Raw genomic sequence first — 57,671 nt, 5'->3', positions numbered from 1 at the left:
AATCGTAGAGTATCGGCAAGAGTAGCGGGGTGAATGTAATACGGACGCTGCTGCATATTGCCAGGAGGAGATAGACTGACTAATTGTTTGAGGTTATCGGGAAAGCCAGCCTTTTCTAACTCTGGCATCGCTAAATTAATTAAAGCACTTCCAGATTTTCCTTGTAACGAGTCCAAAGGCAAAGCCAGATGCATGACGTACCCAAGTTGACCGCTGGGGCCACAAAATAAAATCATGCTAGGGTCTTCCATACAGCCAGAATTTGCAGATATTTCCTGATTCCTAACTGTCAAAATTCGTGAGTCCTGAAAGAATTTTTCTGCTATTTCTGTCGCTAATTCCTTGGGTATCTCGGTTATTTCCAGACAATTTATGGCGGTAAACCCAGAATATTTGGGTCGTGCAAAAGCGCGGTATGGGCTATCGGCGTAAAGCACTCTACGTACAGTGGAGTTAATCCCGTCGGCGGCAACAATTAGCTTTGCTCGGATTGATTTTATTGCTGATTTTTGGGAGATAGAGTCTGAATTCTGGGGCTGGGTTTCTTCTGTCCAATAGGCATAGGGGTTGGCTTCTATGCTGCTATCAGATACACAATCTATCCGCACACACCCAGATTCTGGCTCATCTACAACATTGACACAACGGTGATTAGCTTTAACGCAGTCTTGAGGAAGTAAATCTCTGAGGGTGGTCTGCAATTCATACCAAGGAATCGGCACTCGACCTTCTCCATAATCTTGGAACCAGCGATCATACTCAAGCGGAATTGAGCGAGTTGTCTGTCCCTGGAAGTTTTTTGTAACCCACGCAGGTGAAGTCTTTGGCGGTTTTTGTTCAATAGTTTTCTCGTCTTTTGACTGCTGGGAATTAAAGAAGTCAAAGCCAGTTTTTTTGACGTTTTCGTAAGCGTGAAGAGCTAAATATTTGAGGGCTTTTAATCCATTGGGGAGAAGATCTAAAACCTGACCAACTTGACGAAAGGCGCGAGTTTGATCAATCACTAAAATATTTTCAATACCACGCTGGCGTAAGCCAAGGGCAGTTGCTAACCCAATCGGCCCAGCACCTACTACTATCACATCATAGATGACCGTAGGAGCAGCAGCAGAGATGGTTGATATGTCTGTATTATGTTCTGGCATATTTATATACAGGAATAGTAGATGTAAGCTGGATAATTAGGGGAGTCATAGTACTCTAGTAAGATATCATCACAAAGGGATATCAAAATCACAGGCAATAAGTTAGATATTTTGTTGCCATTTAGACATATGATTCAAACCTTTAACTCTGTTTGGTTGAAAAAAGTCTTTAGCACAATCCTATGTTTAGAAAAACCAATCGCCGGAATTTACTCAAACTCCCTCTGAGAGTAGTTATCACCTGATGATATCTTCTAAGATTTCTACAGCTATTTTTACATTGTTATAGTATTTTAAAACTCTAACATAAGTGATATCTCCACTCTTACCATGCGCTATGCTATGCCGATTAGTAACTATGCTATCTAAAGCATCCTTTATTTCACCAGTGATTCGACTCTTTACTTGAATCTGATTTTCAAAATCTGTTGCCCAAGCTTGACTGAACTGCTTTAGTATCAGTATAATTTTGTTAGTCTTGCAATTCGTTATATATCTGATTTCAGTTTCAACGAAATTCTGAATATAGGTTGAGGAATGTTTTCTAGCATATTCTTCTAATAAAACTCTCAGAGACTCTTCAATAAATCCTGAAACTAGAACGCATAAATATTTTGACCATTCACTCTGATCTTTAGGATTAGAAGTAGATTTAACTTGATTAAAGAGATTATCTATTTTTTGCCTGTGAGCTAGGATTTTTACATTGTTTGACATAAATTTTTGTAAATTTGACAAACATAATCTAGCCTCGCCATTAAATTTTTTCTACTAGTTGTAAAGTACTTAGATAATGACCAGAAATGCTCATCTCTAATGAGTGCTTCATAAAATTTTTTGAAGGTTTCACATTTTAAACCATGTTTTAACTCTTTAGCAGTTAAAAGCATTATATGCTCGAAAATAATGCTATTGAATGATTTTTTATGATAAAAAACTTTTGATCCAAAACAATTATCAAGAAACTGAATTGTGTTCAAGAAAATATCTTGCATCTCGGTTTTTGGAATTTGCTCTAAATTTTGATTTTCTAGCATAAAATCATTGAGAAAATCTACCATATTCCCTTTGTATTCTTCAAAATTGAAGTGCAGAGCCAAAAATCTTAGTATCAGTTCTTGTTCATTCGCTCGATTATCATCTTTACCATATAGATGCCGCCAAGTTTCATTTTTTACTAATTCTTGAAGTAATTCACTAAAAGCACCATGATAAATGGCATTACGAATTTCCTGGGAACTTAAAGAAGTACCAGTAGTGTTCAGTCTTTCAAACAGATAAAATATTCCGTTTGAATCATAATTTTCAGAGATAATTATGCAGTGGATAATCGCGTTATCGAGATTACGACGTTCAGATGGCGGTAAGCTAGAATAAGTTAAACCACTAAGAGCAGGTATAACACCTTTAAGTTTGAATACTTTTCCTTCAGGAAAAGATTCTTTGTAAAAGTACTGCAATGTTTTTAGTCGCTGCTGTCCATCTATCACAAGATATTTACTAGAAAACTTGTCTCTAGCCAAAAAAAGTGCAGGAGTGGGGAGTCCCAGTAACAGAGATTCAATAAAGCGTGATCCTTCTTCTTCTTTCCAGACATATTTCCTTTGAAAGCCTGGAATAATGAAATCTTGAGCTTCCATTCTTTTAACCAAGACATCAACAGGGAAATCAGCCCCGTAGTACTCTACGTTTAGTTTGGTATTTTCATTTTCAGCAAGATTGTGGTTCATGGGTGCTTTTTTATTTACTTGAAATTGTTCTAAATACTAGATTCCTTCTTCGCCAAAATCCACATTACATTATGGCAGAGTTGAGGGATGGTAAGCACAATACTTTTTTTAAGAACTGCACTAATAGCGACATATACAACAGGCTGTATGTCTAAGGATTTGTGCATAGTTTTGGGTGAGCTTGATATCTAACGACAAGCCCTTGCTAGTCTACGCTCATATTTGAATTATAGTCACAAACCAAAAGGGTGTTGTGCGACATTCGCCCCATACTCACCCCAAAAGCCGCTCAACTGACACCTGAATGTCTGCAAATGCCAATGGTGTAAGCATTCCCTCGCTGATGGTTTGTACTGTAAGGTATTTACCGTTTTGTGGATCTCGGAAAATCATGGCATTTTTGGCAGCTAAATTCAAAACCCAATATTCCTGAATTCCCGCTTCTGCATAGATAGCAGCTTTAATCTCTATATCTTTCTTCAGACTTGTTTTAGCGACTTCTATAATCCAGAATATATCTTCAGGGTGAGGATGATGAGCGCCATATTTAGACTCTGGTAGCCGCACAATGGCAATATCTGGTTCAGGTTCCGAGAAAGATAGGGTAATCGGCCCATTGAAACGGACATCAGCTTTACCTGCTAGCAACTCCTCTAGGTATTTTGCGCCTCGTTTAGCTGTGCTGTAGTGAATTGGGGTTTCTGGACTCATTTCAACAATTTCGCCTGCTAACAACTCCACACGGCGATCGCGCAAAATACCCGCTTCGATCATCCGATGATATTCATCCACAGACCACTTAGCTAGCGTCTTCATTACAGAATCGCTTCTTTTCTAGACTTAACTCAATTTTATATTACCAGTAAGCATAAAAAAGTGATCTGCACCAAAGCACACGCTTTGAGCGTTCGGGCGGAGCGTAGCCTATTGCTTTCATTCACCCAAGTTTAATAGTAAATTTACCTTTGATTTATCCAAACTTTTTATTTAAATTAACCGAATCACGATAAGCAATTTAGATTTTAGATTGTGAAGTTAAATTTATTGAAAACTAACAGAATAAATATAAATAAATATATAAGTGTACAGCCGGATTGGGAAGCATAAAAATATCACCTTATATTGGGCTATTGCCATTGAGATTTATTCCCCTAAATTGTGAATCTAAGAGATGGTTTTGCCAAAATACGAGGCAATTATTTTACTAAGTAACAACCCCAGTTCATAAATTATGAAGCACAATCACACACTTAATCTGTACTCATCTCTGACTAATTTCGGATTGCTGAATAAAAGTTACATTGCCAAAATCATGTTGGTGACATTTTTAGGAACTCACGTGCCACTTTTAGTTTTAGTTTTCAGTTTTGTCACCTCAAATTCCTATTCTTGGGAGATGACGGTGCGAGTTTTGGTGATTGCTCTGTTAGCTACATTAGTAGGTACGGCAGCTACTCTTTATGCCCTACGCCTCCTCCTCGCCCCAGTGATTTTGACATCTGTGGCATTGCAAGACTATCTAAATACGAATACATTACCTGAATTGCCTACACAATTTGTTGATGAAGCGGGTACGCTAATGGCAAATACCTCACAAACTCTTCACAAATTAGATGAGTTAATTCACTACATTACTAACTACGATGACTTGACTGGATTGCCTAATCGGGACTTATTTTGCACTCGCCTACATCAAACCTTATCCCAACCTGACAAAGACCAGCGGCTCGTAGCTGTGCTGTTGCTGGGCATCGATGATTTCACTGGACTGAGTCATGCATTGGAGCATGAAACATCAAATTTACTTTTAAGAGCAATTGCCCAGCGTTTAACAACTTGTATGGCGCAAACAGATATCCTGGCCCATTTAATTGGAGATGAATTTGCGATCGCACGAATGGAAATTCCCACCTTTGAGTCTGTAATCAAGCTATCCCAATTGCTACTAAGTACCCTGGCAAAGCCTTTTTCTATTCAAGGTAGCCTGATTCGGATCACAGCCAGCATCGGGATGACAATTAATCAAGTAGATGATTCTAATAATGTAGATCAACTCTTGCAACAGGCTCGAATGGCGCTGTACCAAGCCAAGCAGCAAGGGCGCGGCCAATACCGGTTTTATTCGCCGGAGATCAATGCACATTTACAAGAGCAACTGGCGTTAGATAATGCATTACATGGAGCGCTTGAGCGCCACGAAATGCTGGTTTATTACCAACCCTTGATTGATTTGCACAGCAGACAAGTGACAGCAACTGAAGCGCTAGTTCGCTGGCAACATCCCACGCAAGGGTTAGTTTCTCCAGCAAAGTTTATTCCGATTGCAGAAGCCAATGGTTTGATCGTACCACTTGGGGAATGGGTATTGCGAACAGCCTGTGCTCAAAACCGTGCTTGGCAGCTTGCTGGACTTTCGCCAATTCGCATATCGGTAAACCTGTCAGCTCGACAGTTTGAACAACCGAATTTAGTGGAGATTGTCAGCCAAGTTCTTCAGGAAACTGGACTAGAAGCGTCTTATTTGGAATTGGAAGTGACTGAAAGCTTTCTGATGGCTGACATTCAGCAATCGATTAAAACCTTAGAAAAATTACGAGAACTAGGCATATCCTTGGCTTTAGATGACTTCGGCACCGGCTATTCCTCTCTCAATTACTTGAAGCGCCTTCCTGTTAATAAACTCAAGATTGATCGGTCATTTGTGCAGGATGTAATGTCCAATCCTGATAGCGCAGCTGTAACCGATGCTATCATTGCCCTAGCAAAGAGTCTCCGGTTAAAGATCACGGCAGAGGGTGTGGAAACTCAAGAACAGCTTGAATATCTGCAAATGCGAGGCTGCCACGAAGCTCAGGGGTTCTACTTTAGTCGCCCTGTCGCTACTGATACAATCCCCCAGATGTTGAAAAAAAGTTCTCAACAGTTGGAAATCTGCGGCAGCAGCGTCTTATCTGTATGATTTTTACTAATTAGACATCTCCAAAATAGAATATAGAGACGTTGCATGCAACGTCTCTACAAACAAAGGTTTTGGTAAAGTCCAAAATCATTTTCGTAGATAAAATCAGCAACGCCATTTTTTATTTGGAAGTCGCTTAGGGATTTCCAAGAAATAAATTACCTAATCTTGTGGGATGGGCCGGAAAGCCAGTCCCATATTCCGGGCTAGAAGCCCACCCCACAAGAAAATTTGGGATATTTTATGATTTGGAAGTCCCTGATGCTCGTCAAAATGGGGTTTCTATTTGCAAATGCAGAGTTTCCCCCGATTGCGGATGCTGAAAAATCAGTTCCCGCGCGTGCAGATATAACCGCTGGGCAACTGCACTGCAACCATAAAGGCGATCGCCTAATATCCTTATTCCCAATCCTCGCTCATCGGCAGCGTGAACCCGCAGCTGGTGGGTGCGTCCTGTCAGCGGTGTAAACTCTACACGGGTATACTCTCCAAACTGCGCCATCACCCGGAAGTGTGTCAAGCTGGGTTTACCCCGTTGTTGATCAACTTGTTGATAGGGGCGGTTTTCAGGATTTCCCCATAACGGTAATTCAATCACGCCTTGATCAGTTGTTACAGTACCGGCAAGTATGGCTTCATAAACTTTGTGAATCTGCCGTTGCTGAAATTGCCAACTTAGTTGACGATAGGTTAAGCGATCGCGTGCCAGCAGCAAAATACCAGAGGTTTCTTGATCTAAGCGATGCACAGATGTAATTGCCTCTTTTTCAGGCAACAGATGACGCAAGCGACTGAGAACACTGTCTTGGTTATGGCGATAACGTCCAGGTACTGAAAGCAATCCTGGGGGTTTGTTTACAGCAATCAGCCATTGATCTTCATAAATAATCGGCACCTCTCCCATCGTAGAAGCGGGGCTGAAGGCTGGGGGGTGAGGTTTTAATCCTGATAGCAGAAACCCCATTAATGGTTGACAGCGTTCTGCACAAGCGCCATAAAATTCTCCCTGAATTTTGTCTTGATTTGCTAAAGATGTTCCCCACCAAAATTCCGCCATTGCCAAGGGTTTGAGGTTATGTGTGGCTGCATAGTGCAGCAGCTTTGGCGCACAACAATCTCCTGTCCCCGTTGGCAAACCTCCTGGCATCAATTGCTGTAATGATAAGGATTGCCCAGAAAAATTAGTCAAACTGTAGGCGGCGTGCATTTGTGCTTGCAGTTGGCGAGATAGTGTTTTGCGCTGTTGTTTTAGTTCGCTAATTCGTTCATCTGCGGCTGTAATTAGCTGCTGGAGGGGCTGCAAAGCATCATTTTGTTCGCGTTTGAGGTGTCGGCGTTCAATTCCTTGCTGACGGCTTTCGGCATCGAGTTGTTCTAGGGCGATGGTGAGTGCTTCGGCTGTCAGGGTTTCGCAGATTTGCAGGCGTTTTTCTTGTCGTTGCTGTTTGCTGGCGCGATGGCTCATGCACATTGATTGTAACTGCTGCTCAAATTCACTCGCTATGGTTGCGGATTGTTGACGAACCGGGAGTTGCTTTAAACTAATCAGTTCTTGCTTAATCGCCTCTAATTCAGCTAAAGTCCGGGCTTCTTCTAAAGCTACTTGATCACGTCCGGGAATTGGTGTCACCCAACCTTCAACCACACTGCAATTATTCAACAAACCGGAAAAGGCTTTGATTACCCTTTGTTCACCTGTAGGTAGTTCCACTAGCAAAACTCCGTACATCTTGCCTTCACGGGAATAAAGGTGATTTTGGGTAAGCTGTTGCATTAAACCAAATGCAACAGCTTCTACCAAAGCAGTGCGGGGTAGTCTCAGTCGTTCGCCACTTTCGGGACAGCGCCCTTCGTAGTCATAGCTGGGGGGTGAGAGGAGAATTGTTGAGTTAGAGTTGAGGAAATGTGAAAGCGGGTGGAGAACTACCATACGGCGCTTGGAATGTGAATGGAATAGATATCTTGTAGAGACATCTACAGTGTGGTTTCATCCGAAAACTACTGTATCTGCCCCCGATATACGCTCTTAATCAGGGCAACATCACGAGCAATAGCCAAATCTTTCTCTAGTTCTAAGTTAAAATTGCGTTGGATTAGTGCTGTAATCTGCGAATGCTGTTTACCATCAAGAATCAGTTGGCGGATTGTTCTGTTGTGCTGCAATCCAGCAATCAGGGAAAGTTTACCCTGTTCTGTGATGCCATTACGCCGCAGATTGATTTTTCGGAGAGTTTGGTTATTTACCAACAAATTAGCGATCGCCTCTGCACCCGCATCACCCAGCGAGTTAGCAATTGCACCAAGCACTCGCGTTGATTGACTATAGCCCAAATCCACATTTACTAATGCGGGATGTTTTTGGATAGCTTCGATTAAGCGAATTCCCCCTTGAGGCGTAATACCATTACTAGCAACTCCAAGTTCAACTAAGGTATGATTCTGCTGTAAAGCTTCAGCTAACGCCACAGCACCAGCATCACCCAAATCATTAACGTTAAGCAAAATTGCCTTAATTGCCGAGTTTTTTCTGAGTAAAGTTGCTAGGAGTTGCGCCCCTTTACAATCAATTTGATTTCCTCCCAAATATAAACGCTCAACTGTACGATTTTGATGAATTAGAGCATCAATTATTATCGCCAACCCTTGATCACCAATGTTAGTATTCACTAAATCAAGGGTGCGGATACTGTGATTATGACATAGCATCTCAGCAATAAAACTTGCCCCCGATAAACCAATAGGGTTACGCTTTAGCCATAGTCCTGTCACGGATGTATTTTTAGTCAAGGCGTTAGCTAGTTCACTAATATCTGCAATCTGATTACAGCCTAGATAAACAACTTCTAAATGCTGGTTGCATTCAATCAACTTGGCCACATCAGCAGCCCCAGCATTACCAATACCATTAGTACCCAAAAGCAAACTAGCGATCGTCTTATTAGCTGCTAATGCTTCAGCAATCGGCTGAAATCCCAAATAACCAAGACCTTGTTTGCACAAATCTAGTCGCCCATCTGGCATCACTATACCACGGGGAAAGGTTGTTTGTCGGGTCACAGGGATATTAGTTTGCAGATGTTCAATTAAAGGGAAAATTGCCTCCAGCACATCGGATGCTGTTTCCATAACATCATGAATTGGGCAATGAATAATTTGTTCGTTCATATAATTTTGGATTTTAAATTTTAAATCGCTTACCAAGGGTGTGGGGCATAATCTTTGAGAAAATGACCATACAAAGGCTCGGCAATATCTTTCAACCCTTGAACAATCGGATCATAAATCCGTGCCATCCCATCAATTACATCCAGTGGGGGATAAAAGCCTCTAGTTTCCTGTAAATAAGTTTTTTTATTGTATGGATTTTCATCAGTAATCCAGCCAGTATCAACGCTGTTCATAAAAATGCCATCATGGGCATAATCTGCTGCTGATGTCCGAGTCATCATGTTCAAAGCAGCTTTAGCCATGTTTGTATGAGGATGGTATACCGTTTTATTTTCCCGGTTAAATTGCCCCTCCATTGCCGATACGTTAATAATAAAACGTCGCTCAAATGGCGATCGCATGATTAACGGCTTCAGTTGACTGTTGAACATAAATGGTGCTACGGCGTTGACTAACTGCACCTCTAACATTTCCATTGTATTCACTTGTGCCAATTTCATTAGCCAACTATTGCTAGGTCGCATATCTAATTGTTGACCATCTGCATCAAAGGTATTAGCTGGAAAATAAGCACTGGTTGTGGAAAGGAGATTGCTGTAGTTTGGTTGCGTTTCTAGTAAACAATTCTGTGGGTTTTCTTCCTTTGCCAACAGATGTTGATAGAATTCCAGAGGACGTTTGATAGTTTGAGCGGCGTTGTTGATGATGATATCAATTGCCGATTCCGTCTGGCAAAGATGCCCTACAAATGCTTCCACAGCGGGAATATAACGTAAATCTAGCCCATGTATTTGCAAATGCGATCGCCATTCGGCAAAATCAGGTTCCTCACTAAAGCGGCGTACACTATCACCAGGAAACCTCGTTGTAACAATCACCCTAGCACCATCGCGGAGCATTCTTAATGCCACCTGATAGCCAATTTTCACCCGTCCCCCAGTCACCAAAGCCACACGTCCAGTTAAATCTGTTCGCTGACTACGCTGGTCATAGTTAAATGCAGCGCAGGTGGGACACAGGCAATGGTAAAAGAAATGAATATCGCTGTAAGGTGCTTTGCAGATATAGCAGTTTTTTGGATTATTCAGCTTTTTGGTGATTAACTTAGAGGCATCGGGTAAAGCCACCGGGGGTTTTGGAAAATGTTGGCTTTGTACCATTAAAGTCATCGCCTGAATCTGTCTGTCTTCAGCCTTTTCATGTTGCTGAATTGCCCGACGCGTGCCTTTCTTGCCATTTTTATAAATTTTAGCAATCAGACTTTTACAACGCTCATGAGAATTAATCAGCGTCGGATCTTCTGATATCTGCTGCAAAACCTTGAGACAAATTTCCAATTCCTCTGGTGGAATCATTCTTCCCCTCACTAGTGTGACAAGTGGAGACTGGGAGGAGTTGAACCTCCAACCTTGGGTTATGATTCCCCTGCTCCTCCGTTGAGCTACAGCCCCCGTAAAATGTTGGAAGGGGTGAGATTTGAACTCACAACCTCTTGAGTGAAAGTCAAGCGTTTTTCCAATTAAACTACCACTTCCATATTACAGTGTAGTACATTATTTTTTTTGGAAGGGGTGAGACTTGAACTCACAACCTCCCGATTGGCTGTCGAGCGCTCTTCCAGTTGAGCTACCACTTCCATACTACAGAGTAACAGGTTATTTCTATACTGATGAATCACCATTTACTAACTTTTGTTACAGGTGTTGGGTTACTCATCGTTTAGCTCATTTTCTCAGCATTAACTGAAATGGGTACTCAACTACCTGGGAAGAAATAAAGAAGGGGTAAATATAGATAAAATGTCTGCTTTTTATTTAGACTAAATTAATACACTTATTTATCGAGACAATGCCAAATGAGGTATCCAAATAAGAACCAGATTAAAATAGATTCCGCAACCCTGATTTTCATTTTCATTGCATCTGTCTAGACCCTCTTACCCCTGCTGATAGCTGGTTTTTCCAGACTTTTGGACTACGCCTAGAAAATGACAGAATCCTCTTAATATATGTAAATCCTGGTAAACTATACTGGATAACAGTTGAATTATTTCTTTACCAACATACAGCATTATGATTTTTGCAGGACAAAGACCAAGTAATTTAGGTGTTCGTGACGGTAGATTAGCACCCTGCCCTAACAGCCCTAACTGCGTTTCCAGTCAAAGTTCCGATCCCACACACCAAATTGCACCGTTGACTTTCACAACTACCCCAGAAAAAGCGATCGCCTTTCTCGAAAGAATCATTCAGTCCTTACCTAGAACTAAGATAATTACTGAAAGTGAGGATTATATATATGCAGAATTCAAAAGTGCTTTGATGGGATTTGTAGACGATGTGGAATTCTATCTAGACCCTAAAACTAAGGTCATCCAAGTTCGTTCGGCCTCCCGCTTGGGCGAAAGCGATTTAGGGGTAAATCGCCAACGCATAGAAACAATTAGAGCTAAATTCATCTCAGTTTAGACTGCCTAAGTGCGGCTCTTAGCTAAACCGGCAAAACTCCGGGAATGGCCATTCTTAGCAAATTTTTCGGCTAAGACTTGTTGATAAACCGCCTCATAGCCATCGGTCATCTGCTGCACACTAAAATGCTTTTCTACATACTGCCGACAAGCATAGCGGTCTAAATCGGCTATTTTATCAAGCGCACTAATAAACTCTTCTGTGTTATTGCAGAGAAAACCTGTTTCTCCGTGGGTAATTACTTCTTCAGTAGACCCTAGTTTCATCGCAATCACTGGCGTACCCGAAGCCATTGATTCTACCATCACCAACCCAAAAGGTTCCCGCCAGGTGATGGGGAACAAAGTTGCCACAGCCCCTCCCATCAAGGCATTTTTTTGAGTATGGTTAGCTTCACCTAAATACTGAATTTGCTCGCCGTCAATATGCGGTTTAATTTCCTGCTCAAAATATTCCACGTCCACCACATCCACCTTACCTGCTATTTTCAACCGCCAACCGGCTTTTTTAGCAACAGCAATTGCTAGATGCGGCCCCTTCTCTGGAGACAACCGACCCAAAAACGCCAGGTAAGGAGGATCTTCTGGTTGGGCGTGAAACTTATAACTACTGACATCAATACCGTTGTAGACCGTGGCTACATAATTCAGCCCTAACCTGGGTTCCTTTTGTGACTGGGAAATATTGATATAGGGTTGTTTCTTCGCAAATTTAAACATCTTTTCGTTGTCAGGTGTAAAAATCCCGTGCAACGTGTGAACCGTGGGTGTGTTGACAAGATTGACGTAGGGCAGTGTCCCATGTCCCAAATGGGAGTGAATAATATCAAACTCTTCTGCCCGCTCGTAGACTGTAGCTAGTTGTAGCGAGTCATAGATAGCGCAATCTTTGACAGTAGGATCAAGTCGAAGCGCACGGGGATGAACTGACACTAACTTTGCCAAACTGAGAGAATCTCCCGATGCAAATAGGGTAACTTCGTGACCCCGTCGGACTAATTCATCAGTTAGCAATGCTACGACCAACTCTATGCCGCCATAAGCTGGAGGTGGTACTCTCTCCCATAATGGGGCAATTTGAGCAATTCGCATGATCAATCTCCTAAGCTATCAGACTGGAATTAACGGTGTTTTTTCTGTTTAAATAGTGCATTTTAGTGATTTTTTCTGCACCACAAACCTACTTAGAACACCAACTAGATAAATATCCGCTTCAAAATCTTATGCCTTTACTTCTAGATTTATCGTCTACCTTAGGTAGGGACATTATCCTCTCCTAAAGAGGTAAAATACCTGCCAAATCATCCAAAAGAAGAAATATGAAGTACCAAATAAAAAGGGGTAAGATTTGCTTGTAACTGTACCACAGTCAAAATTATTTTTGGATTTCTCTCTTCCCCTTTCGTTAAAGAAACTCAAACAAATATAGCTAAAATACCTTTAATTTACCTAGGGCTTCTGCTCTAGAATGCTGCATAACACCAGTTAACACAAGCTAGGAAACCCGATGCCCAACTCTGATTGACTTTTAATATAAAATGTGGTACTTTAGTTGTCGATCATAAAAAATATAAATATTAAAAACCCACGACGTTTAGTCGTGATGCTGTCCAGCGCAAACTTCCCACAAAATTTTATGAATATTTCTCAGCATCAAAAAAAACCGCGTGTCCCATGGCAGGCGGTTTTATCACTACTGGTATTTGTATTTATGTACCTGCCTATTGTGGTACTTAGCTTTTATAGCTTCAATCAGTCACCCTACAGTGCAACTTGGCAAGGATTCACCCTTGATTGGTATCGCAAACTGTTCAGTGACGATCGCATTTTATCGGCTTTGAACAATAGCTTAATAGTTGCCTTTAGCGCCGTGTTGGTTTCCTCAGTCCTGGGAACCTTGATGGCGGTGGGGTTGGCACGTTATGAATTTCCGGGGAAAAAATTATATCGTGGTATGTCTTACCTACCCTTTATGATTCCCGATATTGCGATCGCCGTTGCTACCCTAGTCTGTCTAGCAGCATTTGCCATCCCCCTGAGTGTGTGGACAATTGCTGCGGCTCATGTAGTCTTCTGCCTTTCCTACGTTGGGCTAGTAGTAAGTTCACGACTCACCAACTTAGATCCCCACTTAGAAGAAGCTGCGCTTGATTTAGGCGCTACACCAGTACAAGCTTTTATCCAAGTCTTACTACCGCAATTAATGCCGGGAATTATCTCTGGGTGCTTACTAGCCTTTGTCCTCAGCTTAGATGATTTTCTCATCGCCAGTTTTACTTCTGGTAGCGGTTCTAACACCCTGCCAATGGAAATTTTTAGTCGCATCAGATCAGGAGTCAAACCTGATATTAATGCTCTCAGTGTGATGTTAATTTCTGTATCTGCCACCGTCGCTGGTATAGCTGAATTTATTCGCGCGAATGCTGACAATCAAAGCTCTAGGTAATGTCAGTTATCAAGTTTGACATCGTCCCGCCATCATAGTCGATTTTAATACGGAATATGAGGTGTTCCCTGAACACGCTCCTGCTGAAGAGGAAAATATCCTCAAATAACTTCTATTCCAGCTAACTCAATCATTTCCTGCGTAACGCTTCTCTACGAGAGGCCTCGCCAACGCGAACAATACGTCCAGCAATCTACCCCTCCTTGTTGAGAGGTAGATTCCCATACTTTTAGTGGGATAGGTTCATCAATTGCTGTGAAAAGTCAGACAGTGGGTTCCTGGTATTTGACTCCTCGTTTATTATGACGGGACTCAGCAACAATAGGATAAACAATGCTGCGTAACCGATTAATCGCACCGACAGGACGATGCACTGCTAGACCATTCCCAGGAGAAAAACTGAGATTTTCCCCAAAGTTACTTTCTTGGGGAGAATCAACCTTTTGATGCTTAACTGTCAGACGACCAACTGTAAAGAAAGGTGCTTCCTCTTCATTCCAAGGAATGGTGGTATCATCAATGGACATCTCTGGGCTAGTTTGAAATTGGATTTGAAAGTCCCAGGTGTATTCAGCATCAGGCTTTGCTAAAGCTTGAATGATATCCTCTCGGTAATAGTTGTCCTCTGAACCTGAGGCTTTGGCGTTCTTAAGTTCACTTTCTGGTCTGGACTCTAGAGGAAGATGTTGATGAGGTGGTTGACTGGAAACCGGAATAAATCCATATTTAATCACAGCCGGATATTCCACAGGAACTCGACCTGGTTTGTAGGGATCAAAATCAGATTTGAGTCCCACAGAATACGCCGAAGCACTCCAATAGCGTTCTATGAGCAAACTCTTAGGAAACCGTTTGAAACTGGTTTGTAAAAGAGTGGATTCGTAGGGATGCAACTTTAGCCATAAAAGCACCAACAGCTTAAAAAGCGGAAACAACCCTGCTCGATAAATCGCCAAGAAAAAGCCGTAGAAGTCTTTAATAGTTCTAACAAAAAAGAGTTCGGTATTGTGGACAATAATATCTTGGGTTTTTAACTCGTGACTTTGCGGTAGTCGTTCTCCTTCTACCCCTATCACTTTTACGGACATAGAGCGCGTATCTCCTTCATAATCACTCTTGACTGAGAACGCACCACTTGCAAATCGTAGCCAAACCGGATATTGTTTCGGTTTGGCAAATAAACCTTGTTTTAGGGAAATTGCAGAAAGTTGAGCTTCAGTTAATGAGGTGCGTTTGCTCAATTCTTGCTTAATTGCTGCTTCATCAAAGTCAAAGATTTCTAGAGTACCTTGAACAGCAGCGTGGGTTTTAGCGTGAGTATCTCTCTTGGCAATTTTTTTCTTCTCACCTCCGTAAAGATTGTCCATGTTCTTTTTGACTAGCTCACTCATAAGAGCGCAATATTTAGCTTCGTCTTTTTCTGGATATTCTGTAAATAGTTTCATGTTTTTCAAGTAGGGTTAATGAATCAATTGAGTTTATTTTAAGCTGCCATCGCTTGTTTGCTGTTATTACTCACCCAGCTTCGAGGATTTGTGCAAAAAAATAAACCGTCAGATATTCGTAGTGGCGTGGCAAGACTTATGTACTGCATGATGCTTTTCTTGTAGAACGGGCGAGACGCCTGTTTTGGGCGGGCAAGATGCCCACATCACAAGAACTATATTTTATGCATTATTTTAGCCTGGCCACGCCACTACAGAATGGGATATTACAATTTCTTAAAGGTCAAAAGTAACTTTGTACTTCTTGCCTGATGGAGGCACATTCCGATTCACTAAATCTGAGACGGTTTTGGTATTTTGAATAATTTCCCAACCCACAGGAGAAAAAGTGTCTTTATTGAAGATATTGGGTGATAGTAAAGAATTAGTCAGAGCCTCAGAAAAGGCATCAATTCCAATTATGCGTGCTACTAGGGGAGGAATAGTTGAATTTTGCCGCACCTCCTCGGCGTAGATTCCCACATAAAACTCAATATTATCAACATGACCATATAATTCTTTGAGTTTCTTCTGAGCAAATTCATTGCTGGTAATTTGCTCAAATTTAGTCACTCTGGGGAAACCGCACAATTCCCGATAATCGTTGTAGCTTGCTAATTGCAGTTGTCGTCCTAGTTTGATTGAGGGTAATTCGGTTAACTCAACTAATATATCAGGTGTGTTGAATAAACCAATTCTTGTACCTGCTTGGGAACAAGTTTCTTCCATCAATGCACCTAAACCTTGGTCAATAAACAGCTTATTGTTCCAGAGAGTGTCAGCAATGTGAGTTGGTTGACCGTTATATTTAAAGGTTTCTGGAATCGCACTATGCCAGCGATAAACAAAGTCAAATTCAATTGCCATCCAATTGGGGCGATGCCAACTTTCCTTAGTAAAAGCTTCAGGATCAGCAAACAATTTGAAGTGGTAAGGAGTTATGTGGTTAATGTACTCTTCCATGATGATTTTAAGAATCATCGCCATGAGAATATTTCTCGAAGTTTGGAAGAGCCGTTCATCATCCCAATCTGGATAATTGCTGGCTAATACATCACAAAGACGATTATGTTCACGGATACACAGAGTATTGAGCATGACATAGCCAATTTGCACATTTGCTCGTTCTACTCCCATCGCGAACAGATATTGTTTTTTATCTGTGGGCTGTCTTTTTTCATCATTGATGGGTTCATAAAGACCGACAAATTGAGGGTCAACTATACCCTGCGCTGGGTCGGCATAATAAAACAAGGGATATTCTTCTTCTACACCATCTTGGCGCTGGAGTTTCTGAGTTTTAAATTTACCTCCTTGAAAGGTTCTTAAAAGATGTGTTTGTTTTCTGGTTAAACCATAAACATTAGATAATTCAATTTCATGGTTGGAGGTATTTTTTAATTTATTATAGTTATCAATGCGGAGAAAACTATCAGTGAACCACTGCACCCAATAGGGAAACAGCATAGTTGATTTGCTAGAATAAATGGTTTTACCATCTCTTTTACGGAATAAAATAGCTAGGTCTTCAACTTTTGGTAGATTGCCCTCAGCGTTTAACTTTGGATCTGGTGGCAGATGGCGTCCTGTATAAGTGCGATCGTTGAGTGATTCCCAGGAAGTATAAGTATCAGTTTTCTTAGGAATTTTAGTATCAGGAATATACTCATCTAGCGTCATCATACTGTAGGGATTAGGACGAGTAGGAATTTTGTAGATGAGACTATTAATCAAAGCTTTATTAACTTTCCGGGCAATAGATTTGTTGCTTTGGAGAAATTGCCAAATACCTTTAAAGTGGGTTAAAACATATGTTTGAATTTTGTTATTTAACCCATCTTTGGATGTGTCTCTTTGTGCCGCCATAATTGTTTTTACCTTCTGGTTTCAAATTCTATATTCAATGTACCCTAAATCTCTTGGCTTCAATTGCTCAGTTCATTCAACTTTATTTAGTTTGGCGAGAATCTTTTGTAGATTTTTGGGTCGATAGTCACCGCGACTTTTCAAACGGTTGAGCACGCTTTCATGAAGGTCTTCAATGGTGTCGCTGACATCACGAAACTTGATTCCTGCCAATTTAAAGAATCCAGCATCGTTCTTAAAGTCACATTCATAATTGGGGTTGATGCGTGTGGGAATCAAATTTGGATCGAGGTCAAGCCCCAATTTCAAGTCGCCGATGGAATCAATCATCCACTGTAAGGCAGTATCTGACAACCCGATGTGTTCTTTCTTACCACCGCCGATGCAGCCGTGTTCACCCGGAAACCACTTTTGAATTAACCGCTGGTTTTCAGCTTCAGGATGCTTTTTCATAGGGGTGACATCAAAGATTTCGCGGATTTCGTCGATCGCCATCGCGTGTAATGCATTCCCAATAAATTTGTTTAAAGTGGTGTCGTGGAATCTGTACCGCTGATTTAGCTGATTTAGCTGGTTGCTAAACCTTCGGAAAGCGGGTAGCCCAGGAATACCAAGGGCGCCAACGGTGTCAAAACAACCAAGCAAGGTGATGGGGACGCGATCGCCATAACTTTCACGGTATTCTACTGCTGCCTTATCCCTGGGTTTAACTCCCCGGTTACGGTAAAGCTCGTAAGCTTCATGTGTTTTCGTGACGTAGGGGCGCTTTAGGAGACCGGAGCAATAGATCATCCCCGCTAGACTCCTAACTGTGTAAGCACCGCGACTGAAGCCGAACAGATAGATTTCGTCACCAGGCACATAATTCAGGCTCAGAAATCGGTAGCCATCTTCTATATTTCTATCGATTCCTAATCCGGTAATTCCGCCTAAAAGTTTTTGACCTTCGGTGCCAATGCCCTCGTCATAGAAGACGATTTGTGTAACCCCGTCACTGGCGATCGGTTTCACGGATTGAGCCAGCTTCACCACATTGGTTGGGTAAGGATTCGTTAACTGTTGCCAGGTTCCATCACAACAAATAACAAGACGTTTCATAGTTCTATTTCAAAGTCTGTGAGAAATTTAGATCAACGTTTGATCAAAATGTGGGTTCGGCATAGAGCCAGGGCAAACGCATTTGAACTAGCCTTGAAAAAAATTCTGCTCAATACATAACTGAAGTATCAAATTCATCATGTTATCTCACTATTTGCTTAGGATCGCCATCCTAAATGAGTCGTGAACTTATTTATATTTTATAGTGGATGTTGGGTGACGATGCGGTTTGAAAATCTGTTAGCGTCATCAGTTAATTACCCCGTCTAAATCAACCTAGAAGATATTCACAAACTATTTAGGATTGCTATGGGATTTGACTAATAGGTATTATTCTTGATTGTCTGAAAAAAATCAAGTAGCACAGCCTCTTTTGCTACTTTGGGATTATGCCCTAGGTAAAAAGCTTGCGGGGCTTGAGTTTTCAGATTTTGGCTATGTATAAATTTTATTTTCTCCCAGGAATTAAAATAAAGCTCCAAACCTTGCTAGTGGTTGAAAAATTTTTTACATATTTTTATTAAGATAATGCAAAATAGTTAAGAAAATTAACCGAAAACTTCAGGAAATTAACCGAAAACTTCTCATACTTAGACAGAAGTTAAGACAGTTAAGGGAGTTCCCCAAAATAAACGAAGAAAGAGAAAATCAAGGCAACTTTTAAAAAAAAACTAGAGATCGGGTAACTTAATCTCTTGCTGAAACTGGATTTTTGTATGTGGTTATACCATATTGTTTGCTGAGTAATCTAGGATTCTCATTATAAAAATTTACACCGATTTGCTCTAAATTAACTATCCATCTACTTGACATAATCGACTGTTTCTCCTAATATTATTTTATGGTCGAAATCTGTGCGCCCATATATATGCAGATTTAATACTTAAGCTCAGATAAGTCTCACTATTGATACACAACTAAAGATAGTTCCTTCGTCTTTATTTTTGTTTTCAAGTAGATAATACTGGGGTTCTCTTTGGAAAAGATGCTATTTACCCCTCATTTATGCAAATCTGCCAAAATCCCAATTGCTCAAATCCATTCAACCCTGACAGCAATAAATTTTGCCAAAGTTGCGGACAAGGCAAATTTAGTAACCTCCTGAGAAACCGCTACCGTGTATTGAGATTATTAGGTGAAGGCGGGTTTAGTAGAACCTATGCCGCAGAAGATGCAGATAGACTCAACGCACCTTGCGTCATCAAGCAATTTTTTCCCCAAGTTCAGGGAACAAGACAACGCAACAAAGCAGCAGATTTTTTTAAAGAAGAGGCTTTTCGGTTGTATGAACTAGGAGAAAATCATACTCAAATTCCCAGATTGCTAGCTTATTTTGAGCAGGCTGCTAGTTTGTACCTCGTACAAGAATTTATTTTAGGGCCAACTCTTTTAAAAGAAGTTCAACAGCAAGCTTATAGCGAAGCAGAAATTCGCAAACTGTTAAGTGATTTATTACCAGTTCTTGAATTCATTCATGAACATAACGTTATTCATCGGGATATCAAACCAGAAAATATCATCCGCCGTGATGCTGATGGCAAACCTGTATTAATTGACTTCGGCGGCGCCAAGCAAGTAACACAAACCAGTTTAGCCAGACAAGCTACAGTAATTTATACCCTAGGTTATGCCCCAACTGAGCAAATGGCTGGATTTGCTTGTCACGCCAGTGATTTATATGCCTTAGGCGTAACTTGTGTCCGGCTTTTAACACAAGATTTACCTTCACATAATGCTTACGGTCAGATTAATGATCCTCTTTATGATGCCATGAACGCTAAATGGTTATGGCATGAACGATTACTAGAAAAAGGCATTACTATCAGCGATGACTTAGGGAAAATTTTAGATAAATTGCTGAAGCATTTTCCTAGTGAGAGATATCAATCAGCAGCAGAAGTTATCAACGACTTAAAGTTTACAACATCCCCTGTGACACTAAAATTTGCGGTAATGCCCCAACCACCATTACCGCCTTCACCACCACCAACACAGCCAAAAGTAAAATTACCGTTACCGCCTTTAAAAAGTTTTGATTTTCATGTAGTGACAGTAGATACAGCCGGTAGAGAAGTTAGCCGAGATAGACGCAGTGCAAAATTATTGGCGGAAGAATTGAGTAAAGCCATCACTCTAGAAATGGTATCGATTCCTGATGGTATATATATGATGGGCTCGCCAGAGTTGGAAGGAGACGCAGATGAACGTCCCCAACATCAAGTGATAGTTGAACCCTTTTTTATGGGGAAGTTTCCGATTACTCAAGCACAATGGCGGGCTGTGGCAGCTTTACCTAAAATCCAACAAACTTTAAATCCCAACCCCGCTAAATTTAAGGGGTTAAATCTACCCGTAGAAAATGTATCTTGGCACGAAGCTGTAGAATTTTGTGCTCGGGTATCGGCAAAAACTGGACGCGATTATCGTTTACCGAGTGAAGCTGAATGGGAATATGCTTGTCGCGCTGGAACTACGACATCATTCCACTTTGGCGAAACCATTACTGCTGATTTGGTTAACTGTAGCGGTGGCGATACTTATGCTGTGGAAGCAAAAAGCAAATTCCGCAAACAAACAACAAGTGTCGGCAGTTATGAGGTGGCAAACGCCTTTGGATTGTATGATATGCATGGGCTAGTTTGGGAGTGGTGTGCTGACCCTTGGCATAACAATTACAATGGCGCACCGGCTGATGGTAAGGTTTGGGAAATTGGCGGTGATGAACATCGCCGGGTTTTGCGCGGTGGTTCTTGGAGTTTCAGTGCAGAACTTTGCCGCAGCGCTAGTCGTAGCTGGAATGAGTCTGACGGTGGGTTGAGGATATGCGGCTTTCGGGTGGTATTTTCTGCTGAAGAGATAATTTAGGTTTTTGGGTGAAATTGATGTTGACTATTATTTCTATATTTGTTATCATGAAGTTGATAAGGAAGAACTACCCTAAATTAAGTTCAGGTATCTGAGCTTCTAAAAAAAACCGCGTGTCTGATGGCAAGCGGTTTTCTTGTTCGTGGTCGGCGCTGAAGCGCTTCCAGATTAAACCAGTTTCAAATCAGGATACTCGGCGAACAAATCATCAGTTGTTAGGGTGTCGCCTTCTGCTTGGGGAGTCCAAAGAACTTCAATTGCTAAAAGTTGTTCGCTGGGGAGGCTACCAATTATCCGCAAGGCTTGACGTAGGTCGTCAGCGCTGTTAATTGCGGGGATGCCAAATTTGCCTAGAGTTGCTGCTAATAAGGTGACGATTAGATATTCCCCAGGGCCTTCGCTAATTAAACGGGTGGGGTTATCGAGTTCAGCAGGGGGTAAGGCTTCTTTGGCTAGAGCCGCTTTTAGCTGGTTGTTGACGTTGGAAAGTGTTTCTTCGCTGAATTTGCTGCGTTCTGCCAATGACAAACGGTTGAATTGAGATTCAGCTGCATTTAATTTAGCTTGCTGGGTGCCACCACCTGCATATACCCAGTATTCGGGATGGCGTAGTAATGCAAGGCTGGCTTCTTGTAAGATTTCTGCTCTCCCCTCTGGGGTGTTGGTGTCAGCAGTTTCGGCGATGTGGTTGAGTTCGGTTTGCAAACCACGGGCTTGAGCTAATAAACCGACTTGCAAACGAGTGATGGAAACTGTGGAATTGTTGTTGTAGTCTGCTTCTTCGGTGTCGTTATTGGTGACGCGACGGAAGGATTGCACCAAGAAATTAGCGATCGCTAAAAAGATTAAGATGCTAAACACACCGCCAAATCCTCCTCCAATACCCCAAAAAGGAATCAGGAAAGGAAAGCCAAAACCACCACCAGGATAGGGAGCGTAGTATCCACCACCACCAGGAGGTGCATAAGTGCGCGGTGTGTAACTGCGGCTAGAGGGTGCTCTGAACGAACCACCACCTATGCGACCACCACTGCGGGCCGCTAATGCGCCATCGGTTTGACCAAAGGCTAAAGCTATTACTAGGCTAAGAACAAAGAACGTTTTTAGCAGGGGTTTGATGGTTTGTTGTAGTTTTTTACGCATAGCACAGTCGCTGGGAAAACAGTATTTAGTGATGATTGCTCGCACTACTGGTATTGGTGTTGCGGTGTGTAGGTGACGCCAGCCCGTAACAAGCAAGTTTTTGATTAATTGTCAGCTACATATTTAATCTACCGCGTCTGTTATTCGGTGTGGTGCGATCGCAGGGGGGATTTCTCACATTGATAACCGTACCGCAAAACATCGCCATAACCGTGCAATTTAGGCATCAATTAATTATTCCCGCCGCTCAGTACTACACCATCTCTGAGAAATAGAGAGGTTTTCGATTGGATGCAATACACACTAACCGATATTCGGATCTGTGAATTGGCAGGAGACAGGGGAGAAACTTTTTCATTTCTCAACTATACAAATCTTTGTAATTTCTAACTCTATAGATTTAGTTTTCAACTATACAAATCTTCGTAGTTTCTAAGTCTTGTTTTGACTGATTTTTTGAGTAAAAAGAAACAATCTTGAGCAGATGTTAGCAGATAGCTTTGATAATCTTGCCTTTACGCCAAAATTTGACTTTAAGCATCCACCTAGATGAATAGAAATTAGCCAGGTAATGTAGATTTTGAGGATCTCATGTGTTAATAGCAATAGTCAGTCATCAAAAATACAGTGATTGGTAGAAGTTACTAATACAAACAGCTTCATCAGAAATATTTCTTGTATATTTATAAAACATATCCCACCGTAAAAACCCTCTTTACCACAATTAATTTATCAAGTAAATTCTAGATTCATAGTTAAGGCAGTATGTTACAACGCTAGAACTGGTGAAATTGACAGTAATTGATAATTTTGGGATAAACTCATTGCAGCGAATTGTGGGTTAAGGCGCGATAACTATGTAATTTGTCAAAAATCATACTTAAAACTGTGTTATAAACATTCTACAGTCAATTAATCTTTAGTTAAGAAATTACCGATGAAAGCTTTCTCGACGTAATTATTTTTCTAGTATCCACTTACACAAGTTAAAGCATCAAAGGGAGAAAAATTCAGCAATTGAAAATCATGATCAGCGCGTAAAGTCTATGACATCGGTTACCAAATTACCGGAATATTTTTGGCAATTTGGCATAATTTTAGGCGGTATTCAGTATAATCTATTAGTAACAGCTAGATTTAGTAATATCTACAGCAGTCTCTGAGCAATTGCTTTGGATATCAACGATATTCTGGCTAGGGTTTATCATGCATACAAATTCTCCAGTGGTGATAAATTGGCAGTCAAAAATAAAATTAATCAAATTAAAAAATAAAACTCCTTAGTTCATGCACTAAGATATTGCTGAAGTTTTTGTGCTGTTTAGGATTCAAGGAGGTTTGGTAATTGTGGTTTCGCCTGCCACGTACTCCAAAGCGACAATCAAGACAATTAATATCTCTACTATACCTAAGTTAATTAGGGAACCAGAGAAGTACTGACACAGAAATAACGTAGACTCCTGGTTTTTTCGCTGCTAGATTGTTAACTAGAATCAAGGAGAAAGGATGTAATAAAAGGGAAAGAAGATACATAGTCAGCGAATTTCCAACTGGAATCACAAACAATTGTTTCTCCTCAAAATATGGTTTAGTTGGCAACAATCTCCTAGGAACACACAGATATCTTGACTGTCAGGATCTCTGCGAGTTTTCAAGGCTACCAGTTCCCTTCCCCAGCTTGATTTGTGGGGTGTACTTCTAACTTGATTGTTGAGATTTCATAGTCTAGGCATCATCTTTCAGTTGACTCGCAACCTGTAGCTGCAAGTTAAGTCAATACTGATGGAAATTTTATGTGCAGAAAAATTCCCTTTTCTAGGGTTGTCGGAAATTATCAACTTCTCTCACCAGCGGTCAATATAAACAAATTCAAAATTATTTATGGAACATATTTCACAGCTAGGGACACAGATCAGGGACAAAACTGCCTACCCAGACATCTTAGTTATATCTCGGAGCTTCCGACCGCAAGATGCTGTGATTGGAGAATATGTCTATAATCGTTGTTTGCAAGACCCAGACAGGGTGATTGTGCTGGCTGCTGGTTGCTTAGGAGATAAAGTATTTGATCAGGCGCAGCAGTTTCCGGTTTATCGCTGGCCCCACTCTAGCTTCTGGCCTAGTGGTTTTCTGGGAAATATCTTCAAGTCTCTGTTGAATATCGTCTGGTCAATACTGCTAGCCTGTAAACTCTATTTTCGCTATCATTACCGCTATATTGAGTGGTGTCATGGCTATGACTTTCCGGCACTATTGCTACTCAGCTATATCTTACCTATTCGCTTTTTTATCTACCTGCACGGTAACGATATTGTTTGTGCTTCACGCAACCCCTTATGGCGATCGCTATTTAAATTAACACTGAAACGGGCCGAAGGCATTGTTTGTAACAGTTCCCATACAAGAGATTACCTGAGATCCGCTTTTCGGGTTGATTCCCCTACCCACGTAATTAACCCAGTCGTTAGACCTGAAAGATTTGGGACTGCGACTAGTCCCAGTCATCTTGATGATTTAAGAATGCGGTTGCGTCAGGCGTACAATATTCCCGAAACAGCGATCGTTATTCTCTCTGTCGGACGACTGGTGAAGCATAAAAGCTTTGATCGCGTGATTGACAACTTACCACTATTGTTAACTCTTGGGCTAGATGTCCACTATATAATCTGCGGTCAAGGACCTAGTGAATTCCAATTGAAATCATTATCTCAGCGCTTGCGAGTAGACAAGCGGGTACATTTTGCTGGCTATGTACCCGAACGAGAATTAGCCGGCTACTATGCAGCCTGTGATATATTTGCCATGCTGACTTTGTTGAATCAAAAAACTCAAATTCTCGAAGGTTTTGGCATGGTTTACTCAGAAGCCAGCTACTTTGGTAAGCCTGTAATTGCTTCTCGCTTGGGTAGTGTTCTTGATGCAGTCCATCACGAAGAAAATGGCCTCTTGGTGAACCCCAATTCTGGCTATGAAGTTTTTCAGGCTTTCAAACGTTTGTGTCAGGATAAGCCGCTACGGGAAAGACTCGGACGCCAAGGCCAAGAGTTAGCCAAACGGAAGAATTTGCACCGCTGGCTGTACAAACCTGAATCTCGCTATTCGTGTTTATTAAATTAACCACCACCAACGATGGTGACTACTTCTAAGCGATCGCCTGGCTGCACTTGAGTTTGCTGCCAAAATTGACGGTGTAAGATTTCGCCATTATACTCCACCGCCACCAAGCGGGGATTAAAACCCAACTCTTGGAGTAAGTCGGGTAATGGCGTTTGGGATAAACAATTGCGAGTTTCCCCATTTACCTGAAGTGCAATTTGAATAGACATAAGTTGTCGCTTGTGCATTTATTCCGGTTTGAGTTTCACGCGCTGGATTTGGGAAAGGAAATATTGCGTGACTAAAGTAGGTTGTTCCGCTTGCATTAGCGATCGCACCACCGCCACCCGTTCTGCTCCCGCATCAATCAGATCATTGATATTATTCGCATCGATTCCCCCAATCGCAAACCAGGGAATAGCACAGTTTTTGGCGGCATATCTCACATATTCTAAGCCTGCTGCTGCCTTACCTACTTTCGTAGGTGTTTCATAAACTGGGCCCACGCCAATATAATCTGCGCCTTCGGCAATTGCCGCTTGCATTTCTTCGGGATTTGTGGTAGAGCGTCCTATCAACCGCTGGGTTCCGAGTAATTGCCGGGCCACCGCAATCGGCAGATCCTGCTGCCCCAAATGCACCCCATCGGCATCTACCGCTAAAGCCAAATCTACCCGGTCATTGACAATAAATAAAGCACCATAGGTGTGGCATAGCTGCCGCAGTTTCGTAGCTCGTTCCAGACGCAAAACATCATCGGCAGTTTTTTCGCGATACTGTAGGAGCGTTAAACCGCCTTTGAGAGCCGCTTCCACTGTTTGGCACAAACTATCTGTGGGGGAAGTTACAAGATATAAACGCGATCGCCACAGCAGTTGGTGCCGCTGATAACCCATTAAATTACTTTCTAGGGCGTAAACCCGATAGCGCATCTGCTTAAAAGCTGCCCCCATATTCGGGTGGTAAAGCTTGCCATATTCTTCCAGCACCCGCAGTGCTTCTTGGACACGGCAAAAGTTAGCTTGTAACAACGAGGTAATGCTAGCGCGGAGTTCTTCCTGGGGATGGGATAAACCAGTACCAGGATCACCGAGTGTATCTCTCGCTGCCCTTAGTTCAGGGGTATGCCACTTACCTACCTCTTGGCGCAAATCCTTACATTCCCCAGCCAACTGGGCGTTATTCAATCCAAAACGGCACCATTCCTCGATAATTCGCAAGCCTTCACGGGCGCGATCTAAATTGGCATCTAAAATGCGATAAACCACTTGCTGTATCTGTTTTTCTTGGCTGTGGGCTTCGACCATTACAACAACCCCATTAGTTTTTTCATCGTAACAGCCAGCTTGTTTCATCTGAAATGATTTACTTTGAAACTTTGTATTCAAAAAAGCTCAGTGGTCAATATGTCAATATATGAGTAACATTATCGACATACTCCCACATAGCAGAGTATAAGAATTTATTGTACTTTCTCAGGAGTTGGATTAAGTTGATGCTCCCTCTTAAGTTTTTTTACTACCGTAGGGCCAAGCTGATTTTCCGAGAACTAGCTACAGCATTGAGTTTTAGCATCGGTCTGGGAGTTATCAGTCTGTCACTCTTGGGCACCAATTTCAGCCGTGCCTTTGCTCAAATCCCTACAGCATCAGGACAAACGCTTCAGGGTGAAAAAACAATTTCTCAGGTTAACATCCTGTTTGTCAACCCAAGTGTTGGAGATGACAAAGCAGGTAATGGTGGTGAAGCGACTCCTTGGAAAACCATTACCCAAGCCTTGCAAGTAGCCGGGCCAAATTCTGTAATTATGCTTTCTTCAGGGACATACAGCGCCGAAACAGGTGAGGTATTCCCCTTAATGCTCAAACAGGGTGTTTCTATTCAAGGAGACACAGGCAACAAAGGCAGGGGGATCACCATCGCTGGTGGTGGTGAATACCTCAGTCGTAGTTTTGGTGGTCAAAATGTCACCATTGTTGGTGCCAATGAAGCGGGGTTGAGTGGGGTGACAGTCACCAACACCAACCCCCGTGGTTACGGTTTATGGATTGAGTCCAGCAACCCCATAATTCAGGAAAATACATTTACTGAAAATACTCAGGATGGCATTTCCGTTACTGGTAACGCTGCTCCTACTATTAGCAAAAATTATTTTTATCGCAATGGTGCCAATGGGTTGACAGTTACAGGTCGATCTGTGCCCCAAGTGCGGGAAAATGTCTTTCAACAAACGGGCTTTGGCATCAATATTGCCCAAAATGCTAATCCTGTAGTGGTAGGCAATCAAATTCAGTCCAACAGATCGGGTGTGATAGTTCAAGCCAATGCCCGCCCAACTTTACGGCATAATTTAATTCAAGACAGTAAAGAAGATGGTTTGGTAGTCATAGCCCAAGCAATGCCAGATTTGGGTAGCACCTCGGAACCAGGGGGTAATGAATTTCAGAATAATGCCCGCTATGACATTAATGCCAGTGCTGCCAAACAGCTAATTTCTGCTCCTGGCAACAACCTGGCGAATAATCGCATTGCTGGTAAGGTTGATATTCAAGGGCTAACAGCTTCCATAGCCGAAAATTCGCCAACTGAACTTTTGCCTAACGGTAGGTTACAGGAATTACCAACTAACGGAGAAATCGTTTTCTCTGCTCCCACAATTCCTGAAATTCCTACTCAGCAGACTGCACCTTTGCCTAGCGCTAGAATTACACCGACTAAACCTGTTGCTAGGAATAATTCTCGACCATTAAAAAACCAGTTGCCACAGTTGCCAGCCGATATCCGAGTTTCTGACACTGACCAACAGGAATATAATAATACTGTGGCTGAATCTCCGATTTCGAGCAACTTACCAACATTGCAGTCGGGGATGCCGCAATTGAATTATGTCCAAATTGATACTAACGTGATCGAGTTTAACGCACCCCTAGCACCACAACCCAGAGTAAGGAATCAAGGGCGATCAGCGCCAGCACCTAAAAGTTTTGCAACTGGGGCTTATGGTGGAGATTCTTCGGTGAATGCCCGTTATCGTGTGGTGGTGCAAGTTACAACTGATAAAGATATGGCATTAGTGCGATCGCTAGCTCCCGGTGCTTTTTCTACAGTCAGACAAGGCCGCAAAGTCATGCAAGCAGGTGTTTTTAGCAGTCAATCTAACGCCAGGGGAATGCTCAAAAAATTCAATAGCAAGGGTTTAAGAGCTGTCGTTGAGCGATTGAATTAGTGCTGAGTGTTGATCAGTTACATACTCCTACACTCACCGCAAGCGGTGAGTGTAGGCTGACATCAGCCCGCTAACTATACTGAGGCTTTAACCTGCCTTTGAACTAAATTATTTGGCTCATATCTATATCAGTAGCTATGTGACAAAAGAACCGTTCTGTTTGTATTTCAAACCTGACAAACATTGTCGCCAGAGATCGCTCAATGTCTTACCAGATTTCTTTAGACCTAATACTCTGGAAGTCAGCCGAGTCAGCATTAATGGTAGGGATCGCACATCCCTAGACCCTGACAATTTCCGCCTGGAACTAGGAGAGCAAGAATTTCAATTGGGTTCAGAAGCAGAAATCATCGTGGAATTTAAACCGAGGGCTTAGGAGAGCAATGATGGCAACCCGAATGCTATTCGCCAAAAAAAATCGCCATTCTTGTAGAAAATGAGTTCATTCCTGAGGAAATTGCAGCTTATCGGCAACGCTTTGAGGATCTTGGGGCGACTGTGCATTTCATGTCTCGGCTGTGGGGTTATGAAAGTTTGCGTTTTGTGAGCGATGTCGATACAGTAGGCAAGTCTTTGGAATACCTAGATGTAAACATTGACTTTCAAGATGTCGATCTTAATAGCTATGGGGCTGTGATTGTCGCTGCTGGCTACACGAGTGTGCGTCTGCGTTACTTCGAGCCTCCACAAGGTTGTCCCATCATTCCAGAACAAGCGCGGACTGCACCAGCCGTGAGATTTTTTGCCCAAGCGATCGCCAATCCGCAGATTGTCAAAGGAGCACTTTGTCATGGACTGTGGCTGCTGACACCGATGCCAGAACTACTCCGAGGGCGAAAAATCATCTGTCACGAAGTTACCCTTGCAGATATCACTAATGCTGGCGCTGTTTATGTGCCATCTCCATCTGGAGTTGTTGTTGATGGTGACTTGGTTACAGGGCGGTCAGCCCATGATGTAGATGCATTTATTGATGCGATCGCTCAACTAATTATCCAACAAGATGCAGAACCAGTCCAAAAAGAAGAATTGATCGGAGCCACACCGTGACTTAAGGAGTGCAGAAATGAGAACAGCTAATTATGCACAGCGAGATCAAGCTGCACAAGTTGTTTTTTACGTCCCACTGTGGAAAAGAAAAGGTATTTCTTTAGAGTTGTTCGATGACTATTGGCGAAACGTTCACGGACCAGTCTGTGCCCGCTTACCTGGTCAGTATCAATACTGGCAGCTTCATGTAGCACATAATGAAGGCGGTGTTTGGCCAACTATTGACGGGATAGACTACACCACTCCCCAAGAAGATCGATTGAGATATGAGGTAAACGTAAGAAAAGGTCAGCCAAGTCAAGCCCCAGCAGTTGTGTTTATTCGCCAAGCTATGGAAGAACCTAATGTCAAAATAGGGGTAATTTGTCATGGTTTATGGCTACTTTGTGCTGCTGATGTCCTCGATAATCGCCGAGTAACTTGCGCTCATAATATTTTGGTTGATGTGGAAAACGCTGGGGCAGATATTATCTACGAAAATGATATAGCTGCTGACATTGTGATTGATGAAAATTTGGTTACAGGTAGACATCCTGACCTTGTAAATAAATTTATGGAAACTTTGGTGAGAGAAGTTGAAAATAAACAGCGCAGTCTCCACGCAGCGATGACTGTTTAAATTCTGTAGTTCTTGAATGCTCAAAAAGGGATATCAATATGGTTAGGATTCCCGTTTGTTTTACCTATTTTACAGGCATCAAAAGAGCAATTTTTACCAACCCCCGCTTAATTGGCAGTTGGGATCAAAATGGACGCTACTCTCAACAGTGGACTTCTTTCCCGATGCAGCAAATCATTGGGGAAGATGGCTGTCCCTGTTTCCAAGGAACCGTTGAACTTGATGATTCACAAATTGGTTGGTTATTTCGCTGGGGTGTGATGCTAAATAGTCCAGCAGGTAGTAACTTCTGGGGAATCCCAACCGAGATAAACGATCGCAATTCGAGCGATCGCTACTGTAGTTTTACTTTACAGTCTTCTAACAGCGGTCAGCCTCAGCAAGAAAGGTATGATCTAGTTGATAGCCGCAGACTAGGGGCACAAAAATATTATCCTCCCGGAAGCCAAGCTTCAGCATTGCGGTTTGCTGTGTGGGCACCAAATGCCCGTAATGTGGAAGTGGTGTTTGGTAACAGCAGCAGTGGCTATATTGCAGACGATGCTTTTCGAGATGATCCTGATTTTGGCATAGATCGCCACTTAAAGCCATTACCCATGTCGAAGACAGAGGAGGGTATTTGGCAAACAGATGTGAAAGTATCACCAGAACTGGCAAATTTCTCCCGCTTTGACCATATTCCTTATATGTTTAGGATTGTGAATGAAGGGGGAAGAATCGTTTATCGAACTGATTTGTACTCTCGCTGTCAAATTGGTAAAGGTAACATAAATCCTGATGGTAAACCTTTCTCTGGGAGATATACAGATAAACAGGGAAGACCTTTTTCAGGAAAATATCAAGATTTGGATGGTACTAAAGGCTGTTCTGTAGTTATCAATCCAGATACGGTGACTAAACATTTTCAGGAACCAGTCTGGCCAGAACAGGAATTTATTCCTGAAGAAGAGTTCTGGAGTAATGAGTTTTCACTCTCCCGTCCTGTGCCGCAGCGTGTGGAAGATTTAGTGATTTATGAACTCCATCTAGGGTCTTTAGGGTATTGTCAAAACAGACCAGGAAACTTTGAGGATGCGATCGCATTACTACCCTATTTAGTAGACCTGGGAGTTAACGCTGTCGAACTCCTACCGATGGCAGAATTTCGAGATGAAGTCAATTGGGGATACGAAACATCCCACTACTTTGCTCTTGAATATAGTGCTGGTGGTAGAGACCAACTGAAATATTTTGTCAGGGAATGCCATCGTCATGGAATTGCGGTGATTTTAGATGTGGTATACAACCACTTCAACCCCGATGGAGAACGGGCTGAATGGGCTTATGACTCGGACATTCCCGAACACAATATCTATCACTGGTATGAGGGCAACTCTACCGATTATTACTACCCAGACAGCAAACCTTTCCCTGAAGGTGGCTATCTTGATAATTTGTCTACGGGTTACGCACCTCGGTTCTATGAAGAGATGGTGCGGAAAATGTTCATTAGCAGTGCAGTAACTCTGATAGAAGAGTTTCATGTAGATGGGTTCAGGGTAGACCAAACAACTTCCATGCATTCGTACAACCAATTGCACGCTAATGGTCAAGCTGTCGGCAATGCCAATATTTTTGGTGCTAAATTCCTTCGAGAATGGACTCGGACAATGAAGTTAATCCAACCGAAGGCCATTCTGATCGCAGAAGATCACTCTGATTGGGAAAAAGTTACTCAATCACCTGATGTTGGGGGTTTAGGCTTTGATGCAGCTTGGTATGCCGACTTTTATCACCATTTAATTGGTGATGCTAAAGCAGGAACAGAATATGCCAAATTAATTCCTACTGCTGGATACGGTACAGACGAACCCCTAGCTATGGATAAATTTGCCGGGGCCTTGGGATGGTCTGGTCGTAACAAGGTTGTCTATCATGAATCTCATGATGAAGCAGGCAACGCTTATTATGAACAAGGAGGTTATAGAGTTGAATCTCGGCGCACTATTGTATCGGCTGCCAACTCAGCACCTTTAATTGGAGAAACTCGACGTTATGCCGAAGCCCGTTGCCGCTTTGCTTTCGGTATGTCTGTTTTGTCTGCGGGGACGCCAATGTTTTTGATGGGTGAGGAAATTGGCGCCCAAAAACCCTACAGATATAGCGATTTTATCAAGAACCGGGAGGATTTGTTAAGCGATCGCCACACCTCTGGTCAACGACTATTTCGATTTTACCAAGACCTGATTCAGCTGCGGCTCAGTCATGAAGAACTGCGCTCTCACTTGATTGATATTATCTATGTCCATAATGCCAACCGAGTCATTGCTTTTAGACGTTGGGATGTAACTGAAGAATTTTTAATTATAGCCAGTTTGAATAACCGCCCATTCTCTTCAGGCTACACCATTAACAATTCCCGAATCAAAGATGGTCAATGGCGGGAGATATTCAATAGTGATGCTGCGCTCTACGGAGGAGATAATATCGGCAACTTTGGCACTAATATTTCTGCAATTAACGGATATATTCATCCCATAGTCCCAGCAAACGGATTTGTTGTGTTCCAAAACAATTTAAACCCGCTTCAGCTTGGATAGATATCGCTTTGAGAATCAAGGACTGAGGGAAAATCACACCAGGGTAACTCAATTTGCAAGTATTTGTCTCCACAAAGTGTTTCTGGTTTAATGCGGGGTGACAGAGCTAAGGCTTGAGCTATACCCCATGCTGCTACTTCTTGACGCTCTGCCTGATTTAAGTTTTTAGCGATCGCTTGCAATGCCTTCATAGTTTCTGTTTGCCTCATAGCGACGGTAAGCATTGTGGCCTCAAAACACTTGCCCAGTTCTTCTTCATCCCACATTTTATAGGGAGATAGTGGAGCAACACGGTCAATCTCTCTCTCAATTATGTACGACTGTAAACGATCCAAAATCGTCGCAATCTCTGGCACAATTGGCATCAGCACGGGAGGGGGAGGAACTTGGGTTTTGCGGGAACCCAAGGGCAGAACACAGCCATGATTTAAAACAGAGCGCCACCTTGAAAGTGCTACTTCGACTTCATGACAAAAAAAATGCCGTTGTGCCCAACGCTCAAAGTCTATTGCTACATCCCGCCCCAATTGTTCAGCTAACTCTTGCATAGCTTGAGTGACAACTAGGCGTATAGGTTCACCACGCCTTTCCACAGGCCAAGTTTGTGTTATTTCGAGTCTTTTTTTCTCTAAAACCGCTTTTGCATAGATAGATGCCCAAACTTCTAAGTTTTCTACTAGAGCATCAGGTAAGCCGATGATGGCTACAAAAGGCTTTGCCCAAGGAAGTATAGGCAGAGATAATGCTTTCATCCACCTGAGACTTGGTGTATCATGCCAGAGATCATCGTAACTCATAACTTTTTGGGTGATTTTAGCTGTCTTAGCTTATGGGGTAATCAGTTTTAACAATCCTTCAATCTGCCTTTGATTTAAGCCTAATGCGGCTAGACTTGCTGTGATTTGCTTGGTATCTTGTCCACCAGAGGCATACCTTTGAGCGCCGTTGAAAGGGTTGAAAGGATTTAGGATCTTGAGAATCCCCCATAGAAGTGATAATCCTATACCCAGTCCTTCCATTGCTTTAATAACTTTGTCCATAAAGGAATTCGACTCTTTTGGTAGAGGTTTCTTTGGTGCGGGTCTAGTCATTGCCAACTCGGCATTACGTACATCTAGCGCCAAGTATGCTAGCTGTGCCATATTTGCACAATGATCATCGAAAAAATTTAATAAGTTCGGCATTGATTCTGTTCGGATTTTGTCGTAATAATCCTGATGCCCTTCCCATGTATTTGATCCCAGTTCTCTGGAGTGGCGAGTTTCATATAGGTTTTGACCTGTTCTACGGTCATTAAGCATCTCGCCATAGCGTTTTTCTAATTCACCATGACAGTCACCAATCAGTTCACCTAATCTCTGACAAAATTCTAAGAGAGCTTCGCCTCCCTTTGCTGCTGCTAGGTTCCCTTCAATTATCCATTGATTTACTTCTTCTGGCTTAATGCATCTACCATTGCGGTTCATTGCTAGCAAATCTGCTGCTGGATTTGATTTAGACATCCCTGTACTTTTATCTGTTTCGCACTTGCTGCATTTACCTTGCACAACATCACTAGACTGCTCCAGTTGTACATCGCTAATGCTATTTTGTAGAGATTTTTGTGTTGGGTATAAATCTGGGCGCGATTTATCCGCCTCTTGCTGATACATATCCCTAGGCTGACCTAGGGTAAGCTTCATCTGAATTCTTGGTGGCTTTGGTGGTGTCGGACGATGAGCAAATATTGCTCCATCAATGAAACTAGTACCAACTTGCTTTAATCTTTCAGCTTTAGCCTGTGCATCTAGTGTTTGCTCTTGTACTGGCTCGACTTCCTCCGTTTTAGGCTGAACCACAAAGCGACGGGGTGCGAAACGATTTGGCGCTGGTGTGTCAGAGGAATTTGAAGGATTTTTATAACTTCTGTGCTGTTTGCTATACATTTACTCCACCCTTTAAGTAAAAGCTCTGACAAACAGCCTTATATATACTTAATCTAATGTCAATTAGTTATCAGAAAAATCAATATTCTACGGAAGAAAAAAATTAAGCTATCCACACTCAAAACGCTTGTGGATAGACACTAATTATTCAACACTTTCAACAGACATCGCTTTGAGTTTGGATGTGAATGATTCGGCGCGATCGCTTTTTTGGGGGGTAAATTGCCCAATTGGCGGGTTATTTGCCGTTGCTGGCAAGGGTTCTAGCAGTTTATGGGGAAGGCGCTCGCTTTTTTGGGGGATAAATTGCCCAATTGGCGGATTATTCGCCTTTGCTGGCAACGGTTCTGGTTGTTCCTTCAGGGGCTGGCTGACTGGGAAAACAGCCCTTTGGCTAACAGCAGCAGCCAGCTGACGAGGTGCTGGTTCTGCCACAGCTTTTTCTGCCACAACGGTAAAAGAGGGAGATGTTAAAACGCTGCCCTCATCCCGACTGCGCCACCGCCCCTCTTCTTTGCCACTCGCCGGCTGTAGGGGTGTAGCCTTGGTTTGTCGGTAACTATTCTCAACCTTAGCAGGTGATAAGTGAGAATTTGTCAGTTGCTCAATCGGGGTGTGTTTTTGGCCTGGCGATAAAACTGGTGCAGCCGTTGCCGTTAAGGTTTCGGGGAACTGGTTGCAAATCAGGCGTTCAAATTCCATGTTGAAATGGTAAATCACCTGTCCGCGCCGCTGCCAAAAGTTTAATAATTGCTGTACTGATATTGCTTTATAACGACCTAGATAGAGTGCCTCAATCACTGCTAAATGTAGCCAATCGATTGGGTAGTCTACTCGCCATCGGTTAATTAACTCACTGGTGCTATGACCATTGAGATCAAAACTATAGTGAGCTAATAAGTTTGCTGCCAAGTCGGCAGAGGTGTTTGGGGCTGTTGTTAACATTGGGCTGTTAGTTCCAGGCAATAGGTATAAATTTTCGACCCATCGCATATAGCCTAGCGTTCTTTTGGCTACATGAGTTTATTCCCACGAGTTTCTTAGTTAATAGGCAGTGTTCTTCATTCTACTTGTCAACTGGTAATATGCAACACCACAATGTAGGGCGAGTTGATGGCTTTGGCGCGTCCGATGGCAACTAATGCCTGATAAACCATTGCTGCAACTTCGGCCCGTGTAGCTTCTCGCGTTGGCGCCAGCAGCTTTAGGTCGGGATAATTAACAATAATTGTTTGTTTGGTGGCAGTGGCTATGGCTGGCCGGGCATATTCGGGAATAGTATTGCGATCGCTATATGACAATAAAACTTCGTTATCGCTGGTAGATAGTCCCAGTCCATTGACTAAGGAAACAATTACCTGTAGCCGTTGCACGTTTTGTCCAGGGCGGAAGGTGCGATCGCTAAATCCGCTGACAAAACCACCGCTAGCAGCTATCTGGATGGCGCTAGCTGCCCAAAAATCTTTGGGTACGTCGGTAAATTCCGGCGCTGTCCGTTTGGGTGCAGGGTTAAAGGCAGCCGTCACTAAAGCCGCATATTGGCCGCGAGTCATCGGTTTATCTGGTTGGTAAGTGCCATCGGCAAAACCTTGAGTTAATTCCATACTCACTAAACCCCGGATAAATCCTTCGGCCCAATGTCCCACCAAGTCGCTGAATCCGGGAATATCAGCATCAGGATTGACAATATAGGGCGAGGCGATCGCTTTTTCTTTGCCGCTGGCGACTAATGCCTGATAAATTAATGCCGCCACCTCAGCGCGAGTGATATCCCGCATTGGTTCTATTTGGTCTATTTGCGGGTAATTCACCACTAGCAGTTTTTGGGTAGCAACGGCGATCGCATTGGTGGCATAACTGGGAATTTGGCCGCGGTCAGTGTAAACACTTAATACATTCGGATTGCCGCCGCTGTATTTTAACCCATTGACAACTGATACTAGAGCCTGAACCTTAGTCAAATTTTGCCCTGGTCGAAATGTCCCATCAGGAAAACCACTGGCAAAACCCATCTCAGCAGCACTCAAAATAGCTGAAGCTGCCCAAAAGTCCGGTTTAATATCCGTAAATTTACTCTGTTTATTACTGGCAGATAACTGAAAGGTTTTAGTAATCAAAGCCGCATATTGAGCGCGAGTAATTGGCGTTTCTGGTTGAAAAGTGCCATCTCCAAAGCCACTAATCAAGCCTTTATTTGCCAAAGCTGAGACAAAAGCCGCCGCCCAATGTCCATCCAAATCAGAAAAGCCAGAATTAACTCCTACTAAATTAGGTGTATCTGCTGTAGTGGCGATAAATTCTACTAGGCCCTTCACCTGGGTAGGATTCAACTGATTACCCACAGATATCAGCTTTTGTGATGATAAATTTTGTAAATCAAATTCCCCCTGTTCACGAAAAATATTGTCAGCAGGATCTTGGGCGTTACCTAAGTCAGGAACAGCATTTCCGTTCACCAACAGACCACCTTGGGTATTTTTGGTAATCAGATTTTGCCGCAATACTGGTTTAGCATCGCGAGAAAGCGCGATCGCCGTGCGGTTTGCTGATAGTTTGTTATTTGCTACCAAAGGAGCCGCAAAGTCACTAATAGCTATGCCCAAAGAGTTATTTTGAAAAACATTCCGCAGCACTTCCCCCTTGCTATTACGTGCCATAAATAACCCACTGGCAAGATTTTGCACAAACAGATTATCCACAATGGCAGGTTTGGCAGTGCCGGTCGTAAATATACCTTCCCGTCCACAGTTAGCCAAAGTATTATTAGCCAAAGTGGGTGCTGTCGATTCAATCCAGATACCAGTACCTTTGGCTGTAGAATTCGTCACCGTTACACCCAAAAGACTGGCATCGCCTAGCAACAGGATTGTGATATTTTGCACCCCAAAGCTAGGGCTTTGATACTCGCCACTCCCGGAAATCACAATCCCCTGACCTTTTTTTGCTTCGTTACCCACCACCAGCAACCCCGTAGGAATGACAAGGGGAAAAACCTCACCACTAGCAGCGCTGTAAGTTCCAGGTGCCAGTTGAATGATTCCCGGTGATTTGACAACTTTAAGGGCACGGCTAAGGCTTTTAAAGGCACTCAACCGGGAACCAGCATTGGCATCATTCCCTGTCACAGGGTTGACATAGAGTGTGGCAACGAGGGTAGAGTTCACCATTGATTCTTGAGAGTTAATTGCTTAACATACTTGTAACCGATTTTTTTCCAGTAGTATCCTCCTGGTAGAAAATATATCCGTCGCTACCCCTCGCTGTCGCTGGCTACACTTATATATAAATTATACAATTTTTATTTATATTTCTTAATAATCTGCCGACTCGTGCGATCGCCCCCAGTTATGAATTATGAATTATGAATTATAAATCCCTCACTGCATATAATCATGGGAATTGGCCGAGATAATTCTGAAATACTATGATGATTCACCCACTCCTGTATATTATGCTGGCGGTAAATACGCACCAGTTGATTAAACAATTCTTCACCTGTTATTCCATTGCGTCGCAGTATATTTAATTCCCGATTGACCACTTGAGTCAGAGAACTGCGAAACGCCTTTTCTAAAATATTTATTTGACTTTTTACTTCTTCGTCAACTATTATTTTAAATAACATTCTTAACTCACGTAAAATATATCGTTGTCCCTGAGTCAAGCGCTGGTTAAATTCTCTTTCTGCTTGACGATGTTTCACCTCTTCAGCAAATAGATTTTTCACACCCATAACCTGAGAGTTATGGTTTTGAGGAACTGTTATACTAGGAATAGTAGAATCAGCTTTAATTGCACCCAAAATGCGGGGAATGTCTCTAGAAACTATATTTCCCTTATTATCTAATAAAAACAATTGTTGATAACCCTTGATATCCGGTCGATTTGGGTCTGATGCTTCACAAAAAACAAAAGTACCCTGATGCTGTAATGAGAATTTAGCAGTGCGGATACCCTGGGGTAAATTAGCAATTCGCTCAAATTCTTCTGGATTATCTTTCTGTAATTTTCTGAGAATTTCCTCAGCTTCATTTAAATTCAAAAAATCCTCTTCGTCATTATCAAAGAGACTCAATTGTTTAGCTTCTTGCTCATAAATAGCATACATTGCTTCTTCATTTAATTGTTCACTACCATCAAGAATCGCTGCATCTTCACCGATAGTATCATGAATTTCCTGAATCCTATTTTTCAGCTTTTGCCTTAAACCTAAATTGCGTTCAATACCTAACTCAGGTAAAAAATTATATCCATAAATTATATCCTTTTCGCTGCCAATTCTATCAATTCTGCCAAAACGTTGAATTAATTTAACTGGGTTCCAGTGTAAATCATAATTTATAATTAAATCCCCATCTTGGAGATTTAACCCTTCTGCTAAAACATCGGTAGCAACAAGGGTATTTATTTCCGATTCCCCAGACTTAAATTTATATTCCCGATTAGCATTAGGTGCAAATCTTCCCACCAAACGAGATTTATTCTTATTGCTACCGCTATAAATTACCTCAATATCATCACATTTACCTTGGGGGTTTAAATTCTCATAAAGGTATCTAGCAGTATCAGCATATTGAGTAAAAATTAACCTTTTTTTATCCCTAAGAAGAGGTTTATTTAACCATTTAAGCAAAGTTTGTAATTTAGCATCTTTATCAGGCGTAATTGGCTCAACTAATGCTATAATCTTTTTAAAAATATTAATATCATGTGCGATATGCTGCTGTAACTTCTTTCCATCAAAGTCTGCTAAATCATATTTATCAGAAACTTGACGTAACCCATCAATCAAATCTTGCTCCTCCCCTGCGTTAACATCTTCCGATAGCAGAGTTTGCGCTTCTTCTCCTGCGGGAATAAAACCTTGAGATAGCGCATTGACAAATCTTTCATGGACTAACAATAATTTTTTAATAGTTTCTTGGAAAGCATAAACACTCGACTCAAAGCGTTTAAATAACAACACTCGCATCAGTCCGCGCAGATTAGAACCCGCACGCTGTAAAGTATTATAAGGTTCTTGCTTTTGTTTATCCTTTAAAACATAATTCCAAAGTCCATATCGCGCATAGCTAAGTTCATTAGTGGGTGGTTTGACTAATTGACGCTTGCGAGACTTACCCATGTATTGACGTAATTCCTGGTACAGTCCTTGGTATGTATCCTCAATACTGTACTCAATAGTTTCTAATTCTCGCTTCGGGAAAAAACGATGTTTACCACCGACAACCACATAAGCGCGTCGGGTTCCGTCGAGGTATTCTCGAAAGTTAGTTGAGTCTACATCTTTATGGGTTTGTGAGTCACGTCCATAAAAACGTAAGATATGGTTACGGGTGCGACGAATCAGAATATGCGAGAGTAATTCTGGTAATTTTTTCTCTCCTTTTTCGACTAACTGGAAATATTCCTTTAAGTTTGGGGGGTCTATCGGTAAATCTGTATTATCATCTTGGTGAAATAGCTTTAATTGGTGGTAAATATCCCAAGCACTTTTATTGCGGGGAGTTGCAGTTAGCAAGCAACAACGTTTACCAGCAGCTAAAAAAGTTTCTAAAACTTTATATCTTTGGGTATTGTGATTTCGCAAATTATGACTTTCGTCAATTAAAACAAAATCTCTATCCTTATATTTGAAATCTTCTAATAAAACCTTAAACCCGCTTTCCTCACCTTCTTTCAGCATTCCCATTGATAAAATGCGAGCATTTAGCTGGTAAACTTCATTATAACGTTCCCACATTTCTAGCAGCGGTGCGGGACAAATAATTAAAGGACGTGCGCGTTCTGTTTGTTCAAAACGTTTAACAATTGCAGCACCGATAAAGCTTTTACCTAGTCCGACAACATCAGAAACAAAAGCACCTCCATAGTCGCGGATATTTTGAACTGCGTTATTAACAGCAACTTTTTGAAACTCAGCTAATTGTTTAGTAATTTCGTCATCTTGTAAAATTAAATCTTTGGGGTTTATATCTTCTAATCTATCTTTGACTAAACTATAGAGAGTTTTCATATAAATATCATAAGGAGTGACTGGAGAAACAGCCCAAGATTGTTTCATTTCCCGCATTAAAGCTTCATTAAAATCTTCTGCTTCGTTCCAAAGTTCTTCAAACCAGTTAGTTAATTCTCTATGGTTATCGTTACCGTGAATGATGACGTTGAGTTCTGTATTATGGGAGATACCAGAAAGGGTAAGGTTGGAAGAACCAACTACAGCGATACCTTTCTCTGTCCGTTCTAATAATCTACCTTTAGCATCATATATAGTACCATAATCGAAAATATAGGCTTTAGCGTGTAATGTTCCTTTGGTGTAAACACGGACTTGCAGCCGTTTTTCTTCTATCATCTGCACGAGATTTTTAACTAATGTTTCAGCTTCGTCTGTCTGATCCATTAGTTCTATGCTAGAACGGATATTAGCTGCTGTATCTTGAGCCATCCGTTTTTCTTCGCTGCGTTTTGGGTAGGTTTGGGCTTCGATTTTATCGGCTATTAATTCTAATCTGCGATATCCTTGGGCTATTTGTTCGATAGTTTCGCGGTTGCTGGTGTTTCCAATTAATAAGCGGAGTTGTTTAATATTGGTGAGGGGTTTAGCTATAGCGGTGAAACCGGAAAGAAAGAAGTAACCAACTGCAAATTTTGCAGATTCTGTAGTGTCGAGTATGCGGTTTATTTGGTCTACTAATTTTTGATTTCGGTTGTCTATTATGTCGTGTGTGGGCATAGTTTTTAATTGTTTAATCAAATTTAGAACTTACGCATTAACAATAAACAGCAAATATCGGGTATGGTTTGTGTCGTTAAAAGTCTTAATAAGGTGCGTTAGGGAACGCACCCTACAGTTAATCTTCTGATATATCACAAAATTAAGAAGCTGGGTTAAGAAACACATTTTACAGGTAGGATGCGTCCCCTGACGCATCACAAATTTAACAAATAGCTCTCATTACGGTTCATTTAAGGAGCTAAACTCAAAAGGTGCGTTAGGGAACGCACCCTACAGATAATCTTCTCATATCTCACAAAATTAAGAAGGTGGGTTAAGAAACAAATTTTACAGGTAGGATGCGTCCCCTGACGCATCACAAAGTTAGCAAATAGCTCTCATTACAATTCATTTAAGGAGCTAAACTCAGTATATATACAGGTTGGCTTGAGGAACGAAACCCAACATTTGATACTGAATATATATGATGAATTGTTGGCTAGAATCTGAAACCCCACCTACAATATTAATTATCAATTATCAGAGTCCATACAGGGTTGCGACTCTTTCATCTATTTCTTTTTCCCATTGTTCACAGTTAACACCTTTTGCGTCTAGGCATTTTTGAACTAATTTAGTTATTGTTTCTCGTTCTTTTATTGATGCGTTGGGAATGGGAATTTTTTCAACGTAAAATGATTTAAGTCGAATGCGTCCACCTTTATCCGCGTCACCAAGTACAGCACACTGTTCTACTACATAAGACCAGACTGTATTAGAATTTAATAATCCAAGAAGATACAAGTCATCAACAGCGATACAACTAGCAGTTGCATCGAGATAATAACCTGTTTTGTCCAAGGTAAATCTCGCAGATTTACCAATATCAGGAAAGACAATTTTATTTTTTTGAAATTCTTGAAAAAAGGAAATATTGTCTTGAATTTCATACCATTGGTAAGAGCCTGATTTACGGCCTTGCCATTTATCTAATGATGAACAATTTCGCGGTTTTGGTTCTAGTAGCGGACGTAATTGAGTAAGATATTGTTTAACCGCAGGATAAGCGTTTATATTAAGACCCCGCTTAGTAAATATAACCCATTTATTTTGGTAATTTATTTGCCATTTACGAACATTATCACCAACAACTAGAGCCTTGATAATTTCTGCGCTTTTAGGGTCTTTATCAATCAATTCGGCTCTTGTTAATGCGTCAATGTAAAAGGCTTTATTAAAACCAGTAACTATACCTCGATAAATCTGACCTTTGACATATTCACCTAAGGGAATACCTGCTGCTTCCATTTTTTGCAAACGGTTAGCAGAAGATGTATGTGTTAGTACCCAATTCGCATCCTTGATAGCTGTATGTGGTAAACTTTGACCCTTATCTCGAATAATTTCTGAAACATCAGGATAAGGAGGTTCTAAAGATTTAACTTGAGTAAAAATAGTTGAGTTACTTCCTAGTTTTCCATTCTGACAAATAAAAATCATCGGGAAAGTAGCAGCACTTGCAAATACAGGTAACTCACCAAAATCTGTAATACTGTAAACTTGACAAGTTTCAGCAATATACTTTCTCAGCTTTTCCCCATACTTTGCACGAAACCATTTATTAGGAGTAATAAACGTTAACATTCCTCCATCGCGTAACAGTTGCAAAGCACGCGCGTAAAAGAAACAATATAAATCAGATGTTCCTGTATAAACAGAAGCATAAATTTTTTGCAATGCAGGTTTTAAATGTTTAATTAATTCCTGTCTAACATAAGGAGGGTTGGCTACAATAATATCAAAACCACCATCTGCAAATACTTCTGCAAACTCTACACCCCAATCAAAACCAGCTTGTGCTGTGGGAGTTCCATAGGTTATCAACCTAACTTCTTTTTTTAAATTATCAATTTCTTTTTCTAAATTCTCCTTTTTACCTCCTTCCGAAGTTCGCAAATATTCGGCTTTTTTCTGACGATATTGATTTATTACCTCACTCCTAATCATTCCTGTGGTTGCTGGACTAGGTGCTGTTAAACTATCACCAATTTCAATTTTATATTTCAGGTTGGGTAAGGGTTCGGGTTTATCACCTTCGTAGTCTACAGCTAGAGATAACCACAACCGCAACCTAGCAATATTTACCGCAAATACATCAATATCTACACCATAAAGGTTGTTTTGGATAATTTCTAACTTGCTTTCATAAATGCTTTTAAAGGGAATTTCATTGTTAGCAGCAATTAAACTCTGATGTAAATCTAGCAATTCGTGCAGCATTCCTAATAAATATGCTCCACTTCCGCAAGCTAAATCACAACATTTGACTTTATGCAATGCGTCTAAAATCACTTCTGGATTATTTAAATTAGATGCGTCATGTTCATCAACAAATTCATCTATGCTTTTACTATTCTCCTTTTGATTAATTATGAATCCTGAGTTATCAATTATGAATTTTTCCAAGTAGCCTTTAATGGCTTCACGACACATAAAAGAAACTATCGGTTTAGGTGTGTAATAACTTCCCGATTCATGTCTACCTGTAACTAATTCTTCAAATATTTTACCCAACATTTCTGGGTCAACTGCGACATCTACATCGAAGGGTGTGCTTTCGGTAACGGTAAATGCAAAGCGTTGAAATAAATCATGCAAAATGCTATCTATGCAATTATCAGGAATGATTATTTGAGGATTTTTATCATCGTTGTCTTCCTCAAATAAGCCACCATTCAGGTAGGGTACAGTACCTATTAATTCTTTGAGAAAACCACCATTGTTGATGCCAATAATATCATGTTGCTGGGGGTTATTTAAACATCTAAAAAAAAGATGTGCAAGTCTGTCTCTATAAAAGTTTTTGTTTGATGTGTCTTTGTCGTCTTGGTAATCTTTCCATAAGGCTGAGAGATAATCTCTATTACCTTTAAAATCTAACCAGCCTTTTTTTTGAATAAAGGCAATAAACATGATGCGGTTAAAAAGCTTTTGGGTGAATAACCGCTTTTGTTCGTTGTCTTGAATTCCTGTAATTAATGCTTCAACTTTTTTAAAGGTTTTTCGATATTCCCTAAAAAATTCTTGGGTGACTTTCTCGACATCAAAGGCTTCATCATGGAGTGTTTGAATGTCTAAGGTTGATGCATTGGGATGATTTTCTAAATCTAATTTACTTAATCTTTCTGTCGCTGTGCGTAATGGTTCTCCTTCTCCAACTGTTATCCGTCGAAATAGCCTTTGTTTTTTAGGTGTTTTGTCGTATTTGACGTTGATAAAATGCCAGCGGGATTGTGATTTGTTAGAAAATACAAATAGTGTATAAGGATGTTCTTTGAGTAATGCATTAACTATAATTCTTTCACTTTGTCTTGATAAAGCTTCTGATTTTAGATGGGTGTAAATAATATGAAAATCGTTATCTATTCCCCCAGAAGCCAATAACAATGGGTCTTCTGTCAGTTGATTAGCAACTGCTTTATTTAGTGTCCGACGCGAAAGATGTTGGTTGACTCTTTCGTAGTTCAGTTGACTCCAAAACATTTTTTTGAGTGTATCAATGTTTCTCAGACTTTGGAGTGATTTTGAGACAGAATCTTGTAGTTGTGATGTTGACATAAGCACACCCATAACGGTAGAGGAATTCATGCTGTTCGGTTAGCGTGTTCATTGAATATCGCCCCCAAACCCACTTAAAAGAGGGGGGGTACATTCTCTATTTGCACTCCTATTAGAAAGTGAAAATGTATTGCTGAGAGGAAGCAGCAGACTTGATTGTTTAGTAATTATTTTCGCTTTTAGTAGAATAAGTGTACTGATAATACTTAGTCAATTGATACGTTTGTATTGCTAGATTTCCTGAATAGATTATTTGGCAAATGCCTAAATATCTAAGTGATCTTTTATGTTTTATTGGTATGAATTACGGTGCTTTATTAATAAAATCACGGGGAAATTACCTTTTTGGAATTTCTCTCGCTAGAGAAAAATATGAAATTCTTAATTAATAAGAATTTTGTCAATTGTGGAGAAATATAATTTAATTTATCGGTTGAAATCTAAAGTTTCTCTATTAGACATCTGGTGGTAAACAATGTAAAGACGTTGCATGCAAGGTCTCTATAAGGGTTTTGGATAATGCATATTTAATTGTCGAAGAGACGCATGGATAATTTTATGAAGGTGCGTTCCCTAACGCACCCTACTTGGAAGGGGTCGCAGGAATGGGAGGTGGTGTGAGAAAGCTAACATGGTAGCCGCAAGACAAGAATGTGGAGAAAATGCCACTATTGTGGATATTAAATTGCGATCGCTAGCAGACCGATGATTGAAGTTGAACATTTAAGTAAAATATACGGTTCTACCCCAGCGATAAATGATGTCACTTTTAGGGTTGAACCAGGGGAAATATTAGGGTTTTTGGGGCCGAATGGCGCTGGCAAAACTACAACCATGCGAATTTTAGCCGGCTATTTACCAGCGTCCAGCGGTACAGCCCGAATTGCCGGCTATGATGTCCATGATAATTCCCTCTCTGTGCGCCAGAGAATCGGCTATTTACCGGAAACACCGCCGTTATACCCCGAAATGACAGTTGAGGGATTTTTGGACTTTGTCGCGCGAATTAAGGGAGTACCCGCAGGCGATCGCCCCAACAAGGTCAAAGCAGCGATGGAACGCTGCAATTTACAAGACAAACGCCGGGTAATTATTCGCAAACTGTCTAAAGGATATCGTCAAAGAGTTGGCATCGCCCAAGCGATCGTTCATGATCCACCCGCGATCATTTTAGATGAACCCACCGTCGGACTTGATCCCCGGCAAATCATCGAGGTGCGGAATTTAATTAAAAGCCTTGCAGGGACGCACACCATTATTCTGTCTACCCACATTCTGCCAGAAGTGAGCATGACTTGCAGCCGTGTCGCCATCATTAATCGTGGTCAAATAGTCGCGACTAATACCCCAGAAAACCTGATGGCGCAGTTGTCAGGGGGTTCAGGATATGAGTTAGAGATAGTGGGAGAAGCGGCTTTAGCAAAACAAGTATTGCAAAATATCTCCGGTGTCAGTCTGGTAGAATCAATGCCGACGGCGCTCATGCATAGTTCCCCCCAAGATAACCGCGCCTATCTGCGGGTAATATCGCAACCGGGAAAAGAACCAGGACGGGATATTGCTACAGCCTTGATGCGTGCAGGATTTAGTTTAAATGAAATGCGGCGAGTCAGCGCTACTCTGGAAGATGTGTTTTTGCAATTGACTACGGAAGAAAAGAACTTGCAGACTGAAGTAGACTCAGCAGCAGCCATAGAAGGAGAAACCCCATAAATGGGTATAGTACTGGGTAATATTATTGCCATTTATCGCCGAGAGTTACAGAGTTATTTTGTTTCACCTTTGGCTTATGCGATCGCAGGCGCGTTTTGGTTCATCGCAGGGTTATTCCTAGTCATGATTTTGCTAGGCCCAGATGGGATTTTGCCAGCAGTCGCCGACATAGATTTACAAGGGCAACAATTAGGAGTACCAATACCGCCGATAGATGTACCTTACGAATTTGTGCGGGCATTTTTAGACCGGATGGGGTGGCTGTTGTTGTTCGTGCTGCCAATTCTCTCGATGGGACTTTACGCCGAAGAACGCAAGCGGGGCACTTTGGAACTTTTAGCCACGTCACCAGTCACCAATTGGGCAGTAGCGGTGGGTAAGTTATTAGGAGTGCTAACGTTTTTTATCACTATGCTGATGCCGATGCTAGTCTTGGAAGCGATCGCCATCAACGGCTCAAATCCACCAATGTCACCCACAATTCCCTTACTGGGTCATTTGGGCTTAATCTTGCTAGCAGCGGCAATATTGTCCTTGGGAATGTTTATTTCCTCATTAACAGACAGCACAATTTTGTCTGCTGTCCTCACCTTTGCCGTAATTTTATTGCTATTATTCGTTGATTTGATCGCCAAAACTATCCCCGGCCCCCTGGGTGAAGCCTTGGGTCATTTGTCGTTACTCAAACACTACAACATCTTAGTTCAAGGCATTTTCGACACCAGCGCCTTGCTTTTATTTGCCAGTTACATTGTTTTGGGCATCTTTCTCACCGCCCAATCAATAGATGCCCTACGCTTCCAACGTAATTAGTTATTAGTCATTAGTTAGTAGTCATTAGCAAAGACAATTGACCAATGACCAATGACCAATGACCAATGACCAATGACCAATGACCAATGACCAATGACCAATGACTAATTTCGCAAAAAAGCAATTTTGGACATTTCTGTTTTGGCTGGGCCCCTTCTGTGTTGTTGTCGGCTTAACAGCTGGGTTAATCTCGGAAACCTGGGGACGAATCCCCTTAGCATTTCTAATTACGGGCATTGTCATCTGTGGGTTGTGGATAGTCTGGCAAACCCAGCAGAGTAAATGGTGGAGGAGTCGTTCTACCCAAGCCGGGACTAATGCCCTAATAGCAACTATCGCCGTCTTGGTAATTTTGGGATTAATTAACTTTTTGGGTACTCGCTACCACCTGCGAAGAGATTTAACAGAAACCCAGTTGTTTACCCTTGCCCCTCAATCACGGGAATTGGTGCGGACTTTGCCACAGCCAGTTAAGGTGTGGATATTCGACACAACTCAAAATCCCCAAGACCGAGAATTACTAGAAAATTATCAGCGGCAAAGTTCAAAGTTTACCTTTGAGTACATTAATCCCCAAGCAAAACCAGGACTAGCAGAAAAATTTGCCGTCAAAGAACCTGGTGAAGTTTACCTAGAATCTGGGGATAAACGGCAATTAGTAGATGTATTAAATCAGAATGTACGCCTCACAGAAATTAGATTAACTAATCGCCTGCAACAAATCATCAGTCCAACTACTGTTAAAGTTTATTTCCTCCAAGGTCACGGCGAACACCAACTATCAGCCGGCAAAGAGGCAGTCTCACAAGCGGTTCAGGCATTAGGTGACAAAAACTTCACAACCTCACCGCTGAATTTAGCAGACAATGCCAAAATTCCGGAAGATGCCACTGTCTTGATCGTAGCTGGACCCACGCGATCGCTATTTGAGGGTGAAGTCAAAGCCTTACAAGATTATCTCAATCGTGGCGGTAACTTACTGCTGATGATAGATCCCAAAACCGATCCTAAAATTGACAACCTGCTAAAAGAGTGGGGAGTGCGCCTAGATAATCGTTTAGCAATTGATGTCTCTGGAGAAAGCCTAGGACTTGGCCCTGCTGCCCCCTTAGTGACAGAATACGGACAACATCCAATCACCAAAGATTTTGGTAACGGCATTTCTTTTTACCCTGTTGCCCGACCTCTGGAAATTACCCCAGTGGCTGGTGTTGAGTCAACTCCCCTACTGCGAACCAAACCCTATCCCAACAGTTGGGCAGAAAGCGACCAACAAAACGAAAAGTTAGAGTTTAACGAAGGTAAAGACCTCAAAGGGCCTCTGACTTTGGGCATGGCGTTTAAAAGAAAACTAACAGCCAAATCTAGCCCGACACCAACAACATCACCAACACCTCAAAGTCAACCTAGCCCGACACCAACAACATCACCAACACCTCAAAGTCAACCTAGCCCGACGCCAACAACATCACCAACACCTCAAAGTCAACCTAGCCCGACGCCAACAACATCACCAACACCTCAAAGTCAACCTAGCCCGACGCCAACAACATCACCAACACCTCAAAGTCAACCTAGCCCGACGCCAACAACATCACCAACACCTCAAAGTCAACCTAGCCCGACGCCAACAACATCACCAACACCTCAAAGTCAACCTAGCCCGACACCAACAACATCGCCAACACCTCAAAGTCAACCTAGCCCGACACCAACAAATCAAGCCGAACCCAAACCCGCACCCACTCCCACCGAATCAAGATTGGTAGTGTTAGGAAATTCAGATTTTGCTACCGATGGCTTATTTCAGCAGCAACTAAATGGAGATGTCTTCCTCAACTCCGTTACTTGGCTGAGTCAGCAAGATCAGCAACCCCTTTCGATTCGCCCCAAAGAACCGAAAAATCGTCGCATCACCCTGTCAACTAACCAAGCTAATCTTTTAATCTTGTCTTCTCTGTTGGTTTTACCCCTAGTTGGTTTAGTCACCGCAGCTATTATCTGGTGGCGACGACGTTAATACACAAGAGTACAAAAGTCAATTTTAGGAAAATGGAACCACAGATAAACCACGAGATTTACACAGATAATTCAGGGTATTATTTGGTGGCGACGACGTTAATTATTAGCTGTTGATAACTGATAACTGACTAAACATGAAATTGCCGCGAACCACTTTAATTTTGATACTACTAGCCCTAGCTTTAGGTGGGTTTGTTTACTTCCATGAAATTCAAGGTGCGACTCAACAAGCAGAAAATCAGGATAAACAGCCGCAACTTTTCGCTTTTACCGCCGATGATGTCCAGTCTTTGACAGTAAAAAATCAAAATTACGCCTTGAATCTAGAACGCAACAATCAATCTGAGAAGCCCAAGTGGTTAATCAAATCTCCAATATCGGCACCAGCAAATGATGCTATTGTCTCTTATTTGCTGGATTTGTTGGTCAAAGGTAATAACAATAACACTTTATCAACCTCCGACAACCAACTGGGAGAATTTGGTTTAGATCAACCCCAGGCAACTATCAGCATCAACCTAAAAAATCAGCAACGTCATCAGTTGATTTTAGGTAGACCCGATTATAACAAGCGTTTCTTGTATGCTCAAGTTGACCCTGCTGCTAAACCAAATGGAAATATCAATTTGCTGTTGGTTTCTACAGATTTTGGCAATGCAGTTAACCGAGAGCTATCAGAGTGGAAACAACCCGAAATTAACATTGAGCCAAAACCTACACCCATCAGTCCCCAACCAACTCCGACAACCAGCAAATAAGTAATTATTAATTATTGCCATATTTTCATGAAAAATTCAAAAGCAACTTTGCTAATTTCCTGTCCTGACCAGCGGGGATTGGTGGCGAAATTTGCCAATTTCATCTATTCTAATGGTGGTAATATCATCCATGCAGATCAGCATACAGATTTTGCCGCTGGGTTATTTCTCACCCGCATAGAATGGCAGTTAGATGGATTTAATTTGCCCAGAGATTTGATTAGCCCAGCATTTAATTCTATTGGTCAACCTTTAGGGGCTAAGTGGGAACTGCACTTTTCTGATACCGTGCCTCGCATTGCTATTTGGGTTAGTCGGCAAGACCATTGTTTATTTGATTTGATCTGGCGACAACGGGCTAAAGAGTTTACTGCTGAAATTCCCTTAATTATTAGCAATCATCCTGATTTAAAAGTGGTAGCAGATCAATTTGGAATTGACTTTCAACATATTCCCATTACTAAGGACAATAAACAAGAACAAGAAGCTAAACAACTAGAATTACTGCGGCATTACAAGATTGATTTAGTTGTTTTAGCAAAATATATGCAAATTGTCAGTGCAGACTTTATTAGCCAGTTTCCGCTAATTATCAATATTCATCACTCATTTTTACCAGCTTTTATCGGTGCAAACCCTTACCACCGAGCTTTTGAACGTGGTGTAAAAATTATTGGGGCAACGGCTCATTATGCTACTGCCGATTTAGATGCCGGGCCAATTATTGAGCAGGATGTGGTGCGGGTAAGTCACCGTGATGAAGTGGACGATTTGGTGAGAAAGGGGAAGGATTTGGAAAGAGTGGTGTTAGCCAGAGCAGTGCGATCGCATTTACAAAATCGCGTGTTAGTTTATGGAAATAGGACAGTAGTATTTGAGTGATTTAGAATAAACATCGATTGTAGGGTGCGTCAGACTCGATAAATCTGGCAAATAAACAGATTTTTGACATCTGACGCACCCTACAAAGCCGTGCCAGTTGCGTAAGTCCTGTTAGTATCTGTGCAACTGTAGAGCAGAGCATCCGTTTACTTTGATGGCTTGTGACAACGTGGCTTAAATTTAATCGCTCTTGTAGTCAGGCACAATAATTTCTACGTCTCGCAATTTACGCCAGCTATACCCAGCTAAACCAAGAAGTACACCCAATAAAGAGAATAAACTATATTGAAGTACTATCCCTGAACTAGAACTAGTACCGAATAAGCCGCCAAATATAGGTGATAGGCTACCTCCAGCCATCATCGCCGGTCGGAAAAAATTATCAGCTAGCGGCCCGGAGACCGCCAGTCCTATCGGCGAAGCTATCAAAGTCAGCAGATAGCGAGTAGTAAATACCCGTCCTTGTACATTCGGTGGTACTTTAGACAGCCAAATAACTTGATTAGAACTAGCTATCAATGGCCAAAAAACAGTTGCCAAAAAGCCGATAATCATCCAAAGTGCAGGCAGATTGACTAAGGTAAATACTACCATCAGGCCATAGTAGAATATTGTACCTAGCAATAAACCATCAATGCGGCGCTTAAATCCACCCCAAACGCTCAATAACACAGCGCCAACTAGACCACCTAAACCAATAGCAGACTGCACACTAGCAAACACGCCGGCATCATTATTACTCCGAGCCAAAATAAAAGACGAATGTATTCCTAGAAGAATGGAATCAACTGAGTGAAAAATTACTAGAAACAGTAGGAGAGCTAGTAAACCTGGATTTTGGATAATGTAGCGACACCCAAAAGTTATATCTTGCCAAATTTTTGCGTCTTTTTGTTCAACTTCACTAACTAGAGGTTGGGGTATATGCACTAAGCAAATGGTGCAGAGTGCAATGATAAATGTGACAATATCAATCGTCAGGATACCTTGCAAGCCCATTACATAATAAATTGCGCCAGCCAAACCTGGTGCTATGATATTTGAAGCAAACCCCCCGATATGTTCAGTCATCACAACAGCTCGCGTGTAATGCTGTTTTGGTACAAGGGTAGAGATAGAAGTTGAAAAAGCAAAATACTGGAAATGACGAAAAGGCCCAATAATCAGCGCAATGACGTAGATGTGCCAAACTTCCAGATGATTCGCTAAAAAGATTAATAGGATAGCAATCGTCGAGATACCAGTTACCGTATCTCCTATAATCATTAACATCTGGCGATTCCATCTATCAACAAATACGCCGATAAATAGAGCAGTGAATAACTTTGGTATTTGATTAAAGAAAAGAATTAAAGATAAAGAAGTAGCTTGTCCAGTAACATCCCATGCCCAAATAGTAATTGCAAAATAAGTCATTTCTGAGCCAATAGCTGACAACAACTGACTTGCCCAGATGAGAGTAAAAGTGCGGAAATTAGTCTGTTCTATATCTTCTTTTTTCAAATTACTTCTCCTACTAAAGTGGCAGAGAATGCCACTTTAGGTATTTTCCTCTTTCGATTAAACTTTTGTATTAGGCACTGTTAGCCATATTTTTATTAAAAGCTGGATGTTGTTCCCAAAATTCACATATTTTATGTGTATAAACCCACATATTAACATTAATAGAAGTTGTAATTGAAAATGCTTGATGCCACCAAAAAGCAGGAATAAAAAGTATATCCCCCTGATTAAGCACAGCTTTTAATCCAATAAGTTCATCAAATAAAGGAAATTTGGCTAAGTCTGGTTGCTGGGAATTAATAGGACTTGACCATAGTCCATCATTAATCTTTTCAACATATAGTTTTTTATATTCTTCAGGGGCAAATAGTAAAAATATTTTTTCTCCAAAAATCTGTGCATTAAAATTATGGTAGTCATCATTATGTATAGTTGATTTTTGGTTAGCTCCTCCAATCCAAAGACGTAAGTCATAACCGCTATTTTCAGGAAAGTAATTAGGAAACTCGAAATCTGGTCTAACCTGATCAAGATATGGTTTAGCCAAAGGAGAATCAAAGGGAATGTTACCTAGATATAAGCGTTTTTTACCCTCTATTGGTTCAGACAAAATACTGTCTATATAATCAGCAATAGTAATTACTTTTTTTTCTCCTAATCCCCCAAAAAAAACATCTATTTCATCGTCACTTGCTCTTAAAGGAGCAATTACATCTCCAAACATAGCTTTAAATGTTTCAGGTTTCCAATGGAAATATGCTTTCCATTCATTTGCGACACCAGAAATAATTACTGGCTTGTCTTGCTTGACAAACTCATTTTGAAATTCGGCAACTGATGGATTATCAATGCGTTCAATAGGTTGAAGATTCATATCTAGTTCCTTGGATGAAAAATATCGTTATTTTTTGGCGATACAAGATAGATGGGATAAGTCAAAATCAGATTTTCCACTAACTATTTTCATCCTCTTTAAAACTTCTATAATGTCGTGAGTAAGTTCTGTAAACTTGTCCATTGCTAGTAGTGGATAAGCTGAGATTATGAGATTTTCTTGCACATGGTTTGGAGCTTTCATTCCAACAAGAGCAGTGAGAAGACCAGGGACGCTACGTGTATATTGAAGTGCGCGTTGACAATCAGTTTTGAAGTTTTCGTCGAAGCCGATAGAAATTGTGTCTGGTATCTGACCATTAACTTGTGCTTGGCAAAGGGAAGCACTAGCTATGGAAGTTAAACCCAAACGATAAGCTGCTTCTAATAATGGAATTTGTTCTCCTTGGACGTTCTGATTTGGTAAGAGCAATGCTTCTAGCATAGACATATTATAGGGAAATTCAATAAATCTAAAACTATCAACTTTATTTCTAGCTACTTCCCTAGCAATAGATTTTATTCGTGCTAAATTCAAATATTTATCAGAATTAGCAGGTACACGCAAACCGTCCCAAGTTGCTAAACCATAAGCGGCAATTTTACCGCTATCTACTGCTTCTTCCATTACCTCAAAAGCATCTCGCAATCTTTCATACAATATACTAGGGTCAATTTCAGAAAGTTGAACTTCTGGATTGTGAATATAATAGATATCAATTGTTTGTACACCCAAATTCTCTAAACTCAAGTCAATTTGCTCGCGCAAGTATTCGGGATGTATACAATGACAATTTTCAATGAAGTCTTTTTCATTGATGGTGAAACTGTTGGAATTTATATAATGTTGACGAAACCAATCTACATATTCTGGGTTTTCATGGGTGAGAAAACCACCTTTAGTACAGATAATTAATTCATCCCTTGATACTTCAGCAGACTGCACAAGATATCTGATGGCATTTCCTACGCAACGTTCTGCTTGCTGATTGCGATAGCCAATAGCGGTATCAATTAAATTAACACCGCGTCGAACTGATTCAATGATTGCTTGATTAACAAGATCATCTGTTTGCTCATCAGATACACCAAGATAGGTTCCAATACCAATAGAACTGGCAATCAATTCGCTAGATGCTCGAAAATGATCTGGTGAACAATGATTTGCATGTTTTTTCTGGTAACGCTGTGTCCCTTCTAGAGTAGCTCTGCCTGGTATTGTCATGTTCATTTTTAGCTGTACCAAAAATTTGAGTTTTGAAATTATAATCGAGATTTGTATAGTCTTAAATTCTGTCTAATGTGCTGAATTTAGAACTAGACTTTACTTTTTGTCTGCGATGAATTAAGAAGGCCAATTTTAATTAAGTATGAAATATAGATATTAAACAATTCATGGTCTACAGGTGGACAAACTATAGATGTCCCTGAAAGTAGATCAAGAGTATTTTGACAATCGAATTTTAGTAATTGGGTTTGAGAAGTTGTGGCTGTAGATTCTTGTGTAGACAAAAGTGGTACAAGCGAATACAAGGGATGGTTGGGAAAATTTTCAGCAATTTTTGCTAGTTCTTGTCGCCATTGATCAATAGGAATCTGTTGCAGTGAATAGCCAAAGGAACGAATGACATTGAATAGGGTTCTTAATTCAAGAGGCTGAGAATTAAGCAAGTGAAAAGCTTTACCAGAAGATTGTTTTTGGCTAGATAAATAAACAATAGCTTTGCTGATATAATCTACAGGAGCTAAATTTTCTAAATATTTTTCATCAGGTACACTTCCCAATTGAATGCACCCAATGAGTAATTTGTAGAAAAAATCATTAGGATTAAATGCACCCGTTTTGCTATGTCCAGATATACGTCCTGGTCTATAGATAGAAACTGGCAAGCCACGCTTACGGGCAATATTCACTAACTTTTCTGCCACCCATTTACTTTGAGTATAGCCATCTTTTGGTACAGGATAATCATCAAGGCTAGACTGTTCTCGAATCAATTGCCTTCCAGTCCCCACGGGTGCAGAAAAGACGCTAATAGTAGAAATGAAATGTACTGGCTTGATTTTGACTTGGCTGGCTAATCTCAAAACTTCCTGGGTTCCCAGTACATTAGCAGCTTTGAGTGTGGAGTAGGGAGAAGCATGATGCACCCATGCACCATTGTGATAGATAACATCAAGTTTCTTGGCTAGGGCTGTAAATTGTGTTTGGGAAAGACCTAAAAGTGGCTGAGATAAATCTCCTAAAACTGGGATAATTCTAGAACTTTGCGATTCATTCCCAATTAAGTAAGATTCTAAACTGCGCCGAATTTTCTGCTTACCTTCCTCAGCATTAGCTGCACGTACTAAGCAATAAATATCTGCTTGAGTTTGTTGGAGAAGTTCGTCCAGTAAAAAAGCGCCTAAGAACCCTGTTGCACCTGTAAGAAAGATACAGGCTGGTTCAGTTATGTAGTCAATAGGTTTGCCGTCAGCAGTTATTGCTGGATCAAGAACAGCCTCAGCTTCGAGATTCAAAGTAGGATTAGCCGTAGTAACTGTTGATGATTGTGCTTGATGGGCTATTTCCAGTTTTGCTGCGAGGGTTTCTACCGTAGGTGCTTCAAACAAAGTCTGTAGTGGCAAATTTACTTGGAAAGCGGCTCGGATACGAGAAAATAACTGTACTATCAGTAAAGAATGTCCACCTAAATCGAAAAAGTTGTCATCAATGCTAATTTGTTGGATGTTGAGAATTTCACTCCAGATAGCAACTAATTGTTTCTCCAAGAGGGTACAAGGTAGTTTAAGGACTTTTTCTGGTTTGATTTTCGCTATTTCGTCAGGTGCTGGCAAATCTTTGCGGTTAACTTTGCCGTTTGGTGTTAGTGGTAGACTTTCCAAGAACACAAAAGTGTTAGGAACCATATAATACGGCAGTTTCTGCTTAAGGAAATCCCGCAATTCATTAACTGTGGGTGTATTGAGAGAACGAGCCACTACATAGGCTACAAGAGAATCTTGATTAGCGATCGCCACTGCTTGTAGCACATCTTGGTGTTTTGCTAGCGCTGCCTCGATTTCTAAGAGTTCAATGCGGAAACCGCGAATCTTCACCTGATGGTCAAGCCGTCCGAGATATTCAATCTGGCGATCGCTTAAGTAGCGGACTAAATCACCAGTCTTATAAAGCTTTTGTGCGCTCTCGATTGTGAAAGGATTATCTATGAACCGTTGAGCAGTTAATTCGGGTCGATGCCAATAACCACGGGCTATCCCAGCACCACCAATGTACAGTTCACCCGGAACCCCAATTGGTGTTGGCTGCAACTGGCTATCTAAAATATATACCTGAGTATTGGCGATCGCGCGACCAATCGAAACAGGCTGATCACCATACTCTACTTGATGCACTGTAGACCAGATTGTTGTTTCTGTTGGGCCATACAAATTCCACAAACTATGACACTGCTGTAACAACTGATTGGCTAATTGACGTGGTAACGCTTCACCACCGCAAAGTATCTTGAGTTGCTTGTTAGAGAGCCAACCGACTGCCAGCAGCATTCGCCAAGTAGCTGGCGTTGCTTGCATGACTGTTGCTTGAGAATTCGCCAGCAATGCTGATAGTTGCACACCATCGCTCACAACTTCTCGGCTAGCTATCACGACACGCCCACCAATTATTAATGGTAAAAATATTTCTAAGGCGGCAATATCAAATGCCAGCGTAGTAACTGCTAGCAGTACATCCTGTTGTTGTATTCCTACAGATTGCTGCATCGCATTTAAGAAGTTGGCAACGTTGCCATGAGCTATTTCTACTCCCTTGGGGTTGCCTGTCGAACCTGAGGTGTAAATGACATAAGCCAGGTTGTCGGCGTTGGCAGCAGTTACGAGGTTTTCTTGACTTTGTTGTGTAA

The 57,671-nt window shown here is 41.4% G+C and carries 39 protein-coding genes and 2 tRNA genes (2 of these 41 running past the window's edge); 15 read left to right on the top strand and 26 right to left on the bottom strand.

The window, feature by feature from the left end:
- The 4 genes from CYLST_RS07530 to CYLST_RS07515 form a co-directional block, all read right to left on the bottom strand.
- On the bottom strand, window positions 1-1,145 hold the 5' portion of the coding sequence (locus CYLST_RS07530; protein WP_015207110.1) for an FAD-dependent oxidoreductase. Its footprint begins 349 nt before the window's first position; the window shows 1,145 of its 1,494 coding nt (coding positions 1-1,145); it begins with the start codon at window positions 1,143-1,145; the stop codon falls past the left edge of the window.
- Window positions 1,146-1,382: 237 nt separating this feature from the next.
- Window positions 1,383-1,862: a HEPN domain-containing protein gene (locus CYLST_RS07525; RefSeq protein WP_051056106.1), complete on the bottom strand. Its 480-nt coding sequence runs from the start codon at window positions 1,860-1,862 to the stop codon at window positions 1,383-1,385.
- The gene (locus tag CYLST_RS07520; RefSeq protein ID WP_015207108.1) at window positions 1,847-2,875 is read right to left on the bottom strand and encodes a DUF262 domain-containing protein; all 1,029 of its coding nucleotides are present in this window, start codon (window positions 2,873-2,875) and stop codon (window positions 1,847-1,849) included. Before CYLST_RS07520 ends, CYLST_RS07525 begins: the two co-directional genes overlap by 16 nt.
- Before the next feature lie 273 nt (window positions 2,876-3,148).
- Window positions 3,149-3,691 (bottom strand): Uma2 family endonuclease, encoded by a 543-nt coding sequence (locus CYLST_RS07515; RefSeq protein ID WP_015207107.1) that lies wholly within the window; start codon window positions 3,689-3,691, stop codon window positions 3,149-3,151.
- 415 nt (window positions 3,692-4,106) lie between these two features.
- Here CYLST_RS07515 and CYLST_RS07510 point away from each other — a divergent pair, with 415 nt between their 5' ends.
- Complete coding sequence (locus tag CYLST_RS07510; RefSeq protein ID WP_015207106.1) at window positions 4,107-5,834, top strand: putative bifunctional diguanylate cyclase/phosphodiesterase; 1,728 nt, start codon at window positions 4,107-4,109, stop codon at window positions 5,832-5,834.
- Between the two features lie 268 nt (window positions 5,835-6,102).
- Here the strand turns inward: CYLST_RS07510 and CYLST_RS07505 are convergent, their stop codons facing one another.
- The 5 genes from CYLST_RS07505 to CYLST_RS07480 all read right to left on the bottom strand — a co-directional run bounded on the left by CYLST_RS07505 (window position 6,103) and on the right by CYLST_RS07480 (window position 10,639).
- Window positions 6,103-7,764 (bottom strand): RluA family pseudouridine synthase, encoded by a 1,662-nt coding sequence (locus CYLST_RS07505; protein WP_015207105.1) that lies wholly within the window; start codon window positions 7,762-7,764, stop codon window positions 6,103-6,105.
- A 68-nt stretch (window positions 7,765-7,832) separates the two neighbouring features.
- Window positions 7,833-8,999 carry a leucine-rich repeat domain-containing protein gene (locus CYLST_RS07500; RefSeq protein ID WP_015207104.1) on the bottom strand — a complete coding sequence of 389 codons (1,167 nt, stop codon included), beginning with the start codon at window positions 8,997-8,999 and terminating at the stop codon, window positions 7,833-7,835.
- A gap of 29 nt (window positions 9,000-9,028) precedes the next feature.
- Window positions 9,029-10,357, bottom strand: coding sequence for an SDR family NAD(P)-dependent oxidoreductase (locus CYLST_RS07495; RefSeq protein WP_015207103.1), 1,329 nt, complete (start codon window positions 10,355-10,357; stop codon window positions 9,029-9,031).
- Between the two features lie 106 nt (window positions 10,358-10,463).
- A tRNA-Glu gene (locus tag CYLST_RS07485) sits at window positions 10,464-10,537 on the bottom strand.
- Between the two features lie 28 nt (window positions 10,538-10,565).
- Window positions 10,566-10,639 (bottom strand) — tRNA-Gly (locus CYLST_RS07480).
- Window positions 10,640-11,074: 435 nt separating this feature from the next.
- Here CYLST_RS07480 and CYLST_RS07475 point away from each other — a divergent pair.
- Entirely contained in the window at window positions 11,075-11,470 is a 396-nt protein-coding gene (locus CYLST_RS07475) for a DUF1499 domain-containing protein (RefSeq protein ID WP_015207102.1), read from the top strand.
- A gap of 5 nt (window positions 11,471-11,475) precedes the next feature.
- On the opposite strand, the gene CYLST_RS07470 is transcribed toward CYLST_RS07475, so the two are convergent.
- Window positions 11,476-12,561, bottom strand: a complete 1,086-nt coding sequence (locus tag CYLST_RS07470; protein ID WP_015207101.1) for a glycosyltransferase family 4 protein — start codon at window positions 12,559-12,561, stop codon at window positions 11,476-11,478.
- Between the two features lie 619 nt (window positions 12,562-13,180).
- Between CYLST_RS07470 and CYLST_RS07465 the strand changes: the two genes are divergently transcribed.
- Window positions 13,181-13,915: an ABC transporter permease gene (locus CYLST_RS07465; RefSeq protein WP_245587476.1), complete on the top strand. Its 735-nt coding sequence runs from the start codon at window positions 13,181-13,183 to the stop codon at window positions 13,913-13,915.
- A gap of 263 nt (window positions 13,916-14,178) precedes the next feature.
- Here CYLST_RS07465 and CYLST_RS07460 read toward each other — a convergent pair whose 3' ends face one another.
- The 3 genes from CYLST_RS07460 to CYLST_RS07450 all read right to left on the bottom strand — a co-directional run bounded on the left by CYLST_RS07460 (window position 14,179) and on the right by CYLST_RS07450 (window position 18,363).
- Complete coding sequence (locus CYLST_RS07460) at window positions 14,179-15,360, bottom strand: catalase family protein (RefSeq protein WP_015207099.1); 1,182 nt, start codon at window positions 15,358-15,360, stop codon at window positions 14,179-14,181.
- Between the two features lie 276 nt (window positions 15,361-15,636).
- Window positions 15,637-17,265 (bottom strand): peroxidase family protein, encoded by a 1,629-nt coding sequence (locus CYLST_RS07455; RefSeq protein ID WP_015207098.1) that lies wholly within the window; start codon window positions 17,263-17,265, stop codon window positions 15,637-15,639.
- A 72-nt stretch (window positions 17,266-17,337) separates the two neighbouring features.
- Entirely contained in the window at window positions 17,338-18,363 is a 1,026-nt protein-coding gene (locus tag CYLST_RS07450; RefSeq protein WP_015207097.1) for a DUF2235 domain-containing protein, read from the bottom strand.
- A gap of 1,005 nt (window positions 18,364-19,368) precedes the next feature.
- Between CYLST_RS07450 and CYLST_RS07445 the strand changes: the two genes are divergently transcribed.
- A complete protein-coding gene (locus tag CYLST_RS07445) occupies window positions 19,369-21,228 on the top strand; it encodes a bifunctional serine/threonine-protein kinase/formylglycine-generating enzyme family protein (RefSeq protein ID WP_015207095.1) in 1,860 nt (619 codons plus the stop codon).
- A 168-nt stretch (window positions 21,229-21,396) separates the two neighbouring features.
- On the opposite strand, the gene CYLST_RS07440 is transcribed toward CYLST_RS07445, so the two are convergent.
- Entirely contained in the window at window positions 21,397-22,371 is a 975-nt protein-coding gene (locus tag CYLST_RS07440) for a DUF1517 domain-containing protein (protein ID WP_015207094.1), read from the bottom strand.
- 1,881 nt (window positions 22,372-24,252) lie between these two features.
- Between CYLST_RS07440 and CYLST_RS07435 the strand changes: the two genes are divergently transcribed.
- On the top strand, window positions 24,253-25,488 hold the full coding sequence (locus CYLST_RS07435) for a glycosyltransferase family 4 protein (protein ID WP_015207093.1): 1,236 nt from the start codon (window positions 24,253-24,255) through the stop codon (window positions 25,486-25,488).
- Here CYLST_RS07435 and thiS read toward each other — a convergent pair.
- Together thiS and CYLST_RS07425 are read right to left on the bottom strand one after the other, a co-directional pair.
- Complete coding sequence (thiS, locus tag CYLST_RS07430; RefSeq protein WP_015207092.1) at window positions 25,485-25,697, bottom strand: sulfur carrier protein ThiS; 213 nt, start codon at window positions 25,695-25,697, stop codon at window positions 25,485-25,487. The genes CYLST_RS07435 and thiS overlap by 4 nt on opposite strands.
- 18 nt (window positions 25,698-25,715) lie before the next feature.
- Entirely contained in the window at window positions 25,716-26,822 is a 1,107-nt protein-coding gene (locus tag CYLST_RS07425) for a thiamine phosphate synthase (protein ID WP_041233010.1), read from the bottom strand.
- A gap of 140 nt (window positions 26,823-26,962) precedes the next feature.
- On the opposite strand from CYLST_RS07425, the gene CYLST_RS07420 reads away from it, so the two are divergent.
- The 5 genes from CYLST_RS07420 to CYLST_RS07400 all read left to right on the top strand — a co-directional run bounded on the left by CYLST_RS07420 (window position 26,963) and on the right by CYLST_RS07400 (window position 32,941).
- The gene (locus tag CYLST_RS07420; RefSeq protein WP_015207090.1) at window positions 26,963-28,693 is read left to right on the top strand and encodes a DUF1565 domain-containing protein; all 1,731 of its coding nucleotides are present in this window, start codon (window positions 26,963-26,965) and stop codon (window positions 28,691-28,693) included.
- Window positions 28,694-28,832: 139 nt separating this feature from the next.
- Complete coding sequence (locus CYLST_RS07415) at window positions 28,833-29,069, top strand: hypothetical protein (protein WP_041233009.1); 237 nt, start codon at window positions 28,833-28,835, stop codon at window positions 29,067-29,069.
- A 131-nt stretch (window positions 29,070-29,200) separates the two neighbouring features.
- A complete protein-coding gene (locus tag CYLST_RS07410) occupies window positions 29,201-29,743 on the top strand; it encodes a DJ-1/PfpI family protein (RefSeq protein ID WP_015207089.1) in 543 nt (180 codons plus the stop codon).
- 16 nt (window positions 29,744-29,759) lie between these two features.
- Window positions 29,760-30,362 carry a DJ-1/PfpI family protein gene (locus CYLST_RS35790; protein WP_015207088.1) on the top strand — a complete coding sequence of 201 codons (603 nt, stop codon included), beginning with the start codon at window positions 29,760-29,762 and terminating at the stop codon, window positions 30,360-30,362.
- A 38-nt stretch (window positions 30,363-30,400) separates the two neighbouring features.
- Window positions 30,401-32,941, top strand: a complete 2,541-nt coding sequence (locus tag CYLST_RS07400; protein WP_015207087.1) for an alpha-amylase family glycosyl hydrolase — start codon at window positions 30,401-30,403, stop codon at window positions 32,939-32,941.
- Here the strand turns inward: CYLST_RS07400 and CYLST_RS07395 are convergent.
- The 6 genes from CYLST_RS07395 to CYLST_RS07370 all read right to left on the bottom strand — a co-directional run bounded on the left by CYLST_RS07395 (window position 32,929) and on the right by CYLST_RS07370 (window position 45,202).
- On the bottom strand, window positions 32,929-33,738 hold the full coding sequence (locus CYLST_RS07395) for a hypothetical protein (protein ID WP_015207086.1): 810 nt from the start codon (window positions 33,736-33,738) through the stop codon (window positions 32,929-32,931). The two genes, CYLST_RS07400 and CYLST_RS07395, sit on opposite strands and share 13 nt — an antisense overlap.
- Window positions 33,739-33,768: 30 nt before the next feature.
- A complete protein-coding gene (locus CYLST_RS35480) occupies window positions 33,769-34,866 on the bottom strand; it encodes a hypothetical protein (protein ID WP_015207085.1) in 1,098 nt (365 codons plus the stop codon).
- A 144-nt stretch (window positions 34,867-35,010) separates the two neighbouring features.
- Window positions 35,011-35,859 carry a hypothetical protein gene (locus tag CYLST_RS07385; RefSeq protein ID WP_015207084.1) on the bottom strand — a complete coding sequence of 283 codons (849 nt, stop codon included), beginning with the start codon at window positions 35,857-35,859 and terminating at the stop codon, window positions 35,011-35,013.
- 80 nt (window positions 35,860-35,939) lie between these two features.
- Window positions 35,940-38,033, bottom strand: coding sequence for an S-layer homology domain-containing protein (locus tag CYLST_RS07380; protein WP_015207083.1), 2,094 nt, complete (start codon window positions 38,031-38,033; stop codon window positions 35,940-35,942).
- 185 nt (window positions 38,034-38,218) lie between these two features.
- The gene (locus CYLST_RS07375; protein WP_015207082.1) at window positions 38,219-41,602 is read right to left on the bottom strand and encodes a helicase-related protein; all 3,384 of its coding nucleotides are present in this window, start codon (window positions 41,600-41,602) and stop codon (window positions 38,219-38,221) included.
- Window positions 41,603-42,124: 522 nt separating this feature from the next.
- A complete protein-coding gene (locus CYLST_RS07370; protein WP_041233490.1) occupies window positions 42,125-45,202 on the bottom strand; it encodes an Eco57I restriction-modification methylase domain-containing protein in 3,078 nt (1,025 codons plus the stop codon).
- Between the two features lie 705 nt (window positions 45,203-45,907).
- On the opposite strand from CYLST_RS07370, the gene CYLST_RS07365 reads away from it, so the two are divergent.
- From CYLST_RS07365 to purU, 5 genes are all read left to right on the top strand, one after another.
- The gene (locus CYLST_RS07365) at window positions 45,908-46,915 is read left to right on the top strand and encodes an ABC transporter ATP-binding protein (RefSeq protein ID WP_015207080.1); all 1,008 of its coding nucleotides are present in this window, start codon (window positions 45,908-45,910) and stop codon (window positions 46,913-46,915) included.
- Complete coding sequence (locus CYLST_RS07360) at window positions 46,916-47,728, top strand: ABC transporter permease (protein WP_015207079.1); 813 nt, start codon at window positions 46,916-46,918, stop codon at window positions 47,726-47,728.
- A 100-nt stretch (window positions 47,729-47,828) separates the two neighbouring features.
- The gene (locus CYLST_RS07355; protein WP_015207078.1) at window positions 47,829-49,748 is read left to right on the top strand and encodes a GldG family protein; all 1,920 of its coding nucleotides are present in this window, start codon (window positions 47,829-47,831) and stop codon (window positions 49,746-49,748) included.
- 136 nt (window positions 49,749-49,884) lie between these two features.
- Window positions 49,885-50,508, top strand: coding sequence for a DUF4340 domain-containing protein (locus CYLST_RS07350; RefSeq protein ID WP_015207077.1), 624 nt, complete (start codon window positions 49,885-49,887; stop codon window positions 50,506-50,508).
- Between the two features lie 27 nt (window positions 50,509-50,535).
- Complete coding sequence (purU, locus tag CYLST_RS07345; protein ID WP_015207076.1) at window positions 50,536-51,390, top strand: formyltetrahydrofolate deformylase; 855 nt, start codon at window positions 50,536-50,538, stop codon at window positions 51,388-51,390.
- Between the two features lie 180 nt (window positions 51,391-51,570).
- On the opposite strand, the gene CYLST_RS07340 is transcribed toward purU, so the two are convergent.
- The 4 genes from CYLST_RS07340 to CYLST_RS07325 all read right to left on the bottom strand — a co-directional run.
- The gene (locus tag CYLST_RS07340) at window positions 51,571-52,893 is read right to left on the bottom strand and encodes an MFS transporter (RefSeq protein WP_015207075.1); all 1,323 of its coding nucleotides are present in this window, start codon (window positions 52,891-52,893) and stop codon (window positions 51,571-51,573) included.
- A 70-nt stretch (window positions 52,894-52,963) separates the two neighbouring features.
- The gene (locus CYLST_RS07335) at window positions 52,964-53,767 is read right to left on the bottom strand and encodes a cupin-like domain-containing protein (protein ID WP_015207074.1); all 804 of its coding nucleotides are present in this window, start codon (window positions 53,765-53,767) and stop codon (window positions 52,964-52,966) included.
- A gap of 27 nt (window positions 53,768-53,794) precedes the next feature.
- Entirely contained in the window at window positions 53,795-54,997 is a 1,203-nt protein-coding gene (locus CYLST_RS07330; RefSeq protein ID WP_015207073.1) for an aldo/keto reductase, read from the bottom strand.
- Between the two features lie 86 nt (window positions 54,998-55,083).
- A protein-coding gene (locus CYLST_RS07325) for a non-ribosomal peptide synthetase (RefSeq protein ID WP_015207072.1) crosses the window boundary here: on the bottom strand, window positions 55,084-57,671 show its end. It continues 4,969 nt past the right edge of the window; only the last 2,588 of its 7,557 coding nucleotides appear in the window; its start codon lies off the right edge, out of view; its stop codon occupies window positions 55,084-55,086.

It is taken from the genome of Cylindrospermum stagnale PCC 7417 (genome assembly GCF_000317535.1).
Classification (GTDB): domain Bacteria; phylum Cyanobacteriota; class Cyanobacteriia; order Cyanobacteriales; family Nostocaceae; genus Cylindrospermum; species Cylindrospermum stagnale.
The sequence above is the reverse complement of the archived record's forward strand: the minus strand, read 5'-3'. Positions and strand labels throughout refer to the sequence as shown.

Coding starts and splice junctions, on each gene's coding strand:
- CYLST_RS07525 (WP_051056106.1), bottom strand. CDS start 1,862: ATGTCAAACAATGTAAAAATCCTAGCTCACAGGCAAAAAATAGATAAT.
- CYLST_RS07520 (WP_015207108.1), bottom strand. CDS start 2,875: ATGAACCACAATCTTGCTGAAAATGAAAATACCAAACTAAACGTAGAG.
- CYLST_RS07515 (WP_015207107.1), bottom strand. CDS start 3,691: ATGAAGACGCTAGCTAAGTGGTCTGTGGATGAATATCATCGGATGATC.
- CYLST_RS07510 (WP_015207106.1), top strand. CDS start 4,107: ATGAAGCACAATCACACACTTAATCTGTACTCATCTCTGACTAATTTC.
- CYLST_RS07505 (WP_015207105.1), bottom strand. CDS start 7,764: ATGGTAGTTCTCCACCCGCTTTCACATTTCCTCAACTCTAACTCAACA.
- CYLST_RS07500 (WP_015207104.1), bottom strand. CDS start 8,999: ATGAACGAACAAATTATTCATTGCCCAATTCATGATGTTATGGAAACA.
- CYLST_RS07495 (WP_015207103.1), bottom strand. CDS start 10,357: ATGATTCCACCAGAGGAATTGGAAATTTGTCTCAAGGTTTTGCAGCAG.
- CYLST_RS07475 (WP_015207102.1), top strand. CDS start 11,075: ATGATTTTTGCAGGACAAAGACCAAGTAATTTAGGTGTTCGTGACGGT.
- CYLST_RS07470 (WP_015207101.1), bottom strand. CDS start 12,561: ATGCGAATTGCTCAAATTGCCCCATTATGGGAGAGAGTACCACCTCCA.
- CYLST_RS07465 (WP_245587476.1), top strand. CDS start 13,181: ATGTACCTGCCTATTGTGGTACTTAGCTTTTATAGCTTCAATCAGTCA.
- CYLST_RS07460 (WP_015207099.1), bottom strand. CDS start 15,360: ATGAAACTATTTACAGAATATCCAGAAAAAGACGAAGCTAAATATTGC.
- CYLST_RS07455 (WP_015207098.1), bottom strand. CDS start 17,265: ATGGCGGCACAAAGAGACACATCCAAAGATGGGTTAAATAACAAAATT.
- CYLST_RS07450 (WP_015207097.1), bottom strand. CDS start 18,363: ATGAAACGTCTTGTTATTTGTTGTGATGGAACCTGGCAACAGTTAACG.
- CYLST_RS07445 (WP_015207095.1), top strand. CDS start 19,369: ATGCAAATCTGCCAAAATCCCAATTGCTCAAATCCATTCAACCCTGAC.
- CYLST_RS07440 (WP_015207094.1), bottom strand. CDS start 22,371: ATGCGTAAAAAACTACAACAAACCATCAAACCCCTGCTAAAAACGTTC.
- CYLST_RS07435 (WP_015207093.1), top strand. CDS start 24,253: ATGGAACATATTTCACAGCTAGGGACACAGATCAGGGACAAAACTGCC.
- thiS (WP_015207092.1), bottom strand. CDS start 25,697: ATGTCTATTCAAATTGCACTTCAGGTAAATGGGGAAACTCGCAATTGT.
- CYLST_RS07425 (WP_041233010.1), bottom strand. CDS start 26,822: ATGAAACAAGCTGGCTGTTACGATGAAAAAACTAATGGGGTTGTTGTA.
- CYLST_RS07420 (WP_015207090.1), top strand. CDS start 26,963: ATGCTCCCTCTTAAGTTTTTTTACTACCGTAGGGCCAAGCTGATTTTC.
- CYLST_RS07410 (WP_015207089.1), top strand. CDS start 29,201: ATGTCTCGGCTGTGGGGTTATGAAAGTTTGCGTTTTGTGAGCGATGTC.
- CYLST_RS35790 (WP_015207088.1), top strand. CDS start 29,760: ATGAGAACAGCTAATTATGCACAGCGAGATCAAGCTGCACAAGTTGTT.
- CYLST_RS07400 (WP_015207087.1), top strand. CDS start 30,401: ATGGTTAGGATTCCCGTTTGTTTTACCTATTTTACAGGCATCAAAAGA.
- CYLST_RS07395 (WP_015207086.1), bottom strand. CDS start 33,738: ATGAGTTACGATGATCTCTGGCATGATACACCAAGTCTCAGGTGGATG.
- CYLST_RS35480 (WP_015207085.1), bottom strand. CDS start 34,866: ATGTATAGCAAACAGCACAGAAGTTATAAAAATCCTTCAAATTCCTCT.
- CYLST_RS07385 (WP_015207084.1), bottom strand. CDS start 35,859: ATGCGATGGGTCGAAAATTTATACCTATTGCCTGGAACTAACAGCCCA.
- CYLST_RS07380 (WP_015207083.1), bottom strand. CDS start 38,033: ATGGTGAACTCTACCCTCGTTGCCACACTCTATGTCAACCCTGTGACA.
- CYLST_RS07375 (WP_015207082.1), bottom strand. CDS start 41,602: ATGCCCACACACGACATAATAGACAACCGAAATCAAAAATTAGTAGAC.
- CYLST_RS07370 (WP_041233490.1), bottom strand. CDS start 45,202: ATGTCAACATCACAACTACAAGATTCTGTCTCAAAATCACTCCAAAGT.
- CYLST_RS07365 (WP_015207080.1), top strand. CDS start 45,908: ATGATTGAAGTTGAACATTTAAGTAAAATATACGGTTCTACCCCAGCG.
- CYLST_RS07360 (WP_015207079.1), top strand. CDS start 46,916: ATGGGTATAGTACTGGGTAATATTATTGCCATTTATCGCCGAGAGTTA.
- CYLST_RS07355 (WP_015207078.1), top strand. CDS start 47,829: ATGACTAATTTCGCAAAAAAGCAATTTTGGACATTTCTGTTTTGGCTG.
- CYLST_RS07350 (WP_015207077.1), top strand. CDS start 49,885: ATGAAATTGCCGCGAACCACTTTAATTTTGATACTACTAGCCCTAGCT.
- purU (WP_015207076.1), top strand. CDS start 50,536: ATGAAAAATTCAAAAGCAACTTTGCTAATTTCCTGTCCTGACCAGCGG.
- CYLST_RS07335 (WP_015207074.1), bottom strand. CDS start 53,767: ATGAATCTTCAACCTATTGAACGCATTGATAATCCATCAGTTGCCGAA.
- CYLST_RS07330 (WP_015207073.1), bottom strand. CDS start 54,997: ATGAACATGACAATACCAGGCAGAGCTACTCTAGAAGGGACACAGCGT.